Annotated in this window: 46 protein-coding genes and 2 pseudogenes; 21 read left to right on the top strand and 27 right to left on the bottom strand. The window is 59.5% G+C overall.

Annotated elements, in window-relative coordinates; genetic code table 11:
- The 4 genes and pseudogenes from ACIGHL_RS22040 to ACIGHL_RS22025 form a co-directional block, all read left to right on the top strand.
- Positions 1-273, top strand: a pseudogene (locus ACIGHL_RS22040) (hypothetical protein); the annotation flags it as partial.
- A gap of 40 nt (positions 274-313) precedes the next feature.
- A complete protein-coding gene (locus ACIGHL_RS22035) occupies positions 314-523 on the top strand; it encodes a PLD nuclease N-terminal domain-containing protein (protein ID WP_045427813.1) in 210 nt (69 codons plus the stop codon).
- Between the two features lie 3 nt (positions 524-526).
- On the top strand, positions 527-718 hold the full coding sequence (locus tag ACIGHL_RS22030) for a PLDc N-terminal domain-containing protein (RefSeq protein ID WP_128121120.1): 192 nt from the start codon (positions 527-529) through the stop codon (positions 716-718).
- On the top strand, positions 684-1,274 hold the full coding sequence (locus ACIGHL_RS22025) for a histidine phosphatase family protein (RefSeq protein ID WP_413818133.1): 591 nt from the start codon (positions 684-686) through the stop codon (positions 1,272-1,274). The genes ACIGHL_RS22030 and ACIGHL_RS22025 overlap by 35 nt, the downstream gene beginning before the upstream one ends.
- Here the strand turns inward: ACIGHL_RS22025 and ACIGHL_RS22020 are convergent.
- Positions 1,231-2,163, bottom strand: a complete 933-nt coding sequence (locus tag ACIGHL_RS22020; RefSeq protein WP_241509221.1) for a DNA-3-methyladenine glycosylase family protein — start codon at positions 2,161-2,163, stop codon at positions 1,231-1,233. The two genes, ACIGHL_RS22025 and ACIGHL_RS22020, sit on opposite strands and share 44 nt — an antisense overlap.
- 156 nt (positions 2,164-2,319) lie before the next feature.
- Here ACIGHL_RS22020 and speE point away from each other — a divergent pair, with 156 nt between their 5' ends.
- Positions 2,320-3,180 (top strand): polyamine aminopropyltransferase, encoded by an 861-nt coding sequence (gene speE / locus ACIGHL_RS22015; RefSeq protein ID WP_128121122.1) that lies wholly within the window; start codon positions 2,320-2,322, stop codon positions 3,178-3,180.
- Positions 3,181-3,540: 360 nt separating this feature from the next.
- The gene (locus tag ACIGHL_RS22010; RefSeq protein ID WP_045427804.1) at positions 3,541-3,882 is read left to right on the top strand and encodes a ribonuclease E inhibitor RraB; all 342 of its coding nucleotides are present in this window, start codon (positions 3,541-3,543) and stop codon (positions 3,880-3,882) included.
- A gap of 12 nt (positions 3,883-3,894) precedes the next feature.
- Here ACIGHL_RS22010 and ACIGHL_RS22005 read toward each other — a convergent pair whose 3' ends face one another.
- Complete coding sequence (locus tag ACIGHL_RS22005; RefSeq protein ID WP_128121123.1) at positions 3,895-4,851, bottom strand: LysR family transcriptional regulator; 957 nt, start codon at positions 4,849-4,851, stop codon at positions 3,895-3,897.
- A 101-nt stretch (positions 4,852-4,952) separates the two neighbouring features.
- Between ACIGHL_RS22005 and ACIGHL_RS22000 the strand changes: the two genes are divergently transcribed.
- Complete coding sequence (locus ACIGHL_RS22000) at positions 4,953-5,708, top strand: sulfite exporter TauE/SafE family protein (RefSeq protein ID WP_128121124.1); 756 nt, start codon at positions 4,953-4,955, stop codon at positions 5,706-5,708.
- Positions 5,709-5,729: 21 nt separating this feature from the next.
- Here ACIGHL_RS22000 and ACIGHL_RS21995 read toward each other — a convergent pair whose 3' ends face one another.
- A complete protein-coding gene (locus ACIGHL_RS21995) occupies positions 5,730-7,115 on the bottom strand; it encodes an MATE family efflux transporter (RefSeq protein ID WP_128121125.1) in 1,386 nt (461 codons plus the stop codon).
- Between the two features lie 120 nt (positions 7,116-7,235).
- On the opposite strand from ACIGHL_RS21995, the gene pdxB reads away from it, so the two are divergent.
- The 8 genes from pdxB (at position 7,236) to ACIGHL_RS21955 (ending at position 15,185) form a co-directional block, all read left to right on the top strand.
- Entirely contained in the window at positions 7,236-8,381 is a 1,146-nt protein-coding gene (gene pdxB, locus ACIGHL_RS21990) for a 4-phosphoerythronate dehydrogenase PdxB (RefSeq protein WP_128121126.1), read from the top strand.
- A 112-nt stretch (positions 8,382-8,493) separates the two neighbouring features.
- Positions 8,494-10,587, top strand: coding sequence for a DNA polymerase III subunit gamma/tau (gene dnaX / locus ACIGHL_RS21985; protein WP_446697700.1), 2,094 nt, complete (start codon positions 8,494-8,496; stop codon positions 10,585-10,587).
- A 15-nt stretch (positions 10,588-10,602) separates the two neighbouring features.
- The gene (locus tag ACIGHL_RS21980) at positions 10,603-10,929 is read left to right on the top strand and encodes a YbaB/EbfC family nucleoid-associated protein (RefSeq protein WP_019339308.1); all 327 of its coding nucleotides are present in this window, start codon (positions 10,603-10,605) and stop codon (positions 10,927-10,929) included.
- Positions 10,930-11,064: 135 nt separating this feature from the next.
- Positions 11,065-11,664, top strand: a complete 600-nt coding sequence (gene recR / locus ACIGHL_RS21975) for a recombination mediator RecR (RefSeq protein WP_046161150.1) — start codon at positions 11,065-11,067, stop codon at positions 11,662-11,664.
- Positions 11,665-11,868: 204 nt separating this feature from the next.
- Positions 11,869-12,858 (top strand): ABC transporter substrate-binding protein, encoded by a 990-nt coding sequence (locus ACIGHL_RS21970; protein ID WP_128121128.1) that lies wholly within the window; start codon positions 11,869-11,871, stop codon positions 12,856-12,858.
- A gap of 93 nt (positions 12,859-12,951) precedes the next feature.
- A complete protein-coding gene (locus ACIGHL_RS21965; RefSeq protein WP_128121129.1) occupies positions 12,952-13,695 on the top strand; it encodes an ABC transporter ATP-binding protein in 744 nt (247 codons plus the stop codon).
- Positions 13,695-14,468 (top strand): ABC transporter permease, encoded by a 774-nt coding sequence (locus ACIGHL_RS21960; RefSeq protein ID WP_045427779.1) that lies wholly within the window; start codon positions 13,695-13,697, stop codon positions 14,466-14,468. Before ACIGHL_RS21965 ends, ACIGHL_RS21960 begins: the two co-directional genes overlap by 1 nt.
- A 9-nt stretch (positions 14,469-14,477) precedes the next feature.
- Entirely contained in the window at positions 14,478-15,185 is a 708-nt protein-coding gene (locus tag ACIGHL_RS21955) for a type 2 periplasmic-binding domain-containing protein (RefSeq protein ID WP_241509217.1), read from the top strand.
- 21 nt (positions 15,186-15,206) lie between these two features.
- Here ACIGHL_RS21955 and ACIGHL_RS21950 read toward each other — a convergent pair whose 3' ends face one another.
- From ACIGHL_RS21950 to hemN, 4 genes are all read right to left on the bottom strand, one after another.
- A complete protein-coding gene (locus ACIGHL_RS21950) occupies positions 15,207-15,824 on the bottom strand; it encodes an SCO family protein (protein WP_413818132.1) in 618 nt (205 codons plus the stop codon).
- Between the two features lie 2 nt (positions 15,825-15,826).
- Complete coding sequence (locus ACIGHL_RS21945) at positions 15,827-16,375, bottom strand: adenine phosphoribosyltransferase (protein WP_045427773.1); 549 nt, start codon at positions 16,373-16,375, stop codon at positions 15,827-15,829.
- Positions 16,376-16,385: 10 nt separating this feature from the next.
- Positions 16,386-17,120: a fumarate/nitrate reduction transcriptional regulator Fnr gene (gene fnr / locus ACIGHL_RS21940; RefSeq protein WP_045427770.1), complete on the bottom strand. Its 735-nt coding sequence runs from the start codon at positions 17,118-17,120 to the stop codon at positions 16,386-16,388.
- Between the two features lie 104 nt (positions 17,121-17,224).
- Positions 17,225-18,607 (bottom strand): oxygen-independent coproporphyrinogen III oxidase, encoded by a 1,383-nt coding sequence (gene hemN, locus ACIGHL_RS21935; RefSeq protein ID WP_128121149.1) that lies wholly within the window; start codon positions 18,605-18,607, stop codon positions 17,225-17,227.
- Between the two features lie 194 nt (positions 18,608-18,801).
- Between hemN and nadE the strand changes: the two genes are divergently transcribed.
- On the top strand, positions 18,802-19,629 hold the full coding sequence (nadE, locus tag ACIGHL_RS21930; protein ID WP_046161154.1) for an NAD(+) synthase: 828 nt from the start codon (positions 18,802-18,804) through the stop codon (positions 19,627-19,629).
- A 61-nt stretch (positions 19,630-19,690) separates the two neighbouring features.
- Here nadE and ACIGHL_RS21925 read toward each other — a convergent pair whose 3' ends face one another.
- From ACIGHL_RS21925 to ccoN (ACIGHL_RS21870), 12 genes are all read right to left on the bottom strand, one after another.
- Positions 19,691-20,425: a sulfite exporter TauE/SafE family protein gene (locus tag ACIGHL_RS21925; protein WP_128121130.1), complete on the bottom strand. Its 735-nt coding sequence runs from the start codon at positions 20,423-20,425 to the stop codon at positions 19,691-19,693.
- Positions 20,418-20,627, bottom strand: a complete 210-nt coding sequence (gene ccoS, locus ACIGHL_RS21920; protein ID WP_128121131.1) for a cbb3-type cytochrome oxidase assembly protein CcoS — start codon at positions 20,625-20,627, stop codon at positions 20,418-20,420. Before ccoS ends, ACIGHL_RS21925 begins: the two co-directional genes overlap by 8 nt.
- A gap of 64 nt (positions 20,628-20,691) precedes the next feature.
- Complete coding sequence (locus ACIGHL_RS21915; RefSeq protein WP_128121132.1) at positions 20,692-23,121, bottom strand: heavy metal translocating P-type ATPase; 2,430 nt, start codon at positions 23,119-23,121, stop codon at positions 20,692-20,694.
- A 7-nt stretch (positions 23,122-23,128) separates the two neighbouring features.
- Entirely contained in the window at positions 23,129-23,632 is a 504-nt protein-coding gene (locus ACIGHL_RS21910) for a FixH family protein (RefSeq protein WP_045427756.1), read from the bottom strand.
- Positions 23,633-23,643: 11 nt separating this feature from the next.
- Positions 23,644-25,056, bottom strand: a complete 1,413-nt coding sequence (ccoG, locus tag ACIGHL_RS21905; RefSeq protein ID WP_128121133.1) for a cytochrome c oxidase accessory protein CcoG — start codon at positions 25,054-25,056, stop codon at positions 23,644-23,646.
- 136 nt (positions 25,057-25,192) lie between these two features.
- Complete coding sequence (gene ccoP / locus ACIGHL_RS21900) at positions 25,193-26,110, bottom strand: cytochrome-c oxidase, cbb3-type subunit III (protein ID WP_216706850.1); 918 nt, start codon at positions 26,108-26,110, stop codon at positions 25,193-25,195.
- Positions 26,111-26,293 (bottom strand): CcoQ/FixQ family Cbb3-type cytochrome c oxidase assembly chaperone, encoded by a 183-nt coding sequence (locus tag ACIGHL_RS21895; protein ID WP_045427751.1) that lies wholly within the window; start codon positions 26,291-26,293, stop codon positions 26,111-26,113.
- 6 nt (positions 26,294-26,299) lie between these two features.
- Positions 26,300-26,911 carry a cytochrome-c oxidase, cbb3-type subunit II gene (gene ccoO / locus ACIGHL_RS21890; RefSeq protein WP_128121134.1) on the bottom strand — a complete coding sequence of 204 codons (612 nt, stop codon included), beginning with the start codon at positions 26,909-26,911 and terminating at the stop codon, positions 26,300-26,302.
- A gap of 12 nt (positions 26,912-26,923) precedes the next feature.
- Positions 26,924-28,351 carry a cytochrome-c oxidase, cbb3-type subunit I gene (ccoN, locus tag ACIGHL_RS21885; RefSeq protein ID WP_045427746.1) on the bottom strand — a complete coding sequence of 476 codons (1,428 nt, stop codon included), beginning with the start codon at positions 28,349-28,351 and terminating at the stop codon, positions 26,924-26,926.
- Positions 28,352-28,695: 344 nt separating this feature from the next.
- Positions 28,696-29,631, bottom strand: coding sequence for a cytochrome-c oxidase, cbb3-type subunit III (ccoP, locus tag ACIGHL_RS21880; protein ID WP_216706849.1), 936 nt, complete (start codon positions 29,629-29,631; stop codon positions 28,696-28,698).
- 99 nt (positions 29,632-29,730) lie between these two features.
- Complete coding sequence (gene ccoO, locus ACIGHL_RS21875) at positions 29,731-30,342, bottom strand: cytochrome-c oxidase, cbb3-type subunit II (RefSeq protein ID WP_128121135.1); 612 nt, start codon at positions 30,340-30,342, stop codon at positions 29,731-29,733.
- Between the two features lie 11 nt (positions 30,343-30,353).
- Positions 30,354-31,778 carry a cytochrome-c oxidase, cbb3-type subunit I gene (gene ccoN / locus ACIGHL_RS21870; RefSeq protein WP_064482184.1) on the bottom strand — a complete coding sequence of 475 codons (1,425 nt, stop codon included), beginning with the start codon at positions 31,776-31,778 and terminating at the stop codon, positions 30,354-30,356.
- Between the two features lie 83 nt (positions 31,779-31,861).
- Between ccoN (ACIGHL_RS21870) and ACIGHL_RS21865 the strand changes: the two genes are divergently transcribed.
- Complete coding sequence (locus ACIGHL_RS21865) at positions 31,862-32,551, top strand: alpha/beta family hydrolase (protein WP_216706848.1); 690 nt, start codon at positions 31,862-31,864, stop codon at positions 32,549-32,551.
- A gap of 67 nt (positions 32,552-32,618) precedes the next feature.
- On the opposite strand, the gene ACIGHL_RS21860 is transcribed toward ACIGHL_RS21865, so the two are convergent.
- The 3 genes and pseudogenes from ACIGHL_RS21860 to acnA all read right to left on the bottom strand — a co-directional run bounded on the left by ACIGHL_RS21860 (position 32,619) and on the right by acnA (position 37,097).
- Positions 32,619-33,692, bottom strand: a complete 1,074-nt coding sequence (locus tag ACIGHL_RS21860) for a methyl-accepting chemotaxis protein (protein WP_499142959.1) — start codon at positions 33,690-33,692, stop codon at positions 32,619-32,621.
- 162 nt (positions 33,693-33,854) lie between these two features.
- Positions 33,855-34,187, bottom strand: a pseudogene (locus ACIGHL_RS21855) (PAS domain-containing protein); the annotation flags it as partial.
- A gap of 234 nt (positions 34,188-34,421) precedes the next feature.
- A complete protein-coding gene (gene acnA / locus ACIGHL_RS21850; protein ID WP_216706846.1) occupies positions 34,422-37,097 on the bottom strand; it encodes an aconitate hydratase AcnA in 2,676 nt (891 codons plus the stop codon).
- Positions 37,098-37,406: 309 nt separating this feature from the next.
- Between acnA and rlmM the strand changes: the two genes are divergently transcribed.
- Together rlmM and tusA are read left to right on the top strand one after the other, a co-directional pair.
- Positions 37,407-38,456 (top strand): 23S rRNA (cytidine(2498)-2'-O)-methyltransferase RlmM, encoded by a 1,050-nt coding sequence (rlmM, locus tag ACIGHL_RS21845; RefSeq protein WP_216706845.1) that lies wholly within the window; start codon positions 37,407-37,409, stop codon positions 38,454-38,456.
- Positions 38,457-38,510: 54 nt separating this feature from the next.
- A complete protein-coding gene (tusA, locus tag ACIGHL_RS21840) occupies positions 38,511-38,762 on the top strand; it encodes a sulfurtransferase TusA (RefSeq protein WP_216706844.1) in 252 nt (83 codons plus the stop codon).
- Positions 38,763-38,789: 27 nt separating this feature from the next.
- Here tusA and ACIGHL_RS21835 read toward each other — a convergent pair whose 3' ends face one another.
- From ACIGHL_RS21835 to coxB, 3 genes are read right to left on the bottom strand one after another with little or no spacing between them, the layout of a single operon-like run.
- The gene (locus ACIGHL_RS21835; protein ID WP_216706843.1) at positions 38,790-39,149 is read right to left on the bottom strand and encodes a hypothetical protein; all 360 of its coding nucleotides are present in this window, start codon (positions 39,147-39,149) and stop codon (positions 38,790-38,792) included.
- A complete protein-coding gene (ctaD, locus tag ACIGHL_RS21830; RefSeq protein ID WP_216706842.1) occupies positions 39,149-41,680 on the bottom strand; it encodes a cytochrome c oxidase subunit I in 2,532 nt (843 codons plus the stop codon). The genes ACIGHL_RS21835 and ctaD overlap by 1 nt, the downstream gene beginning before the upstream one ends.
- The gene (coxB, locus tag ACIGHL_RS21825; protein ID WP_128121150.1) at positions 41,677-42,570 is read right to left on the bottom strand and encodes a cytochrome c oxidase subunit II; all 894 of its coding nucleotides are present in this window, start codon (positions 42,568-42,570) and stop codon (positions 41,677-41,679) included. Before coxB ends, ctaD begins: the two co-directional genes overlap by 4 nt.
- Before the next feature lie 144 nt (positions 42,571-42,714).
- Between coxB and ACIGHL_RS21820 the strand changes: the two genes are divergently transcribed.
- Positions 42,715-43,179: a DUF2231 domain-containing protein gene (locus ACIGHL_RS21820; RefSeq protein WP_019339276.1), complete on the top strand. Its 465-nt coding sequence runs from the start codon at positions 42,715-42,717 to the stop codon at positions 43,177-43,179.
- A 74-nt stretch (positions 43,180-43,253) separates the two neighbouring features.
- On the opposite strand, the gene ACIGHL_RS21815 is transcribed toward ACIGHL_RS21820, so the two are convergent.
- Together ACIGHL_RS21815 and ACIGHL_RS21810 are read right to left on the bottom strand one after the other, a co-directional pair.
- Positions 43,254-43,667 carry a CopD family protein gene (locus ACIGHL_RS21815; RefSeq protein ID WP_046161169.1) on the bottom strand — a complete coding sequence of 138 codons (414 nt, stop codon included), beginning with the start codon at positions 43,665-43,667 and terminating at the stop codon, positions 43,254-43,256.
- 119 nt (positions 43,668-43,786) lie between these two features.
- Complete coding sequence (locus tag ACIGHL_RS21810) at positions 43,787-44,668, bottom strand: ion transporter (RefSeq protein ID WP_128121139.1); 882 nt, start codon at positions 44,666-44,668, stop codon at positions 43,787-43,789.
- A gap of 233 nt (positions 44,669-44,901) precedes the next feature.
- On the opposite strand from ACIGHL_RS21810, the gene moaA reads away from it, so the two are divergent.
- Positions 44,902-45,897: a GTP 3',8-cyclase MoaA gene (gene moaA, locus ACIGHL_RS21805; RefSeq protein WP_128121140.1), complete on the top strand. Its 996-nt coding sequence runs from the start codon at positions 44,902-44,904 to the stop codon at positions 45,895-45,897.
- The last annotated feature ends 145 nt before the right edge of the window (positions 45,898-46,042 follow it).

Genomic DNA, 46,042 nt, shown 5'->3' with positions numbered 1-46,042 from the left:
AGAAAGTGGCTTGAAATGGTGTCCACCAAAAATAGGTGCACACCATGCCGCTATCTGGAAGAAGCGGGGAGATGGGTTCGGCGGACGGTTACGATTCTCTTTCTTTCCGATGTCGTGGAAGAGCTGGACGCCGCGCAGCTGGCGGGCATGCGCACCTGCGGCCTGGTACGCGAGGGTGGCGAGCTGACTGGTCATCCTGCGGTCGCCAGCTTCGACGCGATTGATCCGCGCCGTTACCGAGCTGATCGCATACTGAACCCTCAAACCAGCTAGGCATCCTAATTACGAACTCACCGTAATTTGGAGTCTTGTCATGACCGATGCCTTCGGCGGTATTTTTGGCCTGCTTATCCTGGCACTGGATATCTGGGCAATCATCAGTGTGGTGCGTAGCGACAGCAGCACTGGCAAAAAGGCTCTCTGGGTATTGCTGATCGTTATCCTGCCGGTGTTGGGCCTGATCATTTGGGGCATCATGGGGCCGCGTGGCAATCGGCCAGATGAGCGCAACCTAAGGCCCTAATGCGTGGAAGCCTGGAGCACACTGCTAGCCTTGATCGTGCTGGTGGCCGATATTGTGGCCATCGTGCAAATCTGGCGAAGTCGGATCGAGGTCGGTCGCAAAACCATCTGGAGCCTTGTCGTCGTGCTGTTACCGGTCGTCGGGCTAATCATGTGGTTGGTTGCCGCTGGACATTTCGCCAAGGTCAGGTTGTGAATTGCGCATAGCGATTCTGGTCGCGTTGCTGCTGTCAACGGGCAGCGCCTGGGCTGGTGAACAGGCGGCTTGGGCGGCGATGCGTGAGGGGCGCGCTGTATTGCTTATGCGTCACGCTTCGGCGCCCGGAACAGGCGATCCGCCGGGCTTCGTGCTGGAGGACTGCGCAACTCAGCGCAATCTTGACGAAGCCGGACGGTTGCAGGCACAGCGATGGGGCGCTTTGCTCCGCAAGAAGGGTATTGATGAACCGAGGCTGCTCAGCAGTCGCTGGTGCCGGGCCTTGGAAACGGCGGAGCTGCTGGGGCTTGCTGCGGTAGAACCTTTGCCAATTCTGGACTCGTTCTTCGTCCAGCCCGACAGGAAAAGCCAGCAGACCGAAGCTTTGCGAGAATTCCTCAGCACATTGCCAGCGACACCACCCGTCGTGCTCATCAGTCATCAAGTCAACATCACTGCACTAACTGGAATATTTCCACGGTCCGGAGAGGCTTTGATCTTGGCGTTGCCCCTCAAGGACCGGCCGCAGGTGCTGACGAGAATTCCTCCGCCTTAGCCTGCAATGAGGAGATCCCGTAGTTATTCCAGATGTACACGGCAGCGTAGGCTCGCCAAGGGCGCCACGTGTGCGATCGGGCACGTAACTCCCGCGGAGTGAGGCCGTTGCGGCCCCATAACGGAGCCTTCAGCAGCCCTAGGTCGGCGGCTGGAAAGGCATCTGCCTCGCCGAATCCTCGTAACGCTATGTACTCGGCAGTCCATGGGCCAATGCCAGGAAGCTCGCAAAGACGGCTGACCAGTGCGTCCGAACCATCATCGGCATGCAACTCAAGCGCGCCGTTAGCTACAGCGGCGGACAACCGTTGCAGTGCTGCTACCCGCTTGCCGGGCATGCCAATGTTGTCCAGTGCCGCGCTGGCTAGAGTTTCTGGGCGGGGAAACAGCTTGGTTAAGCTATCCGTTCTGCTTGCGGACAGGCAAAGACATGGTTCGCCAAGCCGTTCGACCAGCCGCTGCGTAATGGTTACCGCCGCCTTCACGCTGACCTGCTGGCCTACGATCGCCCGCACGGCTTGCTCGAACGGATCGAAGGCGCTCGGCAAGCGCAGCCCTGGAGTGGCAGCGACTAGAGGTCCGATGTGAGGGTCTGCAGCAAAATGCCGAGCTATGACTGTCGGATCGGTGTCGAGGTCGAACATCTTCCTAACACGCATCACCAACGCCACGGTGTGTTCGGCTAGTGAATCGCTGAGGGTCAGTTCAAGAGCGGGCTGTGTGGCGAGCGGCTGCACACTGAGCCATCCGACATCGTCCCCGACACGCACGGTACGGGAGTAGCGCTCAGGCTCCAGCGCCTCGAGGCCAGGTAGCAATCGCAGCGCAAAATGCTGGTGAAACTGAGGCCAGTTCCATGGGGCAACGTAAGGAAGGCGGATTACGATCATCGGTAGACGATAGCCAGCGCTGATGGCGTTGTCTTCACCAAACGGGCTTTGGGAGCGGATGGTTCCTCCTGTCATAAGACCAAAGTAGAATGCTGCTCTTTGTCAGCTGGACAGCCTTCGGGCCTGTCTGTTAAGCCATCCATCAGGGAGACACCCATGAGTGACTATCAGGAAACTCTCTACGAGGGCTACGGCCAGCGCTTCAGGATCGACAAGATGCTGCATGAGGTGCACACCGAGCATCAGCACCTAGTCATATTCGAGAATGCCCGCATGGGTCGCGTGATGGCACTTGACGGGGTTATTCAGACCACCGAGGCAGATGAATTCATCTACCACGAAATGCTCACGCATGTCCCGATTCTGGCTCATGGCCTGGCGCGGCGAGTCCTGATCATCGGGGGCGGTGACGGTGGCATGCTGCGTGAAGTGAGCAAGCACCGCGATGTCGAGAGCATCACCCTGGTCGAAATCGACCGCACCGTGATCGAGACATGCAAGGAGTTTCTACCGGAGCATTCGAAGGGGGCTTTCGCCGATCCGCGGCTGAACCTGGTGATCGACGACGGCATGCGTTTCGTGGCAACCACTGACGAGAAGTTCGACGTGATCATCTCCGACTCGACCGATCCCATTGGGCCGGGCGAGGCTCTGTTCTCGGAAAACTTCTATCAGGCGTGCCGTCGCTGCCTTAACGATGGCGGCATTCTGGTCGCGCAGAACGGCACACCCTTCATGCAACTGGCTGAAGTCCAGACCACTGCCAAGCGGATGACCGGCTTGTTTCCCGACTGGCATTTCTACCAGGCGGCTGTCCCTACCTATATCGGTGGGGCCATGACATTCGCTTGGGGTGCATGTGATTCCGACAGCCGCAAGCTGACGTTGGAAACTTTGTGTCAGCGTTTCGCTGGTAGCGGAATCGTGACTCGCTATTACAACCCGCACATTCATATCGGCGCGTTCGCGCTGCCTCAGTACGTGTTGCAGGCGATCAGCAAGCCCAGCAACGGCTAGTTCGATCCGCGCGCTGCGACGCGTTGCAGCGCGCGGATCGGTCTAGTCAATCCCGTCGTGATCGCTTCGTTTCACCGTCCCCGTTGCGGACGCGGTTTATACGTCGTATGTTCCAAGGGCAGCTGCATGCACTGAAATGTTCAGAGCATCGGCTGCTGCCGTGTGTCTGGCTGAGGTTACGGTCACAGGCGTCCGATCGGTGATCGGTCGAACTCCGAGGCGTCGCTGAGGCCTATTGGATACACCGCACGGTTTCTCTTATCCGATAACCAGGCAACTTGCGGCCCGCATCCGCAACGAGGTAGAGAAAGGCTTTTCCATTCCTGAAATCGTCATCCATGAGTGAGAGGAGGTTGTTTTATGAGTGCCACCTTCCATGAGGATGTAAGCAGCAACGTACTTCTTAGGATGAAGGAGGGCGGTTTCGACTTTGCCCGCGTCCATCCGATCGAGTTCTACGCTGTGTTTCCCGATCGTGAACGTGCCTGCGCGGCCGCCAGCAACTTCCGCGGTGAATGCGTCAATACCCAGATAGCGCCCCGCGACGATGGGGCCTGGGACCTGCAGGTCAGCAAAGTGATGTATGCCACCTTCGATGGTATCGGTGACTTCGAGCAGGATCTGGAGGACCTGGTCGAGCCGCTGGGCGGTGTGCTCGATGGTTGGGGCGTTACCCAGGAACTTTCTGGCTGCGCTGTCTGATTGCCATTGCTTTCAAGCAAAGACGAGTCCGCTTTGCAGTGCCTGGTCCCAGGGTGGGATCGGGCCAAAGCGGCTCTTTAAAAACTCCAGCAGCAAACGGCTCCGAGAATCCGCTTCCCGTGTCAGGCGCAACGCATAGATCCCGCTAGGTTCTGGTTCCGGCAGGCCGCGCTCACAGAACAAGGGCAGCAGATCGCCCCGCAGTAGCTGGTCGCTGATCAGCCAGGTCGGTAGGTGGGCGACGCCCAGTCCCGCCAGAGTGGCGGTCAGCAAGGCTTCCGCATTATTCGCGACCATCCGCAGCCGCTTTGGCTTCAACAGCTTTCGTTTGCCCTCATGTTCGAATCGCCATGCATGGGGTGGAGCCAGAGCATCCCAGTCCACCCCATCATGCTCCGGCAGTTCTGCGACTGTTTGCGGTACGCCTCGGCGTTTCAGGTAGGCAGGGCTGGCGCACGCGATGCGCATCATCGGGGCTAGCGGCGTTGCGACGAGGCGCGTATCGGCCAGCGGGCCGATACGTAGCACCAGATCGACATCACCGAGATGCTCGCCTTGCATATCGATAAAGCTGTCGATCAGGCGCAGCTGAATATCGACCCCCGGGTAGGCCAAAAGAAACTCAGCCAATGCTGGCGCTAAGTGTCTGCGTCCGAAGGGTGCGGGCGCATCGATACGGATACGGCCTTCCGGTGCGCTTTGTAGCGAAGTCATCTCGGCTCGTGCGAGTTGGAGTTCCTGAACGATCCGTCTGGCACGCTCGGCAAATGCCTGGCCGGCAGCTGTGGGCTTGACTGCATGGCTGCTGCGGCTGACCAGCTGGCAACCCAGCGAACGCTCCAAAGCGTCTATGCGTCGTGCAACGGATGAGGGTGCGAGTGCACGCAGGCGACCCGCCGCCGAGAAGCTGCCGGTATCGATCACATCGATAAAAAGCTTGAACTGATCGGTAAGCGCGTTGGTGTCCATGGTTCGCTTTGCTATGCGGGATACGCAAAGCCATTGTGCATGCTTGTGCATATCCCTACCAGAGACCGCTTAGTAGCATTGCAGCTTTCGCTGGAGGCGTTATGGACCTGGTCGGATTCGTGTTGAATGTGGTGCTGGGTTTGGCGCTGGGAACGCTGGGTGGCCTGTTTGGTATCGGCGGTGGGCTGATCGCGATTCCGGTATTGGGTGTGATGTTCGATCTGGACCAGCAGGTCGCTCAGGGCACAGCCCTGGTCATGGTTGTGCCCAATGTGCTGCTCGCGATCTGGCGTTACCACCAGCGCAATCGCATCGACCTGCGCCACGCGGCAGCATTAGGCATCGCCAGCTTCTGCTTCGCCATCGCCGGTGCAGCAGTTGCGGTATCGCTCGACGCTGGGCGCATGCGTATCGCCTTTGTCGGTTTCCTCGTCGCTTTGGCTGTCTACACTTTGTCGCGGGTGTTCTTCCGGCCACCGTCCGGTGGGACCGAGTTGCGCCATCCTTGGCCGTGGTTAGGCGTGCTGGGTGCTGGCGCGGGTGCGCTGGGCGGTTTGTTTGGCGTGGGTGGCGCAGTGCTTGCCACGCCGGTGCTCACAGCAGTATTCGGTACATCGCAGGTCGTGGCGCAGGGCCTATCGTTGTCACTGGCGGCACCAAGCACCGCTGTTACGCTGGTCACTTATGCCACACATGACCAGGTGAACTGGATGCTTGGTTTGCCGCTTGCCATAGGAGGGCTATTGAGCATCAGCCTCGGCGTGAAGTTGGCGCATGCGCTACCGGAGCGGCTATTGCGCCTTATGTTCAGCGGGTTTCTGCTGTTGAGTGCCGTCCTGCTGGCCTTCGAAGTCTGAACAGCCCGCACCGAGCCAGCCCTAGACTGCGACTGGTCTCGCTCGGCGTATTTCACGTCGTGCACTGCGCACCAGTCGTATAGTCAGCAGGATCGCGGCGCAGCTCAGACCCGCAATCAAGCCCTGCCAGAGCCCTGCCGGCCCGCTGGGTTCACCGAATCTGTCAGTCAGGCCGAGCACATAGCCTACCGGCAGGCCGATCCCCCAGTAGGCGAAAAGCGTGAATATCATCGTCATGCGCGTGTCTTGGTAGCCGCGCAGCGCGCCTGCCGCCGTCACTTGCACCACGTCCGAAAACTGAAACAGTGCAGCGTAGAAGAACAGGCTGGCGGCCACTGCAATCACAGCCGGATCCGGTGTGTAGATACGTGCGATCTGCTCGCTGAACAACAGCATGCTACCCGCCGAAAAGCAGGCATAGACCAGGCTCGATATGACGCCCAAGCCAGCAACGAAGCGTGCATCCCGTGGTGCGCCTCGTCCCAGCGCCTGACCGATGCGGATGGTAATGGCCATGCCCAGCGAAAGCGGAATCATGAAAATCAGTGACGTAAAATTGAGTGCGATCTGGTGTCCGGCGACCACGGTCGCCCCGAGGCCGCCGATCAACAGAGCGATGACCGAAAAGATGCTGGCTTCGGCAAACACCGCAACCCCGATCGGAACGCCCACCGAAAGCAGGCGGCTCAGCACCGACCATTTCGGCCAATCGAAATGGGTAAACAGCTGGCTTGGTTGGTAGTAATCAGCGCGGCGTACCCAGAACAGCATTGCCAGTAGCATGAAAGCCATGACCAGCGCGGTAGCCCAGCCACAGCCGACCCCGCCCATGGCTGGCAGGCCCAACTTGCCGTAGATGAAAATGTAATTCAGCGGAATGTTCAGCATCAGCGCGAGAATGCCCACCACCATGCTGGGCCGCGTGTGGCCGAGCCCATCGCTGTAACAACGCAGCACTTGATACAGCGCCACCGCGGGAAAGCCGCAGGCAACCGCTCGTAAATAGGCCATTGTCGGGTCGATCAGTGCCGGTTCTACTTCCATCAGATGCAGCACCGGCTCGGCGTTCCACATCAGCAGGGCGAATAGCGAGCCTACACCGAGTCCCATCCACAAGGCCTGGCGCACCAGCGGTCCAATTCGTTCGTGTTGGTCACGGCCGAAGTGTTGAGCAACATTGGGCGTGGTCGCCAGGATGACGCCCGTTACGAGAAGAAAAACCGGCACCCAGATGGAATTCCCTAGCGCCACCGCTGCGAGGTCTGCCGGGCTGACGCGGCCGGCCATCAGGGTGTCGACAAAGCCCATGGCGGTGTTCGCCAGTTGAGCAATCATCATAGGCAGGGCGAGGGCGAAGAGGGTGCGCAGTTCAACGCGAACCCGTCTGAGTCTCAGCTCAGTGGGCATTGCAGATTATCCGGATTGTATACAGAAGCCGCCTAGTCTACGCCGCGAGTCGCATGCACGGGAAGGCGGCAGAGCGCCCCGGCGCGGTCTAGAATGGGAAATCAAAGACGGAGCCCCACAATGCGCATCCTTGCCGATGAAAACATTCCTCTGGTTGACGCTTTCTTCGCTGAGTTCGGCGAGATACGCCGTATGCCTGGGAGAAGTATCAACCGGGCCGCGCTCGAGCAGGCCGACGTGCTTTTGGTTCGATCTGTCACCCGGGTCGATCGCGAGTTGCTCGAGGGGAGCCCTGTGCGTTTCGTGGGCACTTGTACGATCGGAACCGACCACCTCGACATTGATTATTTCGAGGAGGCGGGGATCAGTTGGGCTAGTGCACCGGGCTGCAACGCTCGCGGCGTCGTTGATTACGTGCTCGGCAGCCTTCTGGCCTTGGCCGAAGGTGAGGGCGCCGAGCTGGAAGGTCGCCGTTATGGCGTGATCGGCGCTGGGGAAGTGGGCGGCAGGCTGGTAGAGGTTCTGCGCGGGCTGGGTTGGGACGTGCGTGTCTGCGATCCGCCGCGCCAGGCACGTGAAGTGGGCGAGTTCGTCACCCTGGAGGAAATACTCGCTGAGTGCGATGTCATCAGCGTGCACACGCCGTTGACGCTGGACGGCGAACATTCGACGTTTCACTTGTTGGATCAGTCTCGCCTGGAGCAGCTGCGCCCAGGCGCCTGGCTGATCAATGCCGCCCGTGGCGCGGTTGTCGACAATGCCGCCTTGCGCGAGCAGCTGGCCAGGCGGACAGACATCCAGGCGGTGCTCGATGTCTGGGAGGGTGAGCCTCAGGTCGATGTCGAATTGGCCGAGCTGTGTTGGATCGCAACCCCCCACATCGCCGGTTATAGCCTGGATGGGAAGTTGCGCGGAACGGAGCAGATCTATCTGGCGTTCTGTGCGAGCAGAGGTTTGGAGCCAACGGTTGAACTGGCGGAACTAATGCCGCCAGCGCCGCTGCGAGGGCTTGCCTTCGATGCTTCGACTAAGCCTAGCGAACTGTTGGAGATAATCTGTCGGGCCGTGTATGACCCGCGACGTGACGACGCTGCATTTCGTCGCAACCTGGGCACTGACGAGGCCCAGCGCCGCGTCGGCTTCGACCAGTTGCGAAAGCAATACCCACCCCGTCGGGAAATAGACAGCTTGCAGATCGAGATCACCGGCGGCCAGCCGCAGCTGGAACAGATCGTGCGAGCCCTGGGGGCAACTGTTAAGCGCTGACCGGGCGTTTGCCATAACAAGCTGTGTCCGTCATGCAGGCGTCAGGCTGGATGCAATTTGCAGCCTGCTCCGCTAGCATTACCCGTCCTCTGCTTTATCCCGCGATGGTGTTATGAGTTATCAGGTACTAGCCCGTAAATGGCGTCCGCGCTCGTTCCGCGAAATGGTCGGCCAAACGCACGTGCTCAAGGCTCTGATCAACGCACTGGACAGCCAGCGCCTGCACCATGCCTATCTGTTCACAGGTACGCGTGGGGTTGGCAAGACCACCATCGCGCGGATTATCGCGAAATGCCTCAATTGCGAGACGGGTATCAGCTCCACGCCTTGTGGGGAGTGCTCGGTCTGCCGTGAAATCGACGAAGGGCGTTTCGTCGACCTGATTGAGGTAGACGCCGCGAGCCGCACCAAGGTTGAAGACACTCGAGAGTTGCTGGATAACGTGCAGTACGCGCCTAGTCGTGGACGCTACAAGGTTTATCTGATCGACGAGGTGCACATGCTCTCGTCGCACTCGTTCAACGCATTGCTTAAAACGCTTGAAGAGCCACCGCCGCACGTCAAGTTTCTGCTAGCCACGACGGACCCGCAAAAGCTGCCGGTGACTATCCTGTCGCGCTGCCTGCAGTTCTCTCTAAAAAACATGCCGCCCGAACGCGTAGTGGAGCATCTGACCCACGTGCTTGGCGTCGAGCAGGTCCCGTTCGAGGAAGATGCGCTCTGGTTGCTCGGCCGTGCCGCGGATGGATCGATGCGCGATGCGATGAGCCTGACCGACCAGGCGATCGCGTTTGGAGAGGGCAAGGTACTCGCGGCCGACGTCCGCAGCATGCTGGGCACCCTTGATCACGGGCAGGTCTATGGCGTGCTGCAGGCGCTGCTTGAAGGCGATGCCAGGGCGCTGCTGGAAGCGGTTCGTCACCTTGCCGAGCAAGGCCCTGATTGGGCCGGCGTCCTCGCGGAAATGCTCAACGTCTTGCACCGTGTGGCTGTCGCCCAGGCGTTGCCGGACGCGGTAGATAATGGCCAGGGCGACCGTGACCGAGTGCTTGCACTGGCGCAGGCATTGCCGGCCGAGGACGTACAGTTCTATTACCAGATGGGGCTGATTGGCCGGCGCGATCTGCCGTTGGCACCCGATCCTCGAAGCGGATTCGAGATGGTCATGCTGCGTATGCTCGCGTTCCGACCTGCTGACAGCGATAACGCACCGCGAACACCATTAAAGACATTGGGAGTCAGTCCGGCCACGACTGATTCCAGTTCAACAAACGTGGCCGGTACTGCGGCATCGGCCGCACCGGATCATGATCTGGCTGCAAAGCCCGTAGCGCCAGCGCCGGCCGCTGCGGTCAGCTCTTCGGTGCCGCCGCAGCCGGACACTTTACCTGCACCTGCACCTGCGCCTGCACCTGCACCTGTACCCGTACCCTCGCCAACAGCCCCGGCTCATGTCCAAGTTCCCGAGTCGCCGGCCGCTGCCGTGGAGGTCACGCCGGCTCCGACGTCTCAACCTTTGGCGTCGAAGCCGGCACCTTCGGTGGTCGACGTACCGTGGAATGAGCCGCCGGCATCGTCACCGGTTGCGGTGGAAACTGAGGCGGTAGAGCAACGGACCGCTTCTATTGAAACCGCTGAACATTTCGCTGCGGTCGTCGAGGTGAGCGAGCCTGACGATGAAGAACCCCCGCTGACTGACGAGGATTACTTCGAGGTCGAAACGCAGGCTGAAGCCTACCTGGACGGGCTGGATGATCCAGCGTCGGAGCAGCACTCTGTCGAACCTGCTCCTGCGGTCGAACCGGCGACCGGACTGGCGGCCGAGTGGCAGGATATTTATCTGAAACTCGGGTTGGCAGGCCTGACCGGCAGTATCGCGGCCAATTGCACTTTGATTTCCGTTGAAGGTGATCGCTGGTTGATGCACCTGGATCCGGCGCAGAGTGCGCTGTTCAATACGACTCAACATCGACGTCTGAACGATGCGCTGAATCAGTACCATGGGCGCACCTTGCAGCTGGACATCGAGTTGCAGACCCCGCAGCAGGAAACTCCGGCCCAGGCCGCGGCCCGCCGACGGGGCGAGCGTCAACGGGCCGCTGAGCAGTCGATTCAAACCGATCCCGTGGTGCAACAGCTGATGCAACAGTTCGCCGCCGTCATCCGCGACGGTACCATCGAACCCGTAGAACATTCCGAACCCTGATCCGAGGTAGACCCCATGATGAAAGGTGGCATGGCCGGCCTGATGAAGCAGGCGCAGCAGATGCAAGAAAAGATGCAGAAAATGCAGGAAGAGTTGGCCAACGCCGAGGTGACCGGCCAGTCCGGCGCCGGCCTGGTGAGCGTTGTGATGAACGGTCGACACGACGTCAAACGCGTTAGCCTGGACGACAGCCTCATGCAAGAGGACAAGGAAATTCTAGAAGACCTGATCGCCGCTGCAGTGAACGATGCCGTGCGCAAGATCGAGCAGAACAGCAAAGAAAAGATGTCCGGCATGACCGACGGGATGCAGTTGCCGCCCGGCTTCAAGATGCCCTTCTGATGGCTTCCGAGTGCCGTTCCAGGCACTCAGCCAGCGCGGCCGATCGGCGCCGTGAATGAGTTATCAGCGTCATTCACGGCACGGTCTCTAGTACCGCTTCAATTTACAGCCCACTGCTCCTCAACCTGGTGACCCATGTCTTTCAGCCCGCTTATTCGCCAACTCATTGACGCATTGCGCATTCTCCCTGGCGTAGGGCAAAAAACGGCTCAGCGCATGGCATTGCAGATGCTTGAGCGCGACCGCAGCGGCGGGCTGAGGTTGGCTCAGGCGCTTGCACGTGCGATGGAGGAGGTGGGCTACTGCCGCCAGTGCCGCACATTGAGTGAGGAAGAGCTCTGCCCGCAGTGCGCTGATCCGCGACGGGACGATGCCTTGCTGTGCATCGTGCAAAGTCCTGTCGATGTGTTCGCAGTGGAGCAGACAGGCTTTCGTGGCCGCTATTTCGTACTCAAGGGGCATCTTTCCCCGCTCGATGGTCTAGGCCCAGAGGCAATAGGCATCCCCGAACTGCTCGGACGAGTGGCTGAGGGCAATTTCAGCGAGGCGATATTAGCCACCAATCCAACCGTTGAGGGCGAGGCTACTGCGCATTACATTGCTCAGCTTTTGATACCAAAAGGGTTGACCCTCAGCCGCATCGCGCACGGTGTGCCGCTTGGCGGTGAGCTTGATCTCGTCGATGGGGGCACGCTTGCACATGCGCTGGCCGGCCGGAAGACGATCACCCTCTGACTTGTTGGCAATCTGGGCCGAAAGCAATTCTGGCGGCAACCTTCTGCTTTATAACTTCTGGTTTACCGGTTATCGCCCCTAGGTAGTGCCTAGCAAGCCGGACTTCATGTAAAGTTCTAAGCCACAATCCGCTAATAACCAAATGAATATACATTTGCTCGCTTGGTTATATGCATGGCGCTGCCTATCTACTTGAGGTCGATAATGAAGGCAAAACACTGGTTGGTTCCCGCACTGCTGTTGCTGAGCGCTTTTGCGCAGGCCCAGGAAAAATTCAAAGTCGGATACATCCGGGTGATGGATGATGCCCAGGCGATGGTTGCCTACGAGGGCGGCTTCTACAAAAAGCACGGCCTGGATGTCGAGCTGGTTGAGTTCAGTTCCGGTACCGATTTGATCAAGGCCATTATCGGCGGCCAGTTGGACACAGGTGTTCTTGGGTTCACCAACGCGGTGGCGTGGGCGTCGAAGGGCGCTGATCTGAAGGTGGTCGGCGGTGCCCAGCAGGGCTATCACTCTATCGTGGCCCGCGAAGGAACTGGCATCGAGACGATCGCTGACCTGAAAGGTAAGATTCTGGCGTCGCAGAAAGAAGGCAGTACTGCCGATGCGGTATTGCGCGGCGTCACCTTGAAGGCTGCGGGGTTGGCGCCTAGCGATGTCAACATCATGGGCACCAGCCCGGCCGTTGCGGTCCAGTCCCTCGTCTCAGGTCGTACCGATGCGGCATTTCTCTTCGAACCCTATGATCGGATCGCCCAGCTAGTGGCACCCGTCAAACAGATCTACGAGATCGGCGAGGTTTGGCCATTTCCCTGCATGGTGGTGATTACCGCTGGGGAAACCCTGGAAAAGCGCAAGGAGGCGGTCTGGCAGTCGTTGGACGCCCAACGTGACGCGATTGAATTGTTAGAGAATCAGCCGGCAGAAGCGGCCAAATTGATTGCTGATTATTTTATCGCCGAGCCGACGTTGAAGACGCTTAATCGCGGTGAGCTGCCCCGTGAGGTCGTGATCGAAGAAGCCATCGCAACCCAGACCTTCGGCGCCAAGCTTGGCACTGATGATTTGGAGCGTATTCAGGAACTGGCCGATATTCTTCAGGAGCTCGGCTCGCTCAAGACTCGCGATGGCAAGCCATTCGATACCAGCGCCATTCTCGACTTGTCCTGGCAAGAAGCACGCGAGCTGTAAACCGCTGCAGATTGTTCCACACTGCCCGGCCACCGTGCCGGGCAGTGTCATTCCGCCCGCTGATCGGGCAGTTCTTGAGGTCTTCAAAGCGATATGCAACTCAGGTTTGAAGAAGTAGATAAGCGTTTTGGCCAGCTAGAAGTCATCAAGGGCTTCAGCGGCGAGTTCGCCCAGGGTGAGCTGGTCGCCCTCGTTGGGCCTTCTGGTTGTGGGAAATCAACCTTACTGCACCTGGTTGCCGGACTTGAAGAACCAACCGCAGGGCGCGTGCTCGCCGATGGCGAGAAGATTCCTGGCCCAAGCCCTCGGCGTACGCTGGTTTTCCAAGAGCATGCGCTGTATCCCTGGCTTTCGTTGCAGGCCAATGTGGCCATGGCGCTTGAGCTTCAAGGAGTCGCCAGGGCTGATGCGTTCGATCAGGCAAAGGTCTGGCTCGCTCGGGTCAGCCTGGATGGCTTCGAACACTACTACCCGCACCAGGTGTCCGGCGGCATGCGTCAGCGCACGGCACTGGCTCGCGCGTTTATTGCCAAGCCGGAAGTGTTGCTGCTCGATGAGCCTTTCGGTGCGCTTGATGCGCTCACACGCATGGCGTTGCAGGACGTTCTGCGAGAGCTGATCGACGAGCATCAGCCTACTGTATTGCTGGTCACCCATGACGTTGATGAAGCGTTGTATCTGGCGGATCACGTGCTGGTGTTCAGCGCCCGCCCAGCCAAAGTGCTGAAAACATTTAACTTCATCCATTGCGAGAAGAGCCACGATCTTTCCGAGTTCGCCGCTGAGCGGCGCGAGATCCTTCGGTTGTTAGGCATTAAGACGGAGGTAGGGCACTGATGAGTCAGGGACGTCGTCTTACCGGTCCGAAGAAGTACCTCGCCGTGGTGTTGGCGATTCTGTTCATTCTGCTGATCTGGCAAATCGCTGCATGGAGCCTTCCTGCGTTCTTGATGCCCGGCATTCCCGTTGTGTTCGAAAGGCTGCTGACCACGGTTTACGAGCCAGATTTTCGCGAAGGGCTTTACGGCAGCATGAGTCGGTTGGGGAGTGGTTATAGCTTCGCAATGCTGTTTGGTATCGGCTTTGGGTTGCTGGGGGGCGTACTGTTCTTCTTTCGCGAGATCCTGCGTTCGGCCATCGTCATACTGCAGTCAATACCATCGATCGCCTGGGTACCGCTGTTCTTGATCGTGATGGGCTTCGGCAACCTGCCGATCATCGTCGTGGTCGCACTTGCGGCGTTCTTCCCGATGGCGCTGTCCGTCATGAATGCCACCGAAAGCGTGCAGCCGGTCCAGGTCGCCGCGGCTCGGGTGATGGGCGCATCGCGTTGGCAACTGGTGCGACGTGTTTATCTGCCGGCCGTGATGCCTGAGCTGATCACTGGCGCGCAGCTGGCCTTCGGCAATGCCTGGCGGGCGCTGATCTCGGCGGAAATGCTGATCGGCTTCGGCCAGGGGCTTGGACGCTCGCTTGCGTACTCCGGAGAAATTGCCGACATGGCCGGGGTGATGATGAATATTTTGGTCATCGCCATTCTCGCGACGTTAATCGATCAGGTTGTCCTGGAGAAATTCAAGCAACGGATGCTGCGCTACCAGTACGTTTGAGAGGGCACCGTGAAGATACGCCTGTTACGGCTCATGCTCATGCTGGTGGTGCCGGTTGGCACCCAGGCTGGAGTCATCGAAGCTGCCCCGGTTGATGCTTACCGCCCGCTCAAGGCGGCGGAGGCCGAGTCGGTCAGGGAAGGGTTCGAGGCCGCCTGGCTTGAGCGTTTGGGCGAAGCCTTGGGCCGCGAGGTTGCACTGGTTGATGCCTCCGTAGGAGGCGACCTTCTCTTCGGTAAGCTGGGTTCTGGCGCGGCTTACTATTTCAGTGAAATCGCGGCGCTGGCGGCAAACGAAAAAGGGCCTGCCGATTGGTCTGATCTTGCCGGCGAGCTTTTTTGCGTGACAGAAGAAAGCCCCCACACAGACTTGGTGGTGTCCCGCTTTGGCGGTGTCGCACGAACCTACCCCAGCGCGGCCCAAGCGTTAATCGGACTGAAACTCGGAGAATGTCAGGCAGTGGTGGAAGACCGGGTGTTGCTCCAGCAGATTGCCGAACTACCCGAATGGCGTCGCTTTAATCGATTGCTGCCACAGCCAGAGAACAAACCTCTGACATTGCGAATCGAGGCAGCTGATACAGCGCTGCAGCAGCGAATCGAACGGTTCACCGCCAGCAAGCAAGGGAGCGGCGCGCTGGCCGAGGTGACGCAGCACTGGATCGACGAGGTTGCCTTTCAAGCCTACGTGCTAGCCGACACGCTTGATTGCCACTGAGGCCTGCATCAGGCTTAGGAGTCACTTGGCCTCGATTAGCTGTGGCAAGAACTGAAGCAGCCCGTCCAGTTTCAAAGGAGCTCGGATATGCCCCCGCAGGGTCCCATTCGGGCCGACAATAGCCAGATTGCTACTATGGCTCACGTTGTAGTCGCCTTCCATGCTCGTTGCTGCAACGAAAGGAAGCCCTAGTGCTTTGGACATTTTCTGCAGCTCTGGGATTTCGCCTGTCAGTCCTTTGAAATTCGCTCGGTAGTAACCGAGGTAGGTACGCAGTGCTTCGGGCGTATCGCGCGCAGGATCAGCGCTGATCAAAACCACCCGCACTTGTTCACGTACGTCAGGCGGTAGCTGGCTGAGTAGGCGGCGCATGTCGCTCAAGGTTGTAGGGCAGACGTCTGGGCAGGCCGTGAAACCGAAAAACAACAGATACCAGTGGTCGCGTAGTGCGTCAGTTGTAACAGTCTGTCCCTGCTCGTCTATGAGTTCGACGTCAGGCAATTGCCGCTCACGCGGAAGGATCAGCAGGTTAGCCTGGTCCAGCATGGCTTCACGCTCGACCGCAAGCGAAGATGAGCAGAACGCCAGCAAGCCGAGCAGTGCTGCGCAGCGTATCGCCGAAGTCCTTCTGCAGATCAAAACTAGCGCTCGTTCAGCTCGAACGCAGTCAGGGTGAACGTGGGAATGCCCATGTCCTGCAACTTGCGAGAACCCCCGAGCTCCGGCAGGTCGATGATCGCTGCGGCTTCGTGAATCTGAGCGCCCATGCGGCGGACCAGCTGAGCAGCGGCGACCAGTGTGCCGCCCGTGGCGATCAGGTCATCCAACAGCAAAACCGAATCCCCTTCGCAGAGGCTGTCGGCGTGCACTTCAAGGTAGGCGTCGCCATACTCGGTGCGATAGGACGCCGCCAGTACGTCGGCAGGGAGCTTGCCCTTTTTGCGGAACAGAATCAGTGGCCGGTTCAGCTCGTAGGCAATGATCGAGCCGATGATAAAGCCGCGGGCATCCAGCGCACCGACATGGCTAAAATCACTTTCGACGTAGCGCTGGATCAGGCTGTCCGCCACCATGCGTAGCGCTTTCGGCGACTGCAACAGCGGGGTGATGTCACGGAACACTACGCCAGGCTTGGGGAAGTCCGGGACCGGTCTAATCAGGGTTTTGATGGCGAATTCATCAAAAATCATACGAGCTCCGTTAGGCATCCATGTTTCCGCCCGCCAGGGCGCACAACCGGATGGAATCAAGAATTCGGACTTCCTTGCCTTCCGCTTCCAACAGGCCACTCGCTTGGCAGCGGGTAAATACGCGCGAAACCGTTTCTACCGCGAGACCGAGGTAGTTGCCTATTTCGTTGCGTGACATGGGCAGGCGGAACTGATTGGCCGAAAAGCCGCGCGCACTGAAGCGGGCCGACAGATTGATCAGAAAGGTCGCGATGCGTTCGTCAGCGGTCTTCTTCGACAACAGCATCATCATCTGCTGATCATCGCGAATCTCGCGGCTCATGATGCGCATTAGCTGGCGACGGAGCTGCGGCAGCAGCACGCTAAGCTCATCGAGGCGTTCGAAGGGGATTTCGCACACCGAAGTGGTTTCAAGGGCTTGTGCGGATACCGGGTAAGTTTCGGTGTCCATGCCGGACAGTCCAACCAGCTCGCTTGGCAGGTGGAAACCGGTGATCTGCTCCTCGCCGGCATCCGTGACACTGAAGGTGCGTAGGGCACCGGCGCGGATGGCGAACACGGAACTGAACGCGTCACCCTGACGAAACAGTGTTTCGCCTTTCTTCAGGGGACGTCCGCGCTTGACGATTTCGTCCAGCGATTCCATGTCCTGCATATTCAACGAAAGCGGCAGGCAGAGGCCAGAGAGGCTGCAATCCTTGCAATTAGCCTGCGGCTGCTTGCGGACCTTGATGGGCTCGGACATTGCGGGATCCTGATAAACCTTACGGTGCGCAAGACTAACTCACGCAGGCACCTTAGGCCAATCGGTACAAGGGTCGCAGGGCGGTCGTCGGCTCGGGTCGTTACTCACATAGCGTGGGAAAACCGCGAGGCAGGGCGGGGCGGCAAGCAGTGGTCGAAGTGCATGCACACTGCATGCGCAAGCAGCCGTCCGGCCGGCAGAATGGTCATCGCGTCTGCATTCAGTTGGATCAGCCCGTCGGCAGCCATTTGCTCCAGGGCTGGCCAGGTTTGCTCGAAATAGCTCTTGAAGCTGACGCCGAAAATGCTTTCAATCTCGTCGAAACGCAGCTCGAAATTACAGAATAACGCCTGGACCGTGTAGCGCCGGATCTGGTCGTCTTCACTGCATCGCAGGCCACGGATCGTGGCGAGCTGACCTTGTCCCAGCGACTGCTGGTAGAGAGTAATGTCGCTGTTGTTCTGGCAGTACAAATCGCCGACCTGGCTGATCGCTGAAACGCCCAGGCCGACCAGATCGCAATGCCCATGAGTCGTATAGCCATGGAAACTGCGCTGAAGTGCGCCATCCTCCTGGGCCATTGCGAGCTCATCGTCAGGCAGGGCGAAAAGATCCATACCGATATAGCGATAGCCGGCGCGAGTCAGCTGCTCCACGCTGTGTTGCAGCATCGTCAGCTTGTTCGGCTGGGTAGGTAGCTCTGCGGGGTTGATTTTTCTCTGGGCCATGTACCGTTCGGGTAGATGCGCATAGCTGGCAACTGACACGCGCTCCGGCTGCAGGGCAATCACGGCGGCTATGGTGTGAGCAAACCGCTCGGGCGTTTGCAGTGGTAAACCGTAGGTTAAATCAATCTGTATTGAACGGAACTGCAGGGTTCGGGCAGCCTCGATAACCGTCTGTGTCTGTTTCAGTGTCTGCGTGCGGTTGATGGCTCGCTGCACATCAGGGTCAAGATCCTGCAGGCCGATATTGATGCGATTGAATCCAAGCTCCCGCAATAGCCCCATCGTTGGCCAGTCCGCTGCGCGTGGATCGATATCGATGCTGAAATCGCCGTGATCGTCGTTTTGCAGATTGAAGTGCTTACGCAAATGACTCATCAATCTGCGCAGCTCGGCATGGCCGAGAAAGGTCGGCGTGCCACCGCCGAAATGCAGTTGCTCCACAACCTGTTCCGGACTGAGGTGGCAGCCGATCAGCTCGATTTCTTTTTCCAGCCGCGTAAGGTACGGCAATGCCCGCCCACGATCTTTGGCGATGACCTTGTTGCGCTGGCAGTGATAGCAGATGTCCGCACAGAATGGCAGGTGGACGTACAGTGACAGCGGCCTGGCCGCCTGGCGGCTGCTGCGCAGGGCATGCAATAGGTCGAATGAGCCCAGTTTGCAATTGAACTGAAGGGGCGTCGGATAAGCGGTATAGCGCGGCCCGTCCTGATCGTAACGATGAATCAGGTCGGCATCCCAGCGAATGGCGTCGAGCATCATACGGTCTCGGGTTGACTGCGGTGGCCGGATTCTAGGGCGGGTGTCGCTGCTTAGACTTGACCTGTATCAAGCGAGTCCGGACCCTGCTGCGGCGCCCGAGACCGGCGGTACGCAGAAGGAGATTTATTCGCTGAATTATGGTCGGATTAGCTACGGTCGTTCCCAACCTTATCAACTGCAAGGAGAAACCCATGCATCGTCGTCAGCAAGAAATCGCTGCTGCGCTTAACGTTTGCGCCCCTTTCGATGGGGCAGCAGCAATACAGGCCGAGATTGATCGGCGAGTCGCCTTCATCCAGCAATGTCTGCGCGAGTCCGGTCTCAAGACGCTGGTGCTTGGGATCAGCGGAGGCGTGGATTCGACTACCGCAGGACTGCTCGCGCAGCGTGCAGTCGAGGGGATGCGGGAGGCCGGAGAGGGCGACGACTATCGCTTCATTGCCGTCCGGCTGCCCTATCAAGTTCAGCATGACGAAGACGAAGCGCAGCTTGCTGTCGATTCGATCAAGCCGGATGAGTGCCATACGGTCAACATCGGAGCCGCCGTGCAAGGCTTGACGCGAGCTACCGAGGCGCTTGATGACTTGACTCCGGAAAAGCGCGACTTCGTGATTGGCAATACCAAGGCGCGGATGCGCATGGTGGCTCAGTACACCATTGCCAACGCGCGACAAGGACTGGTTATCGGTACCGACCATGCGGCAGAAGCAGTGATGGGATTCTTCACCAAGTTTGGCGATGGGGCTTGCGACCTGACGCCGCTGGCCGGTTTGGTCAAGCATCAGGTCCGTGAGCTGGCGGCTGCATTGGGTGCACCTGAACAGCTGGTAAAAAAAGTCCCCACTGCCGATCTCGAAGAGCTTTCACCCGGCAAGCCGGACGAAGATGCTCATGGGGTGAGCTATCAAAATATCGATGCCTTTCTGCAAGGCCGAGCGGTACCTGATGAGGCGGCTCGCATCATCATCGACACCTACGATAAGTCGGCCCACAAGCGCCAGCTGCCGAAAGAGCCCTGAGCAAAATGCAGGCGTGAACGGAAGCCGGCGTTTCGGTGGACTCTCTCGGGTCAGTGGCGTTTCACTGATGAACGTGAGAGGGCGCTTGCTGCAGGGACGCACCGCCAACATGGCCATGGCCCATCAGCCATTGTTGATGAGGGCCTGGAAGCGTCCAAAGACCAAAAAGGATCACGGTGACACCGCCAAGCATTCGCACGCCGCGTTTACGAAGCACTGCGGTAAGTCGCTCGGCAGCCAGGCCGGTTGCCAGAAGCACGGGCCAGGTACCGATGCCAAATGCCAGCATCAATAGGGCGCTGTCCAGCGCATCGCCCTGGCTCGCGGCCCATAGCAAGGTGCTGTAGACAAGTCCGCATGGCAGCCAACCCCAGAGAGCGCCGAGCAGCAACGCTCGTGGAACACTCTTAACCGGCATCAGCCGGCTGGCAAATGGTTGGATATGGCGCCAAAGGCCTCGTCCAATCGCTTCGACACGGGTCAGGCCCGCCCACCAGCCGGCTAGATACAAGCCCATACTGATCAGCAGCAGTGCGGCTAGAATCCGCAACGCCATCGCGGCAGGGCTGTTGGCAACGGCCCAACCAGCCAGTCCGATCAGCAGACCGGCAAAAGCGTAGCTCAGTACTCTCCCCAGGTTATAAGCCACGAGCAGGCGCAGTCGTTTGCCGCGCTGCTCAGCAGGAATAGCCATGGTCAGGGCGCCCATCAAACCACCACACATACCTAAACAGTGGCCTCCACCAAGCAGGCCGAGCACTAGAGCCGATATCAGCAGTGGCAACAACTCATTCACGATTGGGATTCCCTTCGTCGCGGCCCTTGTCTGCCTGCTCGATGCCTGCCCGGTGCTGGGGGTCCTCCTCGTCGAAAAGGATGCTATGGGCCGGGCCGTCAAGGTCATCGTACTGGCCGCTGTCGACGGCCCAGAAAAAGACCCAAATGGCCAACGCGACCAGAACCACGGCGACGGGAATCAAAATGTAAAGTGCGGCCAAAAATGCCTCCAGTAACGGTGGGTCAAGGCAAGCCCGAGTAGGCGCGTTACCTATCGTACGCCAGTCAGGGCAGACTGTCGGGGCGCCGCTGACTCGGCAGTCGGCTCAGCCGCAACGCGTTCAGCACAACCAGCAGCGAACTGGCAGACATGCCCAGTGCCGCCCACAGCGGTGTTACCCAGCCGATAGCCGCGAATGGCAAGATCAAACCGTTGTACAGGCTCGCCCAGGTCAGATTTTCGATGATGATGTGGCGGCTGCGGCGCGCCACGCTGAATGCCTGCACCAGGCTGTCGAGACGGTTGCTGAGCAGGACAGCGTCAGCGCTTGTCTTGGCAAGATCGGTCGCTGAACCCATGGCCACGCTGATGTCGGCTGCCGCGAGAACCGGTGCATCGTTGACACCATCACCAAGCATCAGCACGCGATGACCTTTGGCTTGCAGTCGCTGCAGGTGAGTTAGCTTGTCGGTTGGGGTCATGCCGCCGTGCGCATCTTCGATGCCGAGCCGCTGAGCGATTTCGCCTACCATCGGTGAACTGTCGCCGGACAACAGAACCGTTTTCCAGCCCCGGGATTTGCACGCTTGCAGCAGAGCCGGCGCGTCATCACGCAAGCGGTCGTTGAGCACCAGCCACGCCAGAGGCCCCTGAGAGTCGCCCAACAGCAACCATTGGCCTTCTTTGCTGGGAATCTCGGGCGCTGTGCCTGCATAGCCATCCGCTACGAAATCGGGCTGACCGATACGTAGCGTACGTTCCCCAACCGAACCTTGTAGACCCAGGCCGGGAACGCTGTTCACGGCGTCGGCTGCCTGGGGCGCTCGGCCGAACGCCCGAGCAATCGGGTGCTCGGAGCGGTTTTCCAAGGCTGCGGCCAACTCCAGACATACATTGGCATCCAGCTCAGCCAGTGGCCGCACCTCACTCAGGGTCAGGCGACCTTCGGTCAGGGTCCCGGTCTTGTCGAAAATCACCGTGTCGATGTGAGTGAGACCTTCCAGCACATGCCCCCGGGTGAGCAACAAGCCAAGCTTGTGCAGCGTGCCAGTGGCGGTGGTCAAGGCGGTCGGTGTAGCCAGCGACAAGGCGCAGGGGCAGGTGGCTACCAGCAAGGCAAGAACGATCCAGAACGCGCGTTGCGGGTCGATCTGCCACCATACGATACCAACCACAGCGGCGGTCAGCAGTACGATCACCAGGAACCACTGCGAAACCCGGTCGGCCAGCTCGGCCAGGCGCGGTTTGTCCGACTGGGCGCGTTCCAGCAGGCCGACAATCGCGGAAAGCCGGGTATTGTCGCCCAGCGCTTGTACCTCGACGGTCAGAGCGCCTTCGACGTTGAGGGTTCCCGCAGTGACGGCATCGCCAACGATTCGAGCCTGCGGCAAGTATTCGCCAGTGAGCACCGATTCATCGACGCTCGATTGTCCACTGAGAATACGACCATCGGCCGGGATTAGCGCGCCGGGTTGAACCAGCACTCGATCGCCAAGTTGCAACTCTCGAAGCAGAATCCTTGCAGTCTGGCCGTTGTCGGCCAATTTCAGGCAAGAAGCCGGCAGCAGATTTACCAGCTGTGCAGTCGCCGCGGCGGTGCGTTCCCGCGCGCGGCGCTCGAGAAAGCGTCCAGCCAGAAGAAACAGGGCGAACATGCCCACCGCATCGAAATATAGCTCGCCCTGACCGGTGATCGTCGACCAGATACCGGCGACATAGGCGCCACCGATCGCCAGCGAAACAGAAACGTCCATGGTCAGATGGCGGGTGCGTAGATCACGCAGTGCACCTTTGAAGAAATCGGTGCAGGAATAGAAGACGATCGGCGTGGTCAGCAGCAAAGCGGTCCAGCGAAGTATGCTGTCCATGCCTGGCGAGAGGTCGATGTTGAATTCAGGCCAAGTCGCCATGGTCGCCATCATCACCTGCATCCAGAGCAAGCCGGCTACGCCCAGTTGGCGCATGCTGCGACGGTTGTCCTGGGCAAGCCGCTCTGCCGCCTGGTCAGCTTGATAGGGATGAGCGGCATACCCGATACGGCGAAGCTCGGTGAGCAATTCGCTGAGCGGCAAGGCAGCGTCATCCCAGCGCACCCGCAGGCGATGATTGGAGAGGTTCAGGCTAGCTTCTGAAATCCCGTCGAGCCGGCGCAGGTGTTTTTCGATTAACCAACCGCAAGCGGCACAGCTGATGCCTTCGATCATCAGTGAGGCGTCGGCCAGCTCACCTTCATGGCGAACGAATGGCGCTTGCACGTCCTTGCGATCGTACAGCTCCAGCTCTTCGCTAAGCGCTTGCGGCAGGGTATCTGGATTGATAGATGCATCGCTGCGATGCGAGTAGTAGCTTTCCAGGCCGCCCTTGACGATCGCCTCTGCGACCGCCTGGCAGCCAGGACAGCATAGCGCCCGCTGCTCGTTCAGCACGCGGGCGTGATATGCACTGCCAGCAGGTACTGGCAGCCCGCAGTGGTAGCAGGGAATGGGGCTTGCCATCGTTCGGTCAGTAGCTCAGATCAATCGTCTGACCGCTTGCGATTTCCTCTTCCTCGAACAGGCGCCAATCCTGGTCGCCCTCTCTGCCGAGCAGCTCAACGAAACGCCTGCCGGTGACTGGCTCCTGCATCTGTCCCTGATAGAAGCCATCGCCCTGGGGCTGGAGAACGATACGACGGTCGCGTTCTGGCTGCGTAGGGGAGAGCAGGTTGAGTATTACCTGTTGCGGGCGGCTCGCACCGCTCAGTTGGAGCTCGGCGAGTCCACGTTCGTCGTTGAGGTTGAGTTGCGCCTGCATTTGCAGGCGCTCAGCGAGCTTCTCGCGTTCCAGTGACTGGTTTATACCCTTGCCAGCATCGTAATAGTTGTCGGAGACCAACGTATCGGCATTGCGGATCGCAATGGTCAGCATTGAGGTGCCGAGGATGACCGACATCAACAGAATGCCGATCACGAACCAGGCCCAGAACTGCTTATACCAACGTGTGCTTTCGTGCTCGGAATTGCTCATGAACTACCTGTTTAGCGGATGCTTGGGCCAATGAAGCGGCTTTCCGCTTCATCTTCAATAGAGGAATCATCCACCGACCTGATGTGGAAGACGACTTCGTTAGTGCTCGATGGTAGCTGCTCCGGTGCCATTGACAGCTCCACTGGAACGGTAACCAGCTCGCCTGCCTCAGCACGAATCTCGTTGCGCCCCTCGTATTTCAAGCCTTCCAGGCCAACGGCTTCAATGATGAAGGTCTGCTCGGTTTGAGCCTTGTTCATTACCTTGAGCGTATAAACGTTCTCGATCCGTCCTTGCTCATTCTCTCGATAGAGCACGCGATCCTTTAGGACGTCGAGCTTGACCAGTGCGCGATCCGAGACCGCATAGGCGAACACGCCCATCATTGCTGTCAGCGCCACGGCATAACCGATCAGCCGCGGCCGCACCAGATGGGTCTTCTGTCCGGACAGATTGTGCTCGGTGGTATAGCTGATCAGGCCACGCGGGTAATTCATCTTGTCCATGATGGTGTCGCATGCATCGATACACGCGGCGCACCCAATGCATTCAATCTGCAGGCCGTCGCGGATGTCGATGCCGGTAGGGCAGACCTGCACACACATGGTGCAATCGATGCAATCTCCGAGGCCCATCGCTTTGTAGTCGGCGTCCTTTTTCCGCGGGCCACGACGCTCGCCGCGACGTGGATCGTAAGAGACGATTAGGGTGTCCTTGTCGAACATCACGCTCTGGAAACGAGCGTATGGGCACATGTAAATACATACCTGCTCGCGAAGATAGCCGGCATTACCGTAGGTGGCGAGGGTAAAGAAGCCCACCCAGAACAATGCCCAACCGCCCACCTGTAGCGTCACGAGATCAGGCACCAAGTCCCTGATCGGCGTGAAATAGCCGACAAAGGTAATGCCGATCGCCAGGGAAACCGCCAGCCAGATCGAGTGCTTGGCCGTTTTACGCAAAAACTTGTCGGCGCTCATGGGGGCTTTGTCGAGCTTCATGCGCTGGTTTCGATCGCCCTCGGTGATTTTCTCCGCCCACATGAAGACCCAGGTAAACACGCTTTGGGGACAGGTATAGCCACACCAGACGCGCCCGGCGAAAACAGTGATGAAGAACAGGCCGAATGCGCAAATGATCAGCAGTGCCGATAGCAGGATGAAGTCCTGCGGCCAGAAGGTCGCGCCGAAGATATAGAACTTGCGCTCTGGCAAGTCCCACCACACCGCTTGCCGGCCGTTCCAGGTCAGCCACACGGTGCCAAAGTAGAGTACGAACAGCAGTGCCCCACCGACTAGTCGCAAGTTGCGAAACAGGCCGCTGAAGGCTCGGGTGTAGATCTTTTCGCGCGCTGCGTAGAGGTCGCCCGATGCTTCGGACTTGGAGGGAGGTGTTACGTTGCGAACGGGGATCTGCTCAGTCATCTAGTGCGTACCACGGCGGAGGGTGAGTGTCCCGGCCGATACCTGCCGACCGGGATCTTTTGCTTACCTGCTGCGAATGGTACGCCTCGTCAGTCGAAGCAAGGTGCGACCTTGGGTCGCGCCTGGACCGATTGGATCAGTCCTCCGACTCTTGCGAGAGGCTATACACATAGGCTGCCAGCAGGTGCACCTTGTCGTTGCCAAGAATGTGTTCCTGGGCTGGCATCCGGCCATTTCGACCGTAGCGCAGGGTCTGCTGAATCTGTCCGAAACTCGAGCCGTAAAGCCAGACGTTGTCGGTCAAATCCGGCGCGCCCATGGCCTGAGTGCCTTTGCCTGCAGGACCATGACAAGCTACACAATTGGCTGCGAAGATTTTTTGACCCTGCTCAATGTCGACGCTAATACCCTCGGGGGTATCACGCCCGGACAGGTTGCGAACGTAACCGGCCACATTGCGTATGCCATCTTCCCCGATCACGTCACGCCACGCTGGCATGGCTGCCTGTCGTCCGCCCATGATGGTGGTCTTGATGGTTTCAGGCGCGCCGCCCCACAGCCAGTCGCCGTCGGTCAGATTGGGGAACCCGTAGGCACCCTTGGCATCCGAACCATGGCAGACCGAGCAGTTCGAAGCGAACAGGCGGCCACCCATTTTCAGGGCTTGCGGATCCTGAGCGACCTGCTCGACGGGCATCGCCGCGAACTTGGCATAAAGCGGACCGTACTGCTCGTTCGCCTTGTCCATTTCGCGCTGCCACTCCTTGACCTGAGTCCAACCACCTTCGTAACCAGGCAGTACGCCTTTCCAGTTGCCCAGGCCGGGATAGAGCACGAGATAACCGAGCGCAAAGATAACGGTGGCAACGAACAGCAGGAACCACCAGCGCGGGAGCGGGTTGTCGTATTCCTCGATTCCATCATAGGAATGGCCGACGGTTTCTTCGGTGCTGTCGTGGCGTTGTCCCTTGCGAGTCGCGAGCAGCAGCCAGACCAGTGCGGCAATGGTCCCCAGGCTCAGCAGGGTGATGTACCAACTCCAAAACGAGGTCATTTATTTCTTACTCCTGGAAGCTTCTTCATCACGCTTGTTGGCGTCAGGCTCGTCCGCGAAGGGCAGGTTGGCCGCTTCGTCGAAGCTTTTCTTGCGCTTGCTGCTATAAGCCCAAAGGATGATGGCTATCATTGCGACGAAAACAAGAATGGTGCCCAGGCCGCGAAGAGTCCCGATATCCATGGTGCGTTACCGTTTGTTGGTGAGTGCAGTGCCGAGCACTTGCAGATAGGCGACGAGGGCATCCATTTCGGATTTGCCTTTGACCGCTTCTTTAGCGCCGACGATGTCTTCTTCGGTGTAAGGCACACCAACGCTGCGCAATGCAACCATCTTGTCGGCGGTGTTTTTGCCGTCGAGGGTGTGCTCGACCAGCCAGGGGTACGAAGGCATCTTCGATTCCGGCACTACGTTGCGTGGGTTGTAGAGGTGCGCACGATGCCAGTCATCGGAGTAGCGGCCGCCGACACGCGCCAGGTCCGGACCGGTGCGCTTGGAGCCCCACAAGAACGGGTGGTCGTAGACACTTTCACCGGCTACCGAGTAATGGCCGTAGCGCTCGGTTTCAGCGCGGAACGGACGGATCATCTGCGAGTGACAGCCGACGCAGCCTTCGCGAATGTAAATGTCACGGCCTTCCAGCTGCAGCGCGGTGTAGGGCTTCATGCCTTCTACCGGCTCGTTGACCACGTCCTGAAAGAACAGCGGAACGATCTGGGTCAGGCCACCTATGCTTACTGCCAGGACCATGAACAGGGTCAGCAGACCGATGTTCTTTTCGAGTATTTCGTGATTCTTCATTTATCGGTTCCCTCAGGCGATCTGCGCAGCGGCTTCGATTTCAGCCGACTTGGCGGCACGCACAGTGCGCCAGGTGTTGTAGGCCATCAACAGCATGCCGGCGAGGAAGAAAGCGCCGCCCAATGCACGCACGATGAACCCCGGATGACTGGCTTCCAGTGCCTCGACGAAGGAATAGGTCAGCGTGCCGTCTTCGTTGATTGCGCGCCACATTAGGCCCTGAGTGATGCCGTTGACCCACATCGAGGCGATATAGAGAACGGTACCGATGGTGGCCAGCCAGAAGTGAGCGTTGATCAAGCCGATGCTGTACATCTGTTCGCGAGCGAAAACTTTCGGAATCAGGTGGTACAGGGAGCCGATGGAGATCATCGCGACCCAGCCGAGTGCACCAGCGTGAACGTGGCCGATGGTCCAGTCGGTGTAGTGAGATAGCGCGTTGACGGTCTTGATGGCCATCATCGGACCTTCAAAGGTCGACATGCCATAGAACGCCAGGGAAACCACCAGGAAGCGCAAGATCGGATCGGTGCGCAGCTTATGCCAGGCGCCGGACAGGGTCATCATGCCGTTGATCATGCCGCCCCAGCTCGGTGCCAGCAGGATGATGGACATCACCATGCCCAGGCTCTGGGCCCATTCCGGCAGTGCGGTGTAGTGCAAGTGGTGCGGACCTGCCCAGATGTAGAGGGTGATCAGTGCCCAGAAATGCACGATAGAGAGGCGGTAGGAATAAACCGGACGGCCAGCCTGCTTGGGTACGAAGTAATACATCATCCCCAGGAAGCCGGTGGTCAGGAAGAAGCCCACGGCATTATGGCCATACCACCACTGAACCATCGCATCGGTCGCACCCGAGTAGATCGAGTACGACTTGAACCAGCTCACCGGTACTTCCAGGTTGTTGACGATATGCAACATCGCCGTGACCAGGATGAAGGCACCGTAGAACCAGTTACCTACATAGATATGAGCAGCCTTGCGCTTCATGATCGTGCCGAAGAACACCACGGCATAGCTGACCCATACGAGGGTGATCAGGATGTCGATCGGCCACTCGAGCTCGGCATATTCCTTCGAGCTGGTGAAGCCTTGCGGCAACGTGATGACAGCGAGAACAATCACCGCCTGCCAGCCCCAGAAGACGAATGACGCGAGGCCATCCGAGAACAGGCGGGCCTGAGAAGTCCGCTGTACCACGTAAAAGGACGTGGCCATCAGGGCACAGCCACCGAAGGCGAAAATCACCGCGTTGGTGTGCAGAGGGCGCAAACGACCAAAACTGGTCCAAGGCAGGTCGAAGTTGAGTTGAGGCCATACCAGCTGTGCGGCGATAAACACACCCAGGCCCATTCCGATAATTCCCCACACCACCGTCATGATGGCGAATTGGCGAACCACCTTATAGTTATATGCAGTCTCACTTATTGCTGTGCTCATGCAAGGCTTCCACGCTAATGGCATTTCAAGGGGGCAAAAACGGCGGCAAGTATGGAGAAAGGAGGGGGGCAATGCAATCAAGGCCCAGGCCGTCTCATGCCGTTCGGACCCTGGCTTCAAGCGGTTTCCATGCTTTTTGCAGGGTCGTTTAGCACATCATGCCGATGTGTTGAATCGAGGGCTTCGCCTTATAGTTCTGCGCAACTTCGGCGAGTAGGAAAGAATATTAGAGCAGCAGGAGGGAAGGGCAAACGGCGGAGGGGTGGACGGTCTGCGACAGAGCGTCGCATATACCAGAAAGTTGATCGGGAACAGGGCGATACTGGGTATCGCCCTGTAAAGCGTTACTGCTTGGCTACGCGTTCCGGCTGTTGCGAGAGGCTGTAAACGTAAGCGGCCAGGAGGTGCACTTTGTCGTTGCCCAGGTATTGTTCCTGCGCAGGCATCTGTCCGTTGCGGCCGTGGCGAATGGTCTGCTGCAGCTGTGGCAGACTGGAACCGTAGATCCAGCCGGCAGGGTTGGTCAGTTTCGGTGCGCCCAGGGCGGCCATGCCTTCCCCATTTGCACCGTGGCAGACCGAACAGGTCTGAGCGTAGACCTGGCCACCCGCTACGGTGTCTGCGTCGCTGCCTTCTGGCAGAGGCAGACCGGCCAGGCCATTGCGTACATAGGCTGCGACGTTCTTCACGCCTTCTTCACCGATGACCTGGCCCCAGGCCGGCATCGCTGCAACCCGACCGTGGAGGATAGTTGTCTTGATGGTTTCGGCGTCGCCGCCCCAGCGCCAGTCGCTATCCGCCAGGTTCGGGAAACCGACCGCGCCCTTGGCATCCGATCCGTGGCAAACCGAGCAATAGTTGGCGAAGAGTCGACCACCGATCTTCAGTGCCCGCTCGTCCTGAGCGACCTGCGCCACAGACATGGCGGAATATTTGGCGAAGATCGGACCGAATTTCGCGTCAGCCTGATCAACTTCGCGCTGCCACTGCTTGTCTTGCGTCCAGCCGTCTTCATAGCCCGGCATGACCCCTTTCCAGTTTCCCAGGCCTGGGTAGAGCACCAGATAGAAGATGCCGAACACCAGAGTGCCGATGAACAGCATGAACCACCACCGGGGCAGCGGGTTGTCATATTCCTCGATACCGTCGAAGGAATGTCCCATGGTCTTGTCGGTCGTGCCTTCGGATTCGCCCTTACGGGTGGCGAATATCAGCCAGAACAGAGCGACAATGGTGCCCAGCGTCAGCAGGGCGATGTATCCACTCCAGAATGCGTTCATCTGTTACTCCTGGGCAGCCCGAACGCTCGAACTGCCCGCGATGTTGATTCCCTGACGGCTGCCCTGCAGCGCGTCGTTCTCGAAAGCTGGCAGTCGATCTCAGCGCTTGTTCTGCAGCGCGGTACCGAGCACCTGCAGGTAGGCCACCAGAGCGTCCATCTCAGTCTTGCCCTTGACGGCGTCTCCCGCAGCGGCGATGTCCTCGTCGCTATAAGGCACGCCAACGGTGCGCAGCGCTTTCATCTTCGCCGCGGTGTCCTGTCCGCTAAGGGTGTCCTCTACCAGCCACGGATAGGACGGCATCTTCGACTCAGGCACGACGTTGCGCGGGTTGTAGAGGTGCGCACGGTGCCAATCATCGGAGTAGCGGCCGCCGACGCGGGCCAGGTCCGGACCGGTACGCTTGGAGCCCCACAGGAACGGGTGGTCGTAAACGCTTTCACCGGCGACCGAATAATGACCGTAGCGCTCTGTTTCGGCGCGGAACGGACGGATCATCTGCGAGTGACAGCCGACGCAGCCTTCGCGAATGTAAATGTCACGGCCTTCCAGCTGCAGCGCGGTGTAGGGCTTCATGCCTTCTACCGGCTCGTTGACCACGTCCTGAAAGAACAGCGGAACGATCTGCGTCAGACCGCCGATGCTCACTGCCAGAATCATGAACAGAGTCAGCAGGCCGACATTCTTTTCGAGTATTTCGTGCTTCTTCATCAGTCAGCTCCTCAGGCGATCTGCGCGGCGGCTTCGTATTCGGCCGGCTTGGAGGCCTGCACGGTGCGCCAGGTGTTGTAGGCCATCAGCAACATGCCGGTGAAGAAGATCGCACCACCGATCATGCGCACGACAAAGCCCGGATGGCTGGCTTCAAGCGCTTCGACGAAGGAGTAGGTGAGCGTGCCGTCTTCGTTGATCGCACGCCACATCAGGCCCTGCGCGATACCGTTGACCCACATCGAAGCGATGTAGAGCACGGTGCCGATAGTCGCCAGCCAGAAGTGCGCGTTGATCAGGCCGATGCTGTGCATCTGAGCGCGACCGAACACTTTTGGAATCAGGTGATACAGCGCACCGATGGAGACCATGGCGACCCAGCCGAGCGCACCGGCATGAACGTGGCCGATGGTCCAGTCGGTGTAGTGGGACAGAGCGTTGACGGTCTTGATGGCCATCATCGGACCTTCGAAGGTCGACATGCCGTAGAACGCCAGCGACACCACCAGGAACCGCAGGATCGGGTCGCTGCGCAGCTTATGCCAGGCGCCGGACAGGGTCATCATGCCGTTGATCATGCCGCCCCAGCTCGGTGCCAACAGAATCAGCGACATCACCATGCCCAGCGACTGCGCCCAATCAGGCAGCGCGGTGTAGTGCAGGTGGTGTGGGCCGGCCCAAATGTAAACGGTGATCAGTGCCCAGAAGTGGACGATCGACAGGCGATAGGAATACACCGGACGTTCGGCCTGCTTCGGCACGAAGTAATACATGATTCCGAGGAAGCCGGCGGTGAGGAAGAAGCCAACGGCGTTATGGCCGTACCACCACTGCACCATTGCATCGGTCGCACCGGCATACACCGAGTAGGACTTCATCGCCGTGACCGGAATTTCCAGGTTGTTGACGAGGTGCAGGATCGCCACAGTCAGGATAAATGCGCCGAAGAACCAGTTGCCGACGTAGATGTGCTTGACCTTACGCGTGGCCAGGGTGCCGAAGAACACGACCGCGTAGGACACCCAGACGATGGTGATCAGAATGTCGATCGGCCACTCCAGCTCCGCGTATTCCTTGGAGCTGGTGAAACCCAGCGGCAGGGAGATCGCGGCGAGCAGGATGACCAGCTGCCAACCCCAGAAGGTGAACGCAGCCAGTTTCGGTGCGAACAGCGTGGTCTGACAGGTGCGCTGGACCGAGTAGTAGGAGGTCGCGAACAATGCACAGCCGCCGAAGGCGAAGATCACCGCGTTGGTGTGCAATGGGCGTAGACGACCGAAACTGGTCCATGGGAGGTCGAAGTTGAGAAACGGCCAGGCCAATTGTGCTGCGATGAAAACGCCGAGCCCCATCCCGACGATTCCCCACACCACCGTCATGATGGCGAATTGGCGGACCACCTTGTAGTCATAGGCGGTACTGGTTGCTGTGTTCATGTATGGGCTTCCATCCACGGTAATGAGCATGTTTTTTTGTTGCAGTGAGCAGAGATTTCTTTCAATAGAAAGCGGGGGCAAGGATGGGCACTGGGCAAATGGCCGGTATTGACGCCGGTCAATACTCACAGAGCGACGAAATTCCATTCGTCCGGCGTGATCAACCGGAAGGGGAGGTTTGTGCCAGCTTGATTCTGGCGCATGGAGCGGGCGCTCCGATGGACAGTCCTTTCATGGAGCAGATGACTGAACGGCTGGTCGCGCGGGGCGTCGCGGTCTATCGCTTCGAGTTCGCTTATATGGCTGAGCGACGTCAGAGCGGGCGCAAGCGGCCGCCCAATCCTCAGGCGCAGCTGCTGCAGCAATGGCGTGCAGTTTATCGAGCGGTGCGACAGCAGGCCGCAGGGCTGCTGGTCATCGGTGGCAAGTCGATGGGTGGTCGGATGGCGAGCTTGCTGGCCGATGAACTCGCGGCTGATGCGCTGGTATGCCTGGGCTATCCGTTCTATGCCGTGGGCAAGCCGGAAAAGCCGCGCGTGGCGCACCTGGCGGACCTCAAAACGCCCACATTGATCATTCAGGGTGAACGCGACGCCCTGGGCAGCCGCAGTACAGTGGCCGGCTACGCCCTATCGCCGGCGGTTCGCCTTGATTGGCTAGCTGAGGCGGACCACGATCTCAAGCCGCTTAAGCGGTCTGGAATCACGCACGGACAACACCTGGACAGTGCCGCCGATGCCGTTGCGGCATTCCTTGGTTGTACTCTTCGGTAAACACCAAATGCCCGCTACAGCAACGCTGTAAGCGGGCACCGATGATGCGCGCCGGCGCTCGCTTCAGCTACCGGTTGAACCGTTCCACCAGGCTGTATTGTGACTGCGCAGTGGCCGCGAGGTCTTCTGACAGCAGCGCCGAGCTCTGGGCGTCGCCTGAGGTCTGATCGGCGAGCCGGGCGATGTTGCCAACGTTCTGGCTGATCTCGTCAGCCACTGCGCTTTGCTGTTCGGTAGCGGAGGCGATCTGTGTGGTCATGTCGATGATGCGACCCACCGCCTCGCTGATGCCGACCAGCGCTTTGTCGGCGTCGATAACCCGCTTGACCCCTTGGTTAGCCTGGCTGCGCCCTTGCTCTGTCGTCTCGACTGCCTGGCGTGCCTGGTGTTGCAGTTTTTCGATCAACTGATGGATCTGTCCGGTGGCCGCTGCGGTACGTTGGGCCAGTTGACGTACTTCATCCGCCACCACAGCAAAGCCACGGCCGCTTTCACCGGCCCGTGCCGCTTCGATGGCTGCGTTCAGTGCGAGCAGGTTGGTCTGGTCGGCGATGCTCTTGATCACGTCGACCACGGTGCCGATCTCGTTGCTGTTCTGTGCCAGTGCGGAAACGGCATCACCGGTTTCGGTGACTGCCGCGGCTAATAGCTCGATGGCCTTGCGGGTATCCGAGCCAATCTTCTGGCCATGCGCAGTGAGCTGATTGGCCTGCTCAGTTGCGTCTGCTGCCAGCGCCACATTGCTGGCGACTTCTTGTGTGGTAGCCGCCATCTGGGTAATCGCCGCAGCGACCTGTTCGGTCTCGTGATGCTGGCGTGACAGCCCTTCGGAGCAATTGTGGGCAAGTTGTTCTGCGCGCTTGGCCTGCTGTTGCAGTTGTACGGCGCTGTCTTGCAGGCGGGTCAGACAGGTCTTCAGGCGTGCATGCTCGCTGAGCAGGGCCATCTCCAGCCGTGCTTCGTCACCCTGGCTGTCGGTGTACATCTGCGCAATCAGCGGATCGCTGTTCGACTGTTCGGCCAGACGCAACAGCCGCCGTATCCCGCGCATCTGCCAATGACGGCCGGCCAGACCGAGTGGAATCGATAGCAAAGCAGCAAGCGCGAAACCCCAGCCATGATCGTGCCAGGCGCCGATCATGAAACTGATCTGGCTGATGACGATAAACGGCAACCAATTAACTACGATGGGCAGCCACCTGTCGCGCTGCGGAACGCCACTTTTCCCTGCGTTGAGTCGTGCATAGAGCGCTTCGGCACGCCCGACTTGTTCGCGCGTTGGCTTGGTGCGGACCGACTCATACCCGATGACCTTGCGCTGAACATCCAGCACCGGCGTGACATAAGCGTTGACCCAGTAGTGGTCACCATTATTTCGCCGATTCTTGACGATCCCCATCCAAGGCTTGCCATCCTTGAGCGTGGTCCACATATGAGCGAAAACCGCCGAAGGGACGTCAGGATGGCGAATCAGGTTGTGCGGCGCGCCGATCAGATCGCCACGTTCAAAACCGCTGACTTCCGCAAAGATATCGTTGCAGTAGGTAATGGTGCCGGTGAGATCGGTGGTTGAGATCAACCGTTGCTGATCGGGAAATGCATACTCGCGCTGGGTGACGGGCTGGTTGTTTCGCATGAGGGGTACGCCTGGCAGTCGAGTGGCCGTAGCCACATGTATCGTCCTGGTCCGGCCGTTTGATCGGCATCTTCAGCGTGATGTCAATTTGACGTCAAATCTGTGACCAGTGTGCTGAGCATCGTAACGGCTGATTTACCAAGGACTTAAGTGTCAACCCGACAATCGGATGAAATAAAAAACCCGCTACAGGCTCTGCAGCGGGTTTGGTGTGGCGCGGTAGCGGCTCGCCGATCAACCTTCGATCAATTGGCGAAGCACAAAGTGCAGAATGCCGCCGGCCTTGAAGTACTCCACTTCATTGAGCGTGTCGATACGGCACAGGACCTGGAAGCTGTCGCGTGCACCGTCGGCGCGCTCGATGTCGACCGTCAGCAGTTCGCGGGGCTTGATGTCGGCGCTCAGACCTCTGATCGATAGTTTTTCGTTACCGGTCAGACCCAGCGATTGCCGAGTCTGGTCACCTACGAACTGCAACGCCAATACACCCATGCCGATCAGGTTCGACCGATGGATACGCTCGAAGCTTTCAGCAATAACGGCTTTCACGCCTAGCAGGTTGGTGCCTTTGGCGGCCCAGTCGCGGCTGGAACCGGTGCCGTACTCCTTGCCGGCAATGACCACCAACGGCACGCCTTCAGCCTGGTAGCGCATGGCGGCGTCATAAATCGACATGCGATCCCCGTTTGGCTGGTACAGCGTGTTTCCGCCTTCCTCGCCGCCGAGCATCTCGTTCTTGATGCGGATGTTTGCGAACGTACCGCGCATCATCACTTCATGGTTACCGCGGCGGGAACCATAGGAGTTGAAGTCCTCCGGTTGCACGCCCAGCTCCTGAAGATAAACACCGGCCGGAGAGCTGGCCTTGATATTGCCTGCCGGGGAAATGTGGTCAGTGGTGATGGAGTCGCCGAACAGGGCCAAAATCCGCGCATTCTCGACGTCCGCGGGCGGCGTCAGGGGTTGCCCAATATCTTCGAAGAACGGCGGGTTCTGCACATAGCTGGAGTTGTTGTTCCATGTGTAGGTGTCGCCTTCGGTGAACTCGATGGACTGCCAGTGCTCGTCGCCGCTGAACACATCGGCGTAGCGCGTGCGGAACATCTGTCCGTCGATCTTGCTGACCGCTTCGTCCACCTCCGCGCTGGTCGGCCAGATGTCCTTGAGATAGACCGGCTGGTTCTGTTTGTCGTGGCCGATCGGATCCTTGTCCATGTTGATCCGCGTGGTGCCGGCCAAGGCGAAAGCCACTACCAGTGGCGGCGAAGCCAGCCAATTGGCTTTGACCAGCGGATGCACCCGGCCTTCGAAGTTGCGGTTGCCGGACAACACCGAAGACACCACCAGATCGTTGTCGGTGATGGCCTGGCCAATGGCGTCAGGCAGTGGGCCGGAGTTGCCAATGCAAGTGGTGCAACCATAGCCGACCAAATTGAAGCCCAGCTGGTCGAGGTAGGTGGTCAACCCAGCGCGTTCAAGGTAATCGGTGACTACCTTGGAGCCGGGGGCGAGCGAGGACTTCACCCATGGCGCTCGCTGCAAGCCACGTTCCAGCGCCTTCTTGGCCACCAGGCCTGCGGCCATCAGCACGTTCGGGTTGGAGGTGTTGGTGCAAGAGGTGATGGCTGCAATGACCACAGCGCCATGCTTGAGGCCGTATTCTTCGCCGGTAACCGGGAACGATGAGTCGATCTGTTGCGTCTTGCCGCTGGTTTCCAGGAGCAGATCGAAATTTGCACCGATATCGCCTAGCGTTACCCTGTCCTGCGGACGCTTCGGGCCGGCCAGCGATGGTTTGACTTCGGCCAGATCCAGCTCCAACGTGGCGGTAAACACCGGGTCCGGCGAGTTGGTGTCGCGCCACATGCCCTGAGCCTTGCTATAAGCCTCGACCAGCGCAATGCGGTCTTCGTCACGACCGGTCAGACGCAGGTAATCGATGGTGATCTGGTCCACGGGAAAGAAGCCGCAGGTCGCACCATATTCCGGCGCCATGTTGCCAATTGTCGCGCGGTCGGCGAGGGGGAGGTGATCCAGACCGGGACCGAAGAACTCGACGAACTTGCCCACTACGCCGTGCTTACGCAGGATCTGCGTCACGGTCAGCACGAGATCGGTGGCCGTCACGCCTTCGTTGAGCTTACCGGTCAGGCGCATGCCGATCACTTCCGGGATCAGCATCGAGACCGGCTGGCCGAGCATCGCCGCTTCCGCCTCGATGCCGCCCACGCCCCAGCCCAGGACGCCAAGGCCGTTAATCATGGTGGTGTGTGAGTCGGTGCCCACCAGCGTGTCAGGGTAGGCGATGGTTTCGCCGTTCTCTTCCTTGGTCCAGACGACTTGGCCTAGATACTCCAAATTCACCTGGTGACAGATGCCGGTGCCCGGCGGTACCACGCGGAAATTGTCGAAGGCCTGTTGGCCCCAGCGCAGGAACTCGTAACGTTCACCGTTGCGCTGCATCTCGATATCGACGTTCTGCTCGAACGCCTTGTCGGTACCGAAGCGGTCGACCATCACCGAGTGGTCGATTACCAGATCCACCGGCGACAACGGGTTGATCCGCTGTGGGTCGGCACCGGCACGGGAAACCGCATCTCGCATGGCAGTCAGATCGACCACGGCGGGCACGCCGGTAAAGTCCTGCATCAATACACGTGCCGGGCGGTACTGGATCTCTCGTTCGGAGGTATGCGTCTTAAGCCACACCGCCAGCGAGTTGAAGTCATCGGCGCGAACCGTCACGTCATCTTCCCAGCGCAGCAGGTTTTCCAGCAGCACCTTGAGCGAGGTCGGCAAACGGCTGATATCGCCGAGCTGCTTCGCCGCTTCGGGGAGGCTGTAGTAGTGGTAGGTTTTGCCGTTAACGTCGAGGCTGCGACGGCAATTCAGGCTGTCCAGGGATGGCATTGGTCTCTCCTTGTGCCCGCACGGCCGGGCTGATTGAGTCGGGAGCGTTCTTTAGAACCTAGCCCCTGGCGAAAGGGTTCGCCACGAAACTGGCCGCCAATAGAAATGGCGAAAAGTGCAAGAGTCGGGCCGCGACAGCGTGTTCGCAGCGGCCTAAAGGCGCTGCTTGCCGGGGCGCAAACGACTCCTGCAACTGTTCACTGGACCGAACCAGCAAGCCCGTGGTTCCCCACTCGGCTATCATGTGCGGCTTTTGTCGTAGGGGGTGCTGGCGCCGATGCGCTTTGCGCCGCTTATAGGGTTCGTATCATGAATACATTGCTGCTGCATTGCCGCCCCGGTTTCGAGAACGAGGTGTGCGCCGAAATCAGCGACCAGGCCGCTCGCCTCGGTGTGGCCGGCTACGCCAAGGCCAAAGCCGACAGTGCCTGTGCCGAGTTCATTTGCCCCGACGCGGCAGGACCAGAGCGCATGATGCGTGGTGCGCGGTTCGCTCGGCTGATATTTCCCCGGCAGTGGGCGCGCGGCGAATGGCTGGCGCTGCCGGAAACCGACCGGATCGGTGTGTTGCTCGAACGCCTCAAATCAATGCCGGTGTGCAGCAGCCTGTGGCTGGAAGTGGTGGACACCAATGATGGCAAGGAGCTTTCCAACTTCTGCCGAAAATTCGAGGGCCCGTTGCGCAAGGCGCTGGAAAAGGCTGGCAGATTGAAGGAGGGCGGTCAGGGGCCGCGCCTGTTGCTTACGTTCAAGAGTGGTCGTGAGGTCTTTGTTGGCCTGGCCGAGGCGGACAACAGCGCTATGTGGCCGATGGGTATCCCTCGGCTGAAATTCCCCCGCCAGGCGCCGAGTCGTTCGACTTTGAAACTCGAGGAGGCGTGGCACCATTTTATTCCTCGCGATCAGTGGGATGAGCGCTTGGCCCCAGGCATGACAGCCGTTGACCTCGGCGCCTCCCCGGGCGGCTGGACTTGGCAGCTGGTCAACCGGGAAATCGAGGTAATGGCGGTGGACAACGGGCCAATGAACGAAGAGCTCCTCGAGTCCGGTCTGGTCGGGCATTACCGGGCGGATGGCTTTGCCTTCCGCCCCAAGCGCCCTGTGAATTGGATGGTTTGCGACATCGTCGAGAAGCCCGCAAAGAATGCCGCGTTGCTCGAAACCTGGATCGGCGAAGGCTTGTGCCGTGAGGCTGTGGTCAACCTGAAGCTTCCAATGAAACAGCGCTACGCCGAGGTGAAGCGGCTCTTGGAACGCATCGCCGACGGGCTTGCCGAACGAGGAGTGAAGGCGAGCATCGGCTGCAAGCAGCTATACCATGATCGCGAGGAAGTGACTTGCCATCTGCGTCGGTTGTAAACCCTGCCGCCTGCTTCTGGCGTGACAATACCGTCCTGTTTTCTGGAGCCTTTGATGTCTCGAACTACCGAACTGTCCGCTGATGCGCTGCTCGATGCCAGCGGCCTCAGCTGCCCTGAGCCGGTCATGATGCTGCACAACAAGGTGCGCGATCTGCCTGCGGGCGACGTCTTGAAAGTCATTGCGACCGATCCATCGACCCAGCGCGATATTCCCAAGTTTTGCGTGTTTCTGGGCCACGAGCTGGTTGACCAGCAGGCTAACGACGGCACTTATCTGTACTGGATCCGCAAGAAGCTCGACTGAACGCCTCGCAATATACGAGCGCCTCGTTCAGACGCAGGGAGGCAGAAACACCAGCTGCATGCCGACGAAGACCGTCGCCAACGCCGCGATGAAGTGAATCCCGGACGACACCTTGAGCACGAAAACCTGCCGATCATTGAGATCGTTGGGTTCGTGTGCCAGCTTCCAGGTCCGGCGCCCTAGCCACAGCAGCAGCACAATCACCAGCACTGTGAAAAGGCCGAAGCTTGCATTCAGCCAGTTGAATACTCCCTGGCTGGGGTCCGGTGGTGCGATGCCGCAGACCACCGCGTGCGATGCGTACATGGCGGCAAACCAGAGGCTCCAGATGGTCAGCCCAAACGGAATCTGAATGGGATGAAAGACGGACGTGCGGTTGTACTTCATCAGGCACCTCCCCACGCATTCGGGAACAGGACAATCGCGGCGTACGCGCTCCATATCACGCCGAGGTTGTAGTACCAGAGCTGCTCGACGACCACCACTTCATAGGGCGCTTTGTCGCCGACGTAGCCGTACATCACCCGCAGGGTCTGCAGCAGCGTGAGAATCGTCGCCAGCCCGCAATGAATCAGGCCGTAGGCCAGAATCACGAAGACCACCGCGTCGTGCGCCGTCTCAGTCACCTTCAGGTTCGCCGTCAGCAGCAGCCACAGCAACATTGCCCACTGCACGGCGCCTATCGCCGTAATGGCGCCGAGGTTGAGCATCAACTGCCCGCCGCTTCCCCGGCGCAACCGGCCGGGCACGAGTCGCATCCACATCGTCCCGATCGTCAGCAGCACGGCACTTGCGAGCATCAGCCAGCCGTTCAGGTCGGAATGCTCCGGTACCATCCATTCGGGTGAGACTGTCCACAGGTAGAACCAGCCGAACAGCAACGACAAGTAAAGGGTGCCATTGGCCAGTAGGGTGACGCCCATTCCCCAAAGGCCGGGTCCGTCAAAGGTCCGCGAATGCAGCGGTGGCTCGCCAGGTTGCGTTTGCGCATCGGGCGCGGCGGCGGGGTGCGCACCGTTCTCCCAGGACCAGCGGAACAGCACGATCAACGTGGCGACCGTAGCGATCAGCGCGACCCAGTAGAACTTGTTCAGCAGGCTCAGGCAGAGCACCGCCAGAAACACCGAAGCCACGAACGGCCACCAACTGTTGCCGGGCAGATGAATGACTTCGCGGACTTTGCCGCTCAGCGGATCCGAGCCCCAGGTTTCACGACGGCCATGGTCGATAGCCTTCAAGGAATGCTCGGCCCGGGCGATGCTGTGGGGCAGGTCAGGGTCATTCCATAGCGGATGACGGTCGGTGATGTCTGGCAAGCTGACGAAGTTGTACGGGCTTGGCGGCAGGGACGTGGCCCACTCCAGAGTGTCGGCATTCCAGGGGTTGGTTTTTGCCGGTTGACCGAAGCGGAAGTGCAGCACGATATCCAGCAAAATGGTGCCGATGCCGATGGCCATGATGAAGCTGCCGATCGAGGAAATCAGGTTGGGCAGGTCCCACCCCAGACCGGTGTCGTAGGTGTAGACCCGTCGCGGCATGCCGATCAGGCCAGTCCAGTGCATGATCAGGAACGTGGTGTTGAAGCCGATAAACACCAGCCAGAAGCCCCAACGGCCCAGGCGCACGGAGGGCATACGGCCGGAGAAATGCGGCAGCCAGTAGTAGAGTCCGGCCATCAACGGAAAGAACATCCCGCCCACCAGCACGTAATGCATGTGCGCGACGATGAAGTGGGTGTCATGCACCTGCCAGTCGAAGGGCACCAGCGCCACCATCACCCCGGTCAGGCCGCCACAGACGAACACGATCAGGAAGCCGACCAGCCAGAGCATGGGCACGTGATACACCGGTTTTCCCAGCCATAACGTCGCGATCCAGGCAAAGATCTGCACACCAGTGGGTATTGCCACGAGCATGCTCGCCGCGGAGAAGAACCCCAGCGCCAATGCCGGAATGCCGACGGTGAACATGTGATGCACCCACAACCCGAAACTCAGGAACCCGGTGGTCAGTACACCGAGCACCACCCAGCGATACCCCACAAGTGGTCGCTGACAAAACACCGGTAGCAGGGTCGAGACGATGCCGGCCCCGGGCAAGAAGATGATGTACACCTCCGGATGGCCGAACAGCCAGAAGAGGTGCTGCCAGAGCACCGGGTCGCCGCCTTTGGACGCATCGAAAAAGGGCAGGCCGGCTGCACGTTCCAGCTCCAGCAGAATGCTGCCCAGGATCAGGGGCGGGAAGCCGAACACGATCATCAACGCCATGACCAGGATGTACCAGGCGTACAGCGGCATCTTGTGCAGCGCCATGCCATTGGTGCGCGTGCGCAGGATCGAGACCACCAGCTCGACGCCGGCACTGACCGCAGAGATCTCCACGAAGGTGATGCCGAGCAGCCAGAAGTCCGAGTTGACGCCCGGCATGTGTGCCGAACTCGACAGCGGCGTATACATGAACCAGCCTGCTTTCGGCGCGACGCCGAGAAACACGCTGGACAACAGGATGATGCCGCCGAACAGGTAGCAGAAGTAGCCGAGTGACGAAAGGCGCGGAAAGATCAGGTCTCGTGCGCCGATCATCTTCGGGATCAGGTAGACCGCCAGGCCCTCCATCATTGGCACGGCGAAGAGGAACATCATCACCGAGCCGTGCATGGTGAAGACCTGGTTGTAAACCTCCGGCTCCATCAGCACATAACCGGGCAGGGCCAGTTGTGTGCGGATGAGCATGGCCATCAGCCCGCCAATCAAAAAGAACACGGCGCCGGTGACCAGAAAACGCAGGCCAATCGTGGTGTGGTTGACAATGGTCAGCGCGCGCCAGCCGCGTGGATTACCCCAGACTTCGTTGAACTGGTCGTGCAGTTGATCCGGATCCGTGCTGGGTTTGCTGCTTTGGTCGAGTTGAGTCATGGAGCGAGCGTCTCCAGCCAGTCGGCAATCTGATCGAGGGTTTGCGGCGGAACGTCGTCATGCGCGGGCATACCGTTGCCGAATTTGAGCGTCTTGTGTTCACGGAGCCACTGACGCAATCCGTCATGGTCGTTGTCGATCACGCCCGCGCCGAGGCTTGGCCGTGTGGCAATGTCTGAGAGGTCCGGTGCGCGACTGCCGTTGCTGATCCCCGCGACACGGTGGCACTGACCGCAGCGCTCATCGAATACCTGGCCGGCTTCGCCCGGTGCGCGCTGGGTAAAGCTGAGGTTCTCCCGCGCTGCGATCCAGTTGTCGAAACCTGCATCGTCCAGCGCTTCGACATGCAGCTTCATATGCGCGTGTTGCAAACCGCAGAATTCCGAACACTGACCGTGGAAGACGCCGGTATGACCTGCCTGCAGGCGAATGACGTTGGTACGTCCTGGGATCATGTCCATTTTGCCGCCGAGTCGCGGAATCCAGAACGAATGGATGACGTCGGCACTGGTGACGTTTACGTCTATCAGCCGTCCCGCCGGGATGATCAGCTGGTTCGCGGTGGTGACGCCGCTGTCCGGGTAGTGCACCTCCCACCACCATTGGTGACCGGTGACTTCAATCTTCAACGGCTGCTGACCCTCGACCGGCAACGGCATCATGCTGCGCCCGGTGGGGATGCCGAAGATCAGCAGAACAACGATGCTCAGGCTCGGCAGCACGATACCGCCACCAATGACCCAGCGTCGGTTGATCCTCACTGCCTGTTCTTTGCTGGTCTCCCGCGGCTTGCGTGCCAGTGCATAGATCCAGATGGCGCTGACCGCGACCAGCACCAGCGTGGCGAAGGCAAACATGCCCCACCAGACATGAGCGATCTGGCGTGCCATATGACTGGCTGGGTTGAGCGATGACAGCGGACCGCCGCAGGCAGTCAATAAAGGAACTGACAGCGCCAGCGTGGTCCATTTCAAGAGGTTGCCGGCTCGTCTGGCTCGGCTACCTACTCCCGAAAAATGCTGCCGGAGCGTCGAATGGCCCGATACAGAGACTCCATCCACAGCCGCGCTGCGATAGCCGGCCACCCGCTGCACCCGATGCTGATCCACTTTCCAGTTGCCGCACTGACCGGCTTGCTGCCGGTTGATCTCGCCCACCTCTGGACCCTTGACGATTTCTGGTGGCGTGCCGGCTTGTGGCTGTCCGGTGTGGGTGCACTGGGTGGCTGGGTCGCCAGCATTTTTGGTTTGATCGATCTGGTGACCGTGCGTGAGATCCGTCAGAAGATCACGGCGTGGTGTCATGCGATCCTCGCCGTGATGATGTTGTCGCTGGCTTCGCTGAATTGGCTGCTGCGTTACCAGAACGATGCCCAAAGCATGCAGCTCTGGGCGCTGTACCTGTCGGCGATCACTGCCGTGCTGATTTCCCTCGCGGCGTATCTCGGCGGCCGGCTGGTCTACGAGCATGCTGTCGGGGTCGATCTGGATAAGGTCTGATCCAGAATAAGACGGGGCTTGGGATCGTTCGGTCATGGGCATCTTCGAGTTGATCGAGCGGTTCGGGGCATGGTCTAAAAAGGCTTCGCCAGCACTAGCCAAAGCGTCGCGGTGATAAACGTTGCGGCGACTACGCCGAGAAAACGACAACGAATGCTGACGCTCTGCTCAGGCGCGCGCTCAACATGCAGCACCAATACGCCGCACAAGGCGTGGCAGAGCACCATCCCGGCCACGGTGCTGAGTTTGACGATCAGCCAGCCGGCGACCAGGCCCTGGCTCAGAAACAGGGCCGTACCCGAGCCGATGGCGACCAGGGCGGCCGGCGTTCCGATCAGGTTGAACACCATGCGCGTCAGATGGGCATGGTCACGGTAGAAGAGTGGGTCACTGCGTCGAGTGCCCGCGGCGATTAGCGCCGGCAGGTAGAGCAGGGTGCCGCACCAGCAGAGCAAGCCCGCGAAGTGCACCAGTTTGAGCAAGGGCATGCATGTCTCCGTCCAGCCCGCGGCAAGTCAGTGGTTGTGACAACCTCGTGCCGGAGCGGTTCGGAGCATGTGGGGGATAGCGTGTCGATGAGACACAGGGCCAGCCGACATATAGCGATTCAGTCGCTCTGCCGCTCCAAGGAGCCCTGGCTACGGTCGCTGTCAGGATCATTGCGTTTGAACAATTGGGTGCCACAGCGGCTGCAGAAAGCCGCGTTTGCTTCGTGGCTCAGCTTTTCACATGTTGGGCAGCGCTGCTGAAGGCTATCTGAACGCATGGCCGTCGCCAGTTCGGCAGTGAAGATACCGGTGGGCACCGCGATGATCGAATAACCCGTGATCATCACCAGACTGGCGACCGCTTTGCCCAGCGGAGTTTGCGGCACGATGTCGCCGAACCCAACGGTCGTAATGGTCACGATTGCCCAGTAAATACTGATCGGAATGCTGGTAAAGCCCCTAGATGGCCCTTCGATTACGTACATCAGGGTGCCGAACACCAGCACCATGGTGCTGACGCTGAGTAGAAAGACGATGATCTTCTGCTTGCTGCCGCGCAGCGCGACCATTAAGAAATTTGCCTGGCTCAGGTACTGCGTCAGCTTGAGCACGCGAAAGACGCGCAACATGCGGATGGCGCGAACCACCAACAGGTATTCGGCGTCGGGGAATAGCAACGCAATGAACGCAGGGACCACCGAAAGCAAATCGATTGCGCCATAAAAGCTGAAAATGTATTTGCGCGGCTCCGGATGGCAATAGATCCGGACCAGATACTCAATGAGGAAAACGCCGGTGAACAGCCATTCAAGACTGTCCAACAGGCCACCGTAGCGGTCGCTGTAGAGTGCAACGCTGTCCAACATCACCACGACCAGACTGGCGAAAATGACCACCAGCAGCCAAGTGTCGAAGCGCTTTCCAGCAGGCGTATTAGTAAAGAAGATGATGATATAAAGGCGTTCTCGCCAGTTCATCGATCGGAGGGCGTCGTTGTCCATGTGCGGCTCCCGGCAAAACTCGAGCGCGAAGTATCCCCGAGTTCGATCGACGCGCAAAAGGATGGTTGCACTGGACCCTGTTTGCACCCTGATCAAGGTGTTCCGGCAAGCGGCTTGCCAGGTGAGTGAATTGTTCCCGCTTGTCTCGGGTCAACCGTTCAGCCCGGAGACTTTGCTCCCTCTGGCGTTCGGTAATAGTCTTAGCCTCGCGCAGCAAGCCGCTGGAGAGCGAAATGCCAGATTCGAAGTTGGTCGACCCATTCGGCCGACGCATCACCTACCTCAGATTATCAGTCACCGACCGGTGCGATTTTCGTTGCACCTACTGCATGAGCGAGGACATGGTCTTCGCACCGCGCGCTCAGATCCTCACGCTGGAAGAGCTCTATGCGGTGGCTGATGCGTTTATCAGCCTGGGCGTCAAGCGTATCCGTGTGACTGGTGGCGAGCCGCTGGTGCGCAAGGGATTACCGAGCTTGCTGAGTCGTCTGGGTGCCCGTGAAGAGCTGGAAGATTTGTCGATCACGACCAACGGCTCGCAACTGACGACCCTCGCGCCCGTGCTTCGTGATGCTGGCGTCAAGCGTCTGAATATCAGTCTGGACTCGCTCAAGCGTGAACGTTTCGCTGAACTCACGCGCCGCGACATGCTTGCGCAGGTGGTCGCAGGCATTGATGCTGCTCGCAATGCCGGATTCGACCGAATCAAGCTCAACAGCGTGATCCAAAAAGGCCGTAACGACGATGAAGTCCTGGATCTGGTGAATTTCGCCGTCGAGCGCGGGCTGGATATCAGTTTTATCGAGGAAATGCCGCTGGGCAACGTCTCCAGCCATGAGCGCGAGATTACTTTCTGCTCCAGCGAGGAGGTGCGCGAGCGTATCGAAGCCGGCCACCAGCTGGTACGAAGCAGCCACACCACCGGAGGCCCGTCACGCTATTGGCAAGTCGCCGGAAGCGATACCCAGGTGGGCTTCATTTCGCCTCATAGCAACAATTTTTGTGGCAGTTGCAACCGGGTACGCGTCACCGCCGAAGGCAAACTGGTGCTTTGCCTCGGTCACGAAGGCGCGCTGGATCTCAAGACGTTGATGCGTCGCCACCCGGGCGACAGTGAGCGGCTGCGCCAGGCGCTGGTCAATGCGCTGCAGCTCAAACCCGAAAAACATGAATTCCGCACCGACGAGCAGGTCCAGGTCGTGCGCTTCATGAGCATGACGGGCGGTTGAGGCAGCCGGCATCGCAGACCGACAGTAGGGTGGGCTTGATGCCCGGACCACTCGTAGATACCGTCTTCCCCATTAGCGCGCAAGGGCCAGTTGAGGGTCGAAACGCTGGCCCGATTTAAGTACCCCATAGGCGATGTGCAGCAGC

This window comes from Pseudomonas sp. NPDC077451, from assembly GCF_044543345.1.
Lineage (GTDB): Bacteria > Pseudomonadota > Gammaproteobacteria > Pseudomonadales > Pseudomonadaceae > Stutzerimonas.
This window is presented reverse-complemented; position numbering and strand designations above follow the sequence as displayed.

Coding starts and splice junctions, on each gene's coding strand:
- ACIGHL_RS22035 (WP_045427813.1), top strand. CDS start 314: ATGACCGATGCCTTCGGCGGTATTTTTGGCCTGCTTATCCTGGCACTG.
- ACIGHL_RS22020 (WP_241509221.1), bottom strand. CDS start 2,163: ATGATCGTAATCCGCCTTCCTTACGTTGCCCCATGGAACTGGCCTCAG.
- speE (WP_128121122.1), top strand. CDS start 2,320: ATGAGTGACTATCAGGAAACTCTCTACGAGGGCTACGGCCAGCGCTTC.
- ACIGHL_RS22010 (WP_045427804.1), top strand. CDS start 3,541: ATGAGTGCCACCTTCCATGAGGATGTAAGCAGCAACGTACTTCTTAGG.
- ACIGHL_RS22005 (WP_128121123.1), bottom strand. CDS start 4,851: ATGGACACCAACGCGCTTACCGATCAGTTCAAGCTTTTTATCGATGTG.
- ACIGHL_RS22000 (WP_128121124.1), top strand. CDS start 4,953: ATGGACCTGGTCGGATTCGTGTTGAATGTGGTGCTGGGTTTGGCGCTG.
- ACIGHL_RS21995 (WP_128121125.1), bottom strand. CDS start 7,115: ATGCCCACTGAGCTGAGACTCAGACGGGTTCGCGTTGAACTGCGCACC.
- pdxB (WP_128121126.1), top strand. CDS start 7,236: ATGCGCATCCTTGCCGATGAAAACATTCCTCTGGTTGACGCTTTCTTC.
- dnaX (WP_446697700.1), top strand. CDS start 8,494: ATGAGTTATCAGGTACTAGCCCGTAAATGGCGTCCGCGCTCGTTCCGC.
- ACIGHL_RS21980 (WP_019339308.1), top strand. CDS start 10,603: ATGATGAAAGGTGGCATGGCCGGCCTGATGAAGCAGGCGCAGCAGATG.
- recR (WP_046161150.1), top strand. CDS start 11,065: ATGTCTTTCAGCCCGCTTATTCGCCAACTCATTGACGCATTGCGCATT.
- ACIGHL_RS21970 (WP_128121128.1), top strand. CDS start 11,869: ATGAAGGCAAAACACTGGTTGGTTCCCGCACTGCTGTTGCTGAGCGCT.
- ACIGHL_RS21965 (WP_128121129.1), top strand. CDS start 12,952: ATGCAACTCAGGTTTGAAGAAGTAGATAAGCGTTTTGGCCAGCTAGAA.
- ACIGHL_RS21960 (WP_045427779.1), top strand. CDS start 13,695: ATGAGTCAGGGACGTCGTCTTACCGGTCCGAAGAAGTACCTCGCCGTG.
- ACIGHL_RS21945 (WP_045427773.1), bottom strand. CDS start 16,375: ATGATTTTTGATGAATTCGCCATCAAAACCCTGATTAGACCGGTCCCG.
- fnr (WP_045427770.1), bottom strand. CDS start 17,120: ATGTCCGAGCCCATCAAGGTCCGCAAGCAGCCGCAGGCTAATTGCAAG.
- hemN (WP_128121149.1), bottom strand. CDS start 18,607: ATGCTCGACGCCATTCGCTGGGATGCCGACCTGATTCATCGTTACGAT.
- nadE (WP_046161154.1), top strand. CDS start 18,802: ATGCATCGTCGTCAGCAAGAAATCGCTGCTGCGCTTAACGTTTGCGCC.
- ACIGHL_RS21915 (WP_128121132.1), bottom strand. CDS start 23,121: ATGGCAAGCCCCATTCCCTGCTACCACTGCGGGCTGCCAGTACCTGCT.
- ACIGHL_RS21910 (WP_045427756.1), bottom strand. CDS start 23,632: ATGAGCAATTCCGAGCACGAAAGCACACGTTGGTATAAGCAGTTCTGG.
- ccoG (WP_128121133.1), bottom strand. CDS start 25,056: ATGACTGAGCAGATCCCCGTTCGCAACGTAACACCTCCCTCCAAGTCC.
- ccoP (WP_216706850.1), bottom strand. CDS start 26,110: ATGACCTCGTTTTGGAGTTGGTACATCACCCTGCTGAGCCTGGGGACC.
- ACIGHL_RS21895 (WP_045427751.1), bottom strand. CDS start 26,293: ATGGATATCGGGACTCTTCGCGGCCTGGGCACCATTCTTGTTTTCGTC.
- ccoO (WP_128121134.1), bottom strand. CDS start 26,911: ATGAAGAATCACGAAATACTCGAAAAGAACATCGGTCTGCTGACCCTG.
- ccoN (WP_045427746.1), bottom strand. CDS start 28,351: ATGAGCACAGCAATAAGTGAGACTGCATATAACTATAAGGTGGTTCGC.
- ccoP (WP_216706849.1), bottom strand. CDS start 29,631: ATGAACGCATTCTGGAGTGGATACATCGCCCTGCTGACGCTGGGCACC.
- ccoO (WP_128121135.1), bottom strand. CDS start 30,342: ATGAAGAAGCACGAAATACTCGAAAAGAATGTCGGCCTGCTGACTCTG.
- ccoN (WP_064482184.1), bottom strand. CDS start 31,778: ATGAACACAGCAACCAGTACCGCCTATGACTACAAGGTGGTCCGCCAA.
- ACIGHL_RS21865 (WP_216706848.1), top strand. CDS start 31,862: ATGGGCACTGGGCAAATGGCCGGTATTGACGCCGGTCAATACTCACAG.
- ACIGHL_RS21860 (WP_499142959.1), bottom strand. CDS start 33,692: ATGATCGGCGCCTGGCACGATCATGGCTGGGGTTTCGCGCTTGCTGCT.
- acnA (WP_216706846.1), bottom strand. CDS start 37,097: ATGCCATCCCTGGACAGCCTGAATTGCCGTCGCAGCCTCGACGTTAAC.
- rlmM (WP_216706845.1), top strand. CDS start 37,407: ATGAATACATTGCTGCTGCATTGCCGCCCCGGTTTCGAGAACGAGGTG.
- tusA (WP_216706844.1), top strand. CDS start 38,511: ATGTCTCGAACTACCGAACTGTCCGCTGATGCGCTGCTCGATGCCAGC.
- ACIGHL_RS21835 (WP_216706843.1), bottom strand. CDS start 39,149: ATGAAGTACAACCGCACGTCCGTCTTTCATCCCATTCAGATTCCGTTT.
- ctaD (WP_216706842.1), bottom strand. CDS start 41,680: ATGACTCAACTCGACCAAAGCAGCAAACCCAGCACGGATCCGGATCAA.
- coxB (WP_128121150.1), bottom strand. CDS start 42,570: ATGGCACGCCAGATCGCTCATGTCTGGTGGGGCATGTTTGCCTTCGCC.
- ACIGHL_RS21820 (WP_019339276.1), top strand. CDS start 42,715: ATGGCCCGATACAGAGACTCCATCCACAGCCGCGCTGCGATAGCCGGC.
- ACIGHL_RS21815 (WP_046161169.1), bottom strand. CDS start 43,667: ATGCCCTTGCTCAAACTGGTGCACTTCGCGGGCTTGCTCTGCTGGTGC.
- ACIGHL_RS21810 (WP_128121139.1), bottom strand. CDS start 44,668: ATGGACAACGACGCCCTCCGATCGATGAACTGGCGAGAACGCCTTTAT.
- moaA (WP_128121140.1), top strand. CDS start 44,902: ATGCCAGATTCGAAGTTGGTCGACCCATTCGGCCGACGCATCACCTAC.